The following is a 57,671-nucleotide window of genomic DNA, read 5'->3' on the forward strand; positions in this document are numbered from 1 at the left end:
ACCACCGAAGTGGAATTTCTATCATTTATCTAGATTTGCCATCGCTGACAAACTCAATCAACCTACCCATTACGAATTCCAATAAATTGAAAGAAGACGAGCAGCCTTCGAATTTCGCAACCTATTTGGTCTTTCAACACACGAGGTTTACCGTAATATATGTCACCATACAAGACCGTAAGCTCTTACCTTACGTTTTCACCCTTACTCCGAAAAGCGGTATATTTTCTGTGGCACTTTCTGTCTGCTATTTTCATAGCAGCCTTCCCGTTAGGAAGCGTGTTGCTCTATGTTGCCCGGACTTTCCTCTCCTCCCAAAAAAGAGCAGCGATAGAACCAGTTTGCTTCTGCGCAAAAGTAGCTATTTTACTCGGATAAACCCGAATTTCTTTTCAATTTCGAAAAGATCATTCATTTTGCATCACTGGCATAAAAATCTACGCAATTACCTTGCGCAGATAAAGAAAGTTTTTGTATTTTCAATCTATCAAAAAAAAACATGGCACTCAATAAACTAGCTCTTATACGTTATAAAACGATTGATCATTGCCTTCGTTTACGACATCGGAAATGGACCTTGGAAGATCTTATGGAAAAGGTTTCCGATGCACTCTATGAATTTGAAGGAATCAAAAATGGGATAAGTAAACGCACCATACAAGGTGATATTCAACTCATGCGTAGCAATAAGCTCGGCTACAATGCGCCTATTGTCGTCTTGCACCGCAAATTCTACACCTATGAAGATCCCAACTATAGCATTAGCAATTCACCGATTTCTGTCGGTGACATGCAAAAAATGAAAGAGGCTGTAGAGGTACTTAAGCATGTGAGCGGTTTCTCCAGCTTTGATGAAATGAGCGATATTGTCGCACGACTTGAAGATAGCATCCACACAAAAAAGGACAATTCACCTTCTATTATACAAATGGAAAGCAACAATCTGCTAAAAGGCCTTTCTTTTATCAGTCCACTGCATCAAGCCATTCGTGAAAAAACACCACTCCTGATCAGCTACCAATCGTTCAAAGCAACACAACAGCAGGATATCGTTTTCTCGCCCTATCTCCTAAAAGAATATCGTAATCGATGGTTTCTAATTGGTCAGCATAAAAAGAGTGAAGGATTGATGACACTAGCGCTTGATCGGATCAATGCCATCGAGGAAATGGGCAAAAATTCATACAGGGAATATACAGGGGTCGATTTCGAACGTCACTTTTCAGATACCATAGGCGTAACGAAGACACAAAAGGACCGCGGTCACCGGGTGATATTGCAAGTCAATGCAAAAAATGCACCTTATGTAGCAACAAAACCCTTACATGCGTCACAGCAGATTTTAGACAAAAAGGAGGATGGTTCAATATTAATTCGTATCGATGTTGTACTTAACTTTGAACTGGAAAGAGAAATTTTAGGTTTTGGCGAATCCATTAAAGTACTCTCCCCAAAAAAATTGCAAACGAGAATAAAACAGCGCTTGGCTGCTGCCACACAACTCTATGCTGAGAAATCTGTCGATAAAACGTCAAATTCACAACATGAATAAGATTTCTATCGAATAATAGTTCTATCAATAATCCTGCTTAACCCATTTTTTCAGGATAGATTGCCCCTCTCGCTACCTCTCCAAAAACACTTAAATATCTTGGGCGATGGCATAACCGCTAGCCCAAGCCCATTGGAAATTATAACCGCCAAGCCATCCCGTAATATCAACGGTCTCCCCTCCAAAATAAAGGCCTTCAACTTTTTTAGACATTAAGGTCTTGGGGTGTAGTTCTTCCGTTGAAACTCCTCCACGCATGACCTCAGCTTTATCATACCCCTTATCTCCCGCAGGTTTTACCTTGAAGCGATGGATAGTATCGACAATCAATTTCGCATCAGCTTTACTAAGTGAGGCAATTTTGGTATCTAATGCTAGAAATTTTCCAAGAGCATCGACCAATTTTCTGCTGAAATAATCGTTTAGCAATTGTGAAACAAATCTTTTACCTCCATATTGCCGCTCCTGTTTAATCAGATTATCTAAATTAAAATTGGGCAGTAGATCAATCGTAATCTCCTGTCCGGGTCTCCAATAACTTGATATCTGAAGAATGGCAGGTCCGCTTAATCCCCAGTGTGTAAAGAGAATATTCTCTTCAAAAGACATTCCCGCAACAGACACTTTCGAGAACACCGAATTTCCAGCCAAAGAGCTATACCAATCGGCATCTTTTCCAGTTATTGTCAAAGGGACCAATGCAGGGGCTGTACCGACGACATGCAAACCGAATTGTTTGGCTAGGCGTAATCCAAAGTCCGAGGCGCCGAGTTTTTGGACCGGAAGCCCGCCAGAAGAAATAACAACTTTATGTGCATGATATCGGGACTCACCTTTTGCATTTTCGACCGTTACCACAAAGTCCTTATCGTTTTTTTCTACCGATTTCACCAAGGTATTCAATGCAATATCCTGCCCTGTCTCGTATAAAATTTTTGAAAATACAGCAACGATATCCTTTGCTTTATTGGTCTCTGGAAACAACTGGCCCAGTGTTTTTTCATGCCCTACAATACCATACTGTTCAAAAAATGTAATGGTATCGTCCACTGTCCATTGTTTGAATATACCATGTAAAAAATCTGGATTTTCAGAAATGAAATTAGCGGGACTATTACCGATATTTGTATAATTACAGCGTCCACCTCCGGAAATCAAGATCTTCGCGCCGACCTTATCGTTTCGTTCAAGCACCAAGGTCTTCTTTCCAATCAGCCCTGCTTGGGCTGCACACATCAAACCACAGGCTCCGCCCCCAATAATGATAGCATCGTATATTATACTCACAGCAACAATCTAATAAGCAATCAATGTATTTTCAACAGAAACAACTCTTCGTTCCAATTGACTCTGATATCCCAATTCAATAATTTTAATGACATCCCGTGCCTGATTTGGCGATGCGATCAAGGTAGTTTTCCCCAATATACTATCCGCAACGTTCTGATAAAAATCAGGATAGGAACCTATTTCAGAAGGAACCGTTTCTTCAATGTCATTCCCTTGTTCAACGATATTGAGCTTGCCGTATAGACTTGGGTCTTCTTGTCCCCAGGTTGGATCCTCATCAGGAAATTTACCATCACGCAGTAAGGCTTCCTGTGGGTCGACACCATATTTTACAAAATTTCCGTTCATTCCGAAAACACGGTAACGTGCTGTAGGCTCCTTTGCAAGCATAGAACCTTTTAGGGAAACCCTCAAATTATCATAGTACAATAGGCAGTCGAAATTGTCAATAGTCTTCGCATGATCCCGTTGGACAGCCAAATCGGCAAAGACAGCATGCGGTTTTCCAAATAACTGTAAAGCCTGATCAATGAGATGTGGTCCCAGGTCATAAAATATACCCGAACCCGGCAGGTTTTCCTCGCGCCAGGCATTAGGTCGCAAGTAATTACGGAAACGATCAAACCTGGATTCCAAATTTACAATCCGTCCCAACCTTCCACTTTTGACCACTTTCTCCAGGGTCCGATAGTCTGAGTTGAACCTTAAATTATGGTAAGGTGCCAAGATCAGATTTTTCTCCTTAGCCAGAGCGATAAGCTCATCGGCCTGCTCGACGCTATTGGTAAAGGGTTTTTCTACGACAACGTGTTTTCCGGCTTCCAGTGCACGTTTTGCGAAAGGATAATGCATTTCATTGGACGTTGCAACGACGACTAAATCAATGGTTGCATCATTAAAAATATCATCCGCAGACAAAGCTATTTCCGCCTGTGGATAACGTTCCTTTAATAAACTTTGCTGATCCGCTTTCCGTGCTGTCACTTTAACAAGATCCAGTTCAGCGATTGAACGCATCACGGGAGCGTGAAAAACCTGACCCGAAATTCCAAAGCCAATAAGTCCTACGCGAATTTTCTTCATAGCATTACATTCTTTCAGGTACCCGAATACCCAATAAGTTCATCCCTTTGGCAATAACCTTTGCCGCAGAAGCTGAAAGGTGCAATCTAAAGTTTTTCACATCATGATCTTCCGCTTTCAAGATGGTTTCTTCATGATAGAATTTATTATAAAACTTAGCGACCTCATAGATGTAATTTGCCAATTGTGCAGGACTGAACTCTTGCGCAGAAGCTTCAATAATCTCCGGAAATGCACCCAGCTGTTGAATTAAATCACGTTCGTAAGAGGAAATCGTCGCCGGTACAGACACAGCACTGTCAAAATCGAATTCAGCCTTACTCAAAACAGATTTGATACGGGCATGCGTGTATTGAATAAACGGTCCGGTATGACCTTGAAAATCGACAGATTCATTTGGATCAAACAACAGGCGTTTTTTAGGATCCACTTTCAACAGAAAATATTTCAGTGCGCCCATTCCAATCGTATCGTAAAGAACGGCTTTTGATTCCTCGTCCAATCCTTCAGTCTTGCCAAGTTCCTCAGTACGTTCCTGAGCGGTCTTAAGCATCTCAGCCATTAAATCATCCGCGTCAACAACTGTTCCCTCCCGTGATTTCATTTTACCTGAAGGAAGATCGACCATCCCATACGATAAATGGAACAATCCGTCAGCCCAAGCTTTACCAAGTTTTTTCAAGATTAAGAACAATACCTTGAAATGGTAATCCTGTTCGTTACCGACAACATAAATAGAATCATTCATCTTGAATTCATCATATTTCAGTTGTGCTGTTCCCAAATCTTGTGTAATATAGACAGAGGTACCGTCGCCACGAAGCACAAGCTTCTGATCCAGTCCTTCTGCAGTCAGATCAATCCATACAGAGTTATCCTCTTTTTTAAAGAAAACCCCTTTATCTAAACCTTCCTGGATAATATCTTTACCCAGCAAGTATGTATTGGATTCATAATAGTATTTATCGAAATCGACGCCTAATTGTTTATAGGTCTTTTCAAACCCGGCGTACACCCAGCTGTTCATGGTTTTCCACAGTGAGATCACCTCTTCATTCCCCGCTTCCCATTGTTGCAACATCGCTTGTGCTTCCTTCATCAAAGGTGCATTTTTCTTTGCCTCATCTTCGGTCTGCCCTTCAGCCTTCAATGCCTCGATTTCCTGTTTATATGCTTTGTCAAAGACAACGTAATATTTTCCGACAAGGTGGTCTCCTTTAAGTCCAGTAGACTCGGGTGTCTCACCGTTACCAAATTTTTGCCAGGCCAACATCGACTTACAAATATGGATACCGCGATCGTTCACCAAATTTGCTTTGATCACATCATAACCATAAGCTTTTAGGATTTCCGCAACAGAATAACCTAATAAATTATTACGGATATGCCCCAAATGCAGCGGTTTATTGGTATTTGGAGAAGAATATTCAACCATCAGTTTCTTTCCATTCGCAGGAAATACACCAAAGTCCTTCGCCGTTATGGTCTGATTCAACAACGTGATCCAATACGCATCGGAAAGAACAATATTCAAAAAGCCTTTTATCACATTGAAATCCGATATTTCAGCAATATGCTGTTGCAAATATGAACCGATTTCCTTTCCGGTTTGTTCCGGAGAAGATTTCGAAAAGCGCGTTACGGGAAAAGTTACGATTGTAATTTGTCCTTCAAACTCCTTTCGGGTAGCTTGTAAAGCAATTTGATTTTCTAAAATATCTGCATTGTAAAGCTCTTTTACTGCCTGTACAGTGACTTCAACAAGTCGCTTTTGAATAGAATTTGCCATTTAATGATTTTGTAATTTTTACAACTTCCTGATAGTGAATTGGAAATAAATAACATTCCTTATTTAGGTATTCACCATTAAAGTATATCTTTGCAAAAATAATAAAAAATGCAGAGCTATCAGGAATTTCTTGACTTAAGTGTTGGTTTTCCGCAAGACGGATTCGAAATCATCGACGACGAATTGTATTTCCACGATTTGAATTTAATGGAAATGATAGAAACGTACGGTACGCCGTTACGTTTTACCTATTTGCCTATCGTCAGCAAAAAAATTCAGCAAGCGAAAATCCTCTTTCAGACCGCAATTCTGAAACACAACTATCGCGGATCTTACAAATATTGTTATTGTACCAAATCATCCCATTTCAAGCACATCGTAGAGGAAGCTTTGAAAAATGATATCCACCTGGAAACTTCATCTGCATTTGATATGCCGATGATCGATTCATTGGAAAGACAGGGCACAGTAACGAAAGCCATTACAGTGATCTGTAATGGCTTCAAAACCTACCAGTACAAACAATATATTGTCGATATGATCCACGACGGATATAAAAACATTATACCGGTACTGGATAACAAAGAGGAGTTTAACCTTTATGATGATGAAATCGAATTGGATGAGCCTTGTGCTTTAGGTATCCGCGTTGCTTCCGAAGAGCAGCCTGATTCTCAATTCTATACATCTCGCCTAGGGATTCGCCAAGAAGACGTCGTTGAATTCTATAACAACAAGATCGCCGACAATCCAAACTTTAAAGTAAAGTTACTTCACTTTTTCATTAATTCAGGTATCTCGGACACCCCGTATTACTGGAACGAATTAGAGAAATACGTTACTTTATATTGTAAATTCAAGAAAGTAAACCCAGATTTAGATACCCTAGATATCGGTGGTGGCATGCCATTTAAGGATTCACTGGTACACGACTTTGATTACGAGTATATGGTCAATGAGATTGTCAATCGGATCAAACAAATCTGTGCGCACCATGAAGTCATGGAACCAGATATTATTACTGAATTTGGCAAATATACTGTTGCTGAAGCATCAGGTATTCTCTATAAAGTTTTGGGACGCAAGCAACAAAACGATCGCGAACGTTGGTTTATGATTGACGGCTCATTCATTACAAATTTACCAGATGTATGGGCATTGAATCAAAAATACATTCTACTGCCGATCAATAACTGGGATTCAGAATATGAACGCGTCAATTTAGGTGGAATCACATGCGATGGACAGGATTATTACAATCAGGAGGCGCACATGAACTCGGTATTTATGCCGAAGACCCGTAAGGTACAGTACTTGGGCTTCTTTCATACAGGAGCATATCAAGATGTATTAAGCGGATATGGTGGAATCCACCACTGCCTACTTCCTTCTCCTAAGCATGTACTTGTACGCCGCAATAGAGATGAAACATTCAACTACGAGGTGTTTGGTGAGGAGCAAAACTCCAAACAAGTCATGAAATTATTAGGCTATCAATAAGATATGCTACAGGAGCAAGACCTCTTTTTAACTGTTGGATTAATATATCCTTGTCGAAAAAAGAATGGTTTTAAGTCCATACAAAAAGGTCCCGATCGTACGATCGGGACCTTTTCATTTCCAGGCTATCCCCCATTATTTACAATCAGGCGTAAATTAAAGCCAAAACCACAGACAAAGACAACATCGTTAAGGATATTACGCAAACAATACTGAACATAGCCGCGACAGCTGGCTTTTATTCATATTGCGTTCGTACCTGCTTCGGAACACGTTCGGAGCTCAACAATTCGGCTACAGCTGTTGACCAAGTATTGTACAGACTTTTTCTGTTCGGAGACTGTTAAATAGCTGTGCAATATCTGTACAAGATCTGTTGATCGTCCGAAGCAGGTACGAATCTGGGGCGAAGCAGAGATACTAATCCTTCAGATTATGTTATATCGCCGTACAAGAAAGGAGTACGGTGTATTTCTTCTTTAGCGCAGCTAGAAATCCCAAAGTCGACAATTGCTATTTTGAGACCCAGGCTGTAAAGAAATTAAGTACTTTTTCTTCATCATACCCCTTCCCTTTTTCCAGGCTCCCACTCTCCTGTACATGCAATGTTTTTCCATTTCTATCCAAAACAATAAAAAATGGATAACCTAGTTTATTCCCTTCAGGAGCATACTTTTGAAATACAGCCTCATTTTTATTCTCTTTCGAATAATTGAGGTGATAATAGAGGAAATGACTCTTTAACAACTTGTCGACACTTGCCGTTTTATGGATATAATCATTAAACCTTAAACACCAGACACACCAATTCCCTCCAGCCTGAATGATGATATTTTTCTTTTCTCTCTTTGCCTGAACCAATAGTTGATCAATATCATTTTGCGCATTAGCATCTGGATTGTAGGGCTTTGAAAGCTCCTGAGTTGCTGTAGGCTGTTGCGAGAAGGCCTTGGACTGCACGAGTACCGATCCCAAAAATACAGCTACTCCACACAACAATAATCTTATATTTCTCATCATAAATAAATTAAATAGTGATCTAAAATTACAAAATCATTTTCCTAAACTAAAACATAAGCAGCATATAATGGTTAAACATTATATAGCTATTGACCATGAAAAAAAACAGCCAGAATCACAATAGGCGGTATTTCAACAGATTATTAAAAATACGATCTGGCTGTACACATAGCCTTAGATGACCAAAACATAGTTATGCCTAGTAAGATCTCCGCTGATGAGCAATAAAGTAACAACCTATTGACAGACCATCGTGCACCAAACAGAAAGGCTTCTTTTTATGAAAATAAAAACAATAAACAACAAAACAAAACAAAAACAAACACCTTATCTTAACATAAATATTATTTAATTTCCTTTAAAATTCAATAAATATAGCATAACTTAGTATAAAGGAAGTAGGAAAGTACGCACAGAAGATTCACTACAAAAATCCAAAACGAAACAAAATGAAACACCAAGAATTCAAAAGGTCAAAACTGATAGAAAAAATAAGAGATACGAGCGCATGGGATGTGATCGTAATAGGTGGCGGTGCCAGCGGATTAGGTGTTGCATTAGATGCCTTAAGCCGAGGGTTCAAAACAATTTTGTTGGAGCAGGTTGATTTTGCAAAAGGCACTTCAAGCAAAGCAACGAAGCTTGTTCACGGTGGTGTACGCTATTTGGCCCAGGGCGATATCTCCCTGGTTAAAGAAGCGCTCCACGAAAGAGGTTTGCTTCAAAAAAACGCCCCACACCTTGTTAAAAACCAATCCTTTATCATCCCCAATTACAGCTGGTTCGATGGCCCATTCTATACCATTGGAATGAAAATATATGATCTTCTGGCGGGTAAATTAAGCTTGGGAAAATCCATTCATATCAATAAAGAAGAAACTCTTGAACGTATAAGTACTGTTAGACCTAAAGGCCTATATGGCGGGGTAGTCTATCAGGATGGACAATTTGACGACTCAAGACTTGCACTCAACGTTGCGCAAACCTGTATACAAATGGGCGGAGTTGCCCTAAATTACGTCAGAGTCAACAACCTCACCAAAGACAGCAATGGACGAATAAACGGCGTCATCGCCAATGATACCGAAACCGGCGAAGTCTTTACCATACAAGGAAAGGCTGTTATTAATGCAACGGGTATATTTGTCGATGATATTTTAAAAATGGACAGACCGGAAGCCAAACAAATGGTACGCCCAAGCCAAGGTGTTCACCTTGTTTTCGACAAATCTTTTCTTCCCGGAGACGATGCTATTATGATCCCAAAAACAGATGATGGGCGTGTCCTTTTCCTTGTACCTTGGCACAATAGAGTCATTGCAGGAACAACAGACACACCGATCGATGAGCACAGTCTTGAACCTATAGCGCTGGAACAGGAGATCGATTTTATTTTAAAAACTGCAGGACGCTACCTGACAAAACAACCAACAAGAGCCGATGCACTGGCGGTATTCGCCGGCCTCCGTCCGCTAGCAGCTCCTACAGGGAACTCCAACAAAACCAAAGAGATCTCCCGCAGTCACAAGGTAATCGTCAGCGACTCTAAATTACTCACTTTAACAGGCGGAAAGTGGACAACATTCCGTCGAATGGGACAAGATACCATCGATAAAGCAATAAAAATCGGCTGCTTGCCACAAAAAGAAAGCCGCTCCGCTACACAAAAGATTTATAGCGCCATTCCAACTTCAGACCGAAGCAATCATATGTACATTTATGGAGCCGACCAGGAAGCTATCCGTGCACTAGCGCAAGAAAATCGCGAATGGGACGAAAAACTAATCGCGCATCTTGAATTCAAAAAAGCAGAGGTTGTTTGGGCTGCGCGCAATGAGCTGGCCAGGACGGTGGAAGATGTGCTATCCCGTCGGGTACGTATGTTATTTCTTGACGCTAGGGCCGCGATTGAAGCTGCCCCGGAAGTTGCAAAAATACTCGCCCAGGAACTGGAAAAAGATGAAAATTGGCAAAAAGATCAAATAGAAAATTTTCAAAAAGTTGCAAAAAATTATATCTTAAAGTAATACAAAAAATAACCAGCAATACTCAATTATGGAACAGCAATACATCTTGGCAATGGATCAAGGTACTACCAGCTCCAGAGCTATCATTTTCGATAAAGACAGAAATATAGTCTCCATTGCCCAGAAGGAATTTACACAAATATTCCCACAACCGGGATGGGTCGAACATGACCCACATGAAATCTGGTCAACGCAGGCAGGTGTCACAGCAGAAGCAACTACAAAGGCAGGATTAAATGGCAAAAATATTGCCGCCATTGGCATTACCAATCAACGCGAAACGGTGGTCGTTTGGGACAAAGAAACCGGAAAGCCCATCTATAATGCCATCGTCTGGCAAGATAAACGCACAGCAGATTATTGCGACGAATTACGCAGCGCAGGAAAACATGAGCTAATCCAGGAAAAGACAGGCCTGATATTAGATCCTTATTTTTCCGCCACCAAAATAAAATGGATTCTGGATAACGTGGAGGGTGCACGGGCAAAAGCACAAAACGGAGAATTAATCTGTGGAACTATTGACACCTGGCTCGTCTGGAACCTTACCCGCGGCGACGCTCACATCACCGATGTAACCAACGCTTCCCGCACCTTGCTCTTTAACATCCATAGTATGGAGTGGGACAAGGAATTACTGGAACTATTTGACATCCCCGCTGCTATGCTTCCGCAAGTAAAAGAAAGCAGTGAAATATATGGAGAATCCCGGACAACCATTTTTGCCCACAAAGTCAAGATTGCAGGCATTGCCGGCGATCAACAGGCAGCACTTTTCGGGCAGCAATGTATTGAAAAAGGAATGGTCAAAAACACCTATGGAACAGGATGTTTTATGTTAATGAACATCGGTGAGAAACCAATCCGTTCAAAGAACAACCTTTTAACAACTGTTGCCTGGAAAATCAACGGAAAAACAGAATATGCCCTGGAGGGAAGTATCTTTATCGGTGGCGCACTGGTCCAATGGCTACGCGACAATCTCAACATCATCTACAAATCGGCGGACGTAGAGCAATTAGCGCTTACAGAGAAGGATAACGGCGGCGTCACATTCATCCCCACCTTTGCTGGACTGGGAGCGCCGTACTGGAATGCTCGTGCACAAGGGACGCTATTTGGCCTGACGCGTGCAACCACCAATGGGCATATAGCACGCGCCTCACTGGAAGCAATCTCCCTCCAGACACGTGATGTGCTGCAAGCAATGGAAGCGGATAGTGGCATACCGATCAAAGAGCTACGTGTAGACGGCGGCGCAACGGCCAACAACCTACTCATGCAGATTCAGGCCAATGTGCTTAACAGCAAAGTTGTACGCCCTAAAATCACAGAAACGACAGCTTTGGGGGCAGCATACCTCGCAGGACTGGCCGTTGGATTCTGGAAAAATGAGGACGAGATATCAAAGTTTTGGGCTCAGGATCGTATATTTGAACCTGATGCAGAGCAAGAAGAGCAAACAAAAAAGATCATTAAGCTCTGGACCAAGGGTGTCAAAGCATTACAGTACTGGACCGAAAACTAACCAACAAGCATGAACCACTATTTAGCAGAATTTATCGGCACAACCCTTCTCCTTCTTTTAGGCAATGGGGTTGTGGCCAACGTTATCTTGAAAGGAACAAAGGGCGAAAATGGAGGATGGATTGTAATCACCACCGCATGGGCACTCGCGGTCTACGTAGGTGTTGTGTTTGCTGGCCCCTATACCGGAGCCCACCTCAATCCTGCGGTAACCATTGCCGTCGCTCTCAATCATGGTCTTCCTTGGATGGAAGTGCCTGGCTATATTCTCGCACAAATTGCCGGCGGTTTCTGTGGCGCCATGTTAACCTACATCATGCACAAAGACCATTTCGATGCAACAGCAGACCCAACCACCAAACTTGGTGTTTTCGCTACGATACCCAACATTCGTAATACATCAACAAATCTGGCAAGTGAAATTATTGGAACCTTTGTTTTGATTTTTGTTATTTTCTTCATAACAGGTCAAGATGTGACCATCGACGGAAAAACAGCTCCTATTGGCATGGGCTCTCTTGGTGCTATACCCGTTGCATTTCTAGTATGGGCGATTGGCCTCTCGCTGGGTGGAACTACAGGATATGCCATCAATCCTGCCCGGGATTTGGGGCCGCGCTTATTTCATGCCCTTTGGCCAATCAAAGAAAAAGGAAGCTCCGACTGGTCTTATGCCTGGATTCCAATCCTAGGACCTATCTTGGGCGCTATTTTAGCCTTTGCACTTTATGCTTGTATAAAACCGGCCTAATCAAGGTCGCTGTACCTACAAAAAAAAGGGGGATTCAATAATTGAATCCCCTTTTTTTGTTATCCACGCTTGGGTTTTCTATGACCGTATTCACGATCCCGATCAAACGTATTCATGTGACGTTCCTTTTTCACAGGATACACGTCATCAATTACAATCAGTATACCTTTTTCTTCTACCGTACCAAATTCGTCATTACGCGCAGTGCCAAATGATTTCATCGTAGGCGATAGGTTCATATATGTATTTATCAACGGTGGAATATTCTCGCCCAATGCTCTCACATGACTATTTAACACCTTATATCCTTCTTTATAATCCAGTCCATCAAAAACCCCTACAAAACGGTCGTAATCATTTTTAATTTCCAATTCCGGAAGAGGAAGCACCAATTTATCATGATCAGGAAAATAGTAATCCATAAAATAAAGCAACATATCCCGTGCATCTTTATTGTAATGTGGATACATGGTCACTTTACCAAAGAGGTATTTAATTTCAGGGTTAAGCATCACTAAAGCCCCTAAACCGTCCCAAAGATTGTCCAATGAAAAAATTCCTTTTCTATTGTCGATGGCCGGTTGGTATTTAGGTTGTACAAACGATCTTCCCAATTCTATGGTGTAAGGTAGATATTCGTTCGTGAACAATTCGGAAAACTGAAAATAATGTGCTGTCGATAAATTGGGTATACCATTTACTTCACCAGCCTCAGCACATTTGATTACCCTATAACCAGCAACCACTTCTTCATCTTCGGGATTCCATGCGATCAACTGATCGTAACAATCTTCGCATGTATCATTTTCATCGATATCAATTGAAAGTCCTGTACCTCCCCCTGCTCCACGAAAAGTCAACTCTCGCAAACGCCCAATTTCACGCATGACATTTGGCGAATTATGATAATTGATTAAATATATCTCGTTATTTCCATTGTTGGTATATCGTAAGAAGACATCTTTATTCAATTCGATCTTCAATAATTCTCTATCAACTGGAGGTATAATTTCTTGCATAAATTCTATTTTTCTTGAGCCAATCCATAAACCCTTCTTTTCACTTCCTCAGCCCAAGTTTTTTCGTTTTTTGATTGATCAAACGCTGTATAAGGGATTCTTTCTCCTACTATAATATTGACGGTATGTCCGCGTTGGGCAAACATTTCATCAGGTAAATATAACATTTCAATGTTTACCTTGAGACCCAATTTCTGTCTAAGCCTTGCAAAATTATAAAAAAACTTAGAGTTTTTACCGTCAATCAACACCGGAATGACATCTTTTTTATATTTTTTTGATTTGCTAATAAAACTTTTTTTCCATTCTAGGTCTTCTATGCGGCCATCGTTTTGTTTTCTGGAAACCAAACCTGCAGGAAATACCAGTAGTGCATCGTCCGCTCCATAGGCCTCCTCAATCGCAGAGATCGCCTGTTTCCCTTGCCCCCCTAACTTATTGACACCGACAAACAAAGGCCTCAAATTACCTATATTTAAAAGAATATCATTAACCAAAAACTTCACATCGCGTCTATACTTACCTATAGCGTGCATAAATGCAATACCATCCAATCCTCCCAAAGGGTGATTGGACGCAAAAATAACCGGATCCGATACGGGAATATTTTCTGCCCCATACAAATTGACCTTGACATCCAGATCGTTGATCAATGCATCAACAAAATCCAAGCCTTGAAGATCTGCAAAGCGCGTCATAATATCATTTATCTCGTCTTCATGAATTGTCCTTTTTAAATAATTAAGTAAAAAAGACGGAATCCATTTAGCAAGCCCCGCATTTTTTTTGTGAATAACTTCACGTATATCAATAAACTTTTTACTCTCGCTTGTGGCCATCAATCCAATTTTTCCAATTAGAAATAGTATATCTTCATTAAGGCTCTCATTCAAGCCTTACTCTATTCGCTGACAAAAATAACAACAGAATGGTAATAAAAGTACAATTTTAAACTTTAAAATTGCACTTATTTGCAAATATGCAACCTGATCCTTTTAGATCCTATCTGAAGCACAACAGTGACTCAAAGAATTAGGTAGAAATCTGATCCTGGAAAATTTCATTTCACATAGTTTTTTTATTAAGTTTGGGTATGCTAATAAGTCAATTTCTTTCAAATGCGGATTTCAGTATTCAAAATGCTGATTCAATACAACAAGCGCTAGAAAAGCTGCAAGATTTGCTTTGTAAAGAATTAGTCGTTTTAAATGGTAACGACTATATTGGCCTGGTTAATGAAACCATCTTATTGGATGCGGAGGATGAAGATGCTCCCCTTTCTTCCCTAAAAATAAATACCGCTCCGACCCAATTGAAGTTCAATCAACATCCCTACGATGCGCTGGTGATGATGACCGTATATAACAGCACAATTGTTCCTATTTTGGATCAGGATAATAAGTATATCGGCGTGTGTACGCAATTAGATATTTTAAAGGCAATCAGTTTGATTCAATCGCAAAATGAATCGGGTGCCATTATTGTCCTCGCCATCGGACTGCACGATTTTTCCTTGTCGCAAATTGCCCATCTCGTGGAAAGTGATAATTGTAGAATTCTCAATTGCGCAACCAAAATAAATTTGGAAAGTGACAATATTGAAGTTACGCTGAAAATAGACAAATCAAATATTAATGCATTGCTCAATTCATTTCTGAGACACAACTATTTAATTCTGGAAACCCACAATACCATCGCAGCCTTCGATGACACTGCCGACCGCTATCAACAGCTTATGAATTACATCAACATTTAATTAGAATTAGTTTTTTTCTCATCTTTGCCCCATTAAAATCGAAAACAATATGAGAATCGCAATATATGGAAGAGAGTTTCAGCCCTCTGTTATAACACATGTGAAACACTTATTTGAATATCTTGTGGCTAAAAATATTGAAATTTGGGTATATGATCCATTTCATAAATTTCTGATCACACAGTTTGAATGTGACTTTAACTTTTCAACGTACAATTCCTATCAAGAAATTAAAGATCATATTGACATTATGTTGAGTTTGGGCGGCGACGGAACAATGTTATCTGCAGTATCTCTTATAAAAGACGCTGGAATTCCAATTGCGGGTATCAACTTTGGACGCCTGGGCTTCTTAGCTTCCATCAATAAAAACGACTTTGAAGACGCACTGGACGATATCCTTAACCAACGTTATAGCATACAGAAGCGTGTATTGCTTTCCGTTGAATCCGAACAGACGAATTTGTTTCAGGGCAATCATTACGCACTAAACGATATTACCGTATTTCGTTATGACAGCTCGGCCATGATTACTGTCAATGCACGCATCAATGGCGAACTGCTGAATTCATACTGGGCGGATGGACTGATTATCGCGACACCTACCGGATCCACAGCTTATTCATTGAGTTGCGGCGGACCTATTATTATGCCGGAAAGTGGCAATTTTGTCATTACCCCCATCTCTCCGCACAACCTCAATGTGAGACCCATTGTCATCTCAAATCAGTTTACCCTTGAATTGGAAATAGAGAGTAGAAGTAATCAGTACATCCTTAGCTGTGATTCCAAAAACGAGTCCATTGATACATCTGTAAAATTAACCATTAAACAGGCTCCATTTACGATTAATCTCATTAGGCTCCCCCATGAAAGCTTTTTCAGCACACTGCGGGAAAAATTACTTTGGGGCATTGATGTCAGAAACTACTAGTCCATTCCTAGCTTTCCCAAGCTTGCGTTGTATAAAAAAAGCCCAAAATCTGATAGATCAAAATATTTCAAACAATCTTTCTACATATTGTACTTCTGAATTTCCAATTAAAAATCGATATTTGGAAGAAATATAGGAAGATGAAATAAGAATATCCCTATTAACAGGCAATAATTAATCAATGAAAAGTACGTTAAACAAACAATCATCATTGATAGCAATACAGAAAACCAAAAATAGGTTTTGAAACGCCGAAATAGCATTTACGGCTAAGGTGTTAATTTTATTGAAAACAGCAAAAATGAGTTTTTTAGATCAGATAGATAATATTAAGCTGCCACAGCATATCGCCATTATCATGGATGGCAATGGCCGCTGGGCAAAACAGAAAGGGAAACTTCGTGTATTTGGGCATCAAAATGGTGTAAAAGCAGTACGAGAAGCATTAGAAGGGTGTGTAAAAGCCAATATTAAATTTCTGACACTTTATGCATTTTCTGCAGAAAACTGGAATCGACCTAAACTTGAGGTGATGGCACTGATGGAACTATTGGTTACTTCCCTTAAAAAAGAAATCAAAACTTTTCAGGAGAATGGCGTCCGCTTGAATGTTATTGGTGATATCACCAAATTACCCTCCAATGCACAAAGAAAGCTGCAGGAGACCATTGAAGCAACGAAAGAAAACACACACTGTACATTGACATTAGCTTTGAGCTACAGTTCCCGACAAGAAATTGTGGACGCCGCTCGTAATCTAGCCCAACAAGTAAAAGACGGAAAACTCAATGCAGACGAAATTAACGATGAATTATTCGCTGCAAACCTCTATACACAAAACCTACCCGATCCTGACCTTCTGATACGTACCAGCGGAGAATTGAGAATAAGCAACTTTCTGCTTTGGCAAATTGCCTATTCAGAATTATGCTTCCTAGATAAGATGTGGCCCGAGTTTACGAAAGAAGATTTATTTAAATCCATCGTCGATTACCAGCAACGCGAAAGAAGGTTTGGAAAAACAAGTGAACAGTTGTAAAGATTTTATTAAATTTGACCACTGATTTGAAAAAAAAACAAGCTGGTTAAAATTTTCTTAATTAACAAAAATTAACAAACGATTGGTGTACTTTAGCGCCAATAATTATAGATAAATGAAGCGTATACTACCCGTAATACTATTTTTTGGCCTCTCATCAATGCAGCTTGTCTACGGACAGGACAAAGGTGCGTTCAATTTAAATGACCCAGAAAAAATCAGCTATCTCAATCCTAAAAACTATGTAATTAGTGCTATTGATATAACTGGAACACAATTTTTAGATAAAAATGTATTAATTACGATCTCTAAATTGTCGGTAGGTCAATATTTGGAAGTTCCAAGTGAGGCGACTGCAAAAGTAGTGAAGGATATGATGGCTCAAGGCCTCTTTGATGATGTCGAATTATGGGCAGATAAAATTGAAGGTGAAAATATATTTTTGACCATCCGTGTAGTAGAACGTCCTCGTTTAACTCGTATTGACATCAATGGTTTAAGCAAAAGTCAAACCGAAGAAGTTCGCAAACGTTTAAATAGTAACACTGGTAAGATTGTCAACGAAAACTTGATGAACACCACACGTGCTACAATCCAACGGTTCTTAAAAGAAAAAGCTTTTTTATATCCGGAGATCACCTTAAAAACAGTGAAAGACTCGGCGCAGGCTAATAATGAAATACTTATTGCCGACGTGGATAAAAAACATAAGGTAAGAGTCAAAAAAATGACTTTTACAGGGAATGAGCATTTCTCTCAGAAAGATTTGAGAAAAATGGCCAAGCCAATCAAACAAAAAATGTGGTACCGTATATTTGGCCCAGGAAAGTTCAAGGAAGAAAAATACAAAGAGGGTAAAGAAAACCTGATCAAAAAAATGGCTGCCAAAGGTTATCGTGATGCGACGATCTTAAAAGATACCGTTATTCGTGAGGGTGAAAAAAATGTACTGGTCAACTTTGACATCTATGAAGGACCTAAATATTATGTAGGTAATATTGTATGGACAGGTAATGCCAAATATTCTGACACTTTGCTGAATAAAATTTTAGGTATCAAACATGGCGATGTTTTTTCGGAAGAGAAATTAACAGCAAAATTAATGGGACCTACAAAAAATAGTGATGACATTTCCTCGATCTATATGAACGATGGTTACCTTACTTTCTCCGTAGACCCCGAACAAACGCGTATTTATAACGATACCATTGATTTGAATTTACGCGTTTACGAAGGTGCTCAGTATACTATCAACAACGTTATTGTGAAAGGTAATGACGTTACCAACGACCGTGTTGTATTACGTTCTATTTATACAAAACCAGGTCAAAAATTCTCCAAAGAGCAAATTATGCGCAGTGTACGTGAAATTGCCCAGTTGGGAAATTTTGATGAACAAAAAACAAACCCTGTACCGACAAATTTAAATTATGCGGATGGTACAGTGGACATTGTTTATAATGTCACTGAAAAACCTTCGGATCAGGTAGAGCTTTCTGGTGGTTATGGAGCAGGTCAGATCATCGGTACATTAGGTTTAACATTCAACAACTTCTCTACCAGCAATTTCTTTGACAAAAGTTCCTGGAAACCGTTGCCACGTGGAGATGGACAGAAACTGAGTGTCCGTGGTCAAACTTCGGGTAAACGCTATCAATCCTATAGCTTCTCCTTTTCAGAACCTTGGTTGGGCGGAAAAAAACCAATTTACTTTGGTCTGAGTGCTTATACGTCGAGTTCATCGTATGGTGGATTTAATTACTATACCGGAGAGCAAATTGTAAAGGATTCCGAGTTGAATCGTATCTGGATGACCGGTATTACCGCAACTTTAGGTAAACGCCTACAATGGCCAGACAACTGGTTCCAGGCAAATACATCCTTATCATTCCAGCGTTATAAGCTACAGAACTATGGAAATTACTTCCTATTCGATAATGGTACAGCCTATAACATCAACTTGACTCAGGAGTTTAGCCGTAACTCGATCGATGCGCCGATCTACCCTACTTCGGGTTCAAACATCAAATTCTCGGTGCAATTGACGCCTCCATATTCATTGTTCAACAACATTGATTATAAAAATGGTTCGGCTCAGGAACGCTACCGTTGGACAGAATACCACAAATGGAAATTTGATTCGCAATGGTATGCCAAAATTGTTGGTAAACTTGTGTTCAAAGCACAAGCTCAATTTGGTTTCTTGGGTAAATACTCCAGCAAAACTGAAATATCAACGTTCGAGCGTTTCAAAGTCGGTGGGGATGGTATGCAAGGGTTTGATTACTTACAGGGATCTGAAATTGTCGCATTACGTGGTTATGCAAATGGTGTGATCATTCCTGAGGGAACACAAAATGTGAATGTGGCGCGAAACTCAGGTAGTCCAATCTACACCAAATATCAAATGGAACTACGTCACCCGGTAATGTTAAATGATCAGGCGACGGTATATGTATTGGCTTTCGCTGAAGCTGCAAATACCTGGAACAAGTTCACAGAATACAATCCATTTAAAGTACGTCGTTCTGCCGGTGTTGGTGCCCGTATTTTCTTACCTATCTTCGGTATGCTAGGCATAGATTATGGACATGCATTCGACCCTATCCCAGGTTTACCAAGCAGTACATGGAAACAAAACTTTACATTTAGTATCATGCAAAATATGGGCGGATTCTAATTTTTCTTGTCCCCTACTAGTTTGACATAAAAGTATAAAAAAGCTATCGCAAGAAATTGCAGATAGCTTTTTTATTTTGAGACTATCCACCCGTAAATTATCCATTTTCATTCATTTACATCCGAGCGGATTAAATGTGAAATCACCCGAAATATCTTATAAATTTTCTTATATTGAGTGCGATTATGATCACGAAAAAAGAAAGCCATAGACAACACTCGGGGAACTTGTATTGGAGCATTCTTCAACAAGTTAAATAGTGTTAAACCGGAGAAATATCTGCTAGATTGCTTCTTTTTTCTTATTTTTGAGCCGTAAATTTACGTAGAGCGCTTTTCTCGAATTAAACTTTTGGGATTATCCGAAGTCATAAGGTAAATTAGTGTTAAATAATAAAAAGTATAGTCTATAAAAACTCACAGGAAATATGAAAAAAATATTGTTAGTTATAGCTTTTGTAGTCGTTAGTGCTACAGCGACATTTGCCCAACAACTTGCATATGCTGATTCAGAATATATCCTAAAACATATTCCTGAATATACGACTGCGCAGAAACAGTTAGATGATTTGTCTAAGCAATGGCAGGAAGAGGTGGATCAGAAGTATGCGGAGATCGAGAAGCTATATCAGGCTTATCAAAAGGACCAGGTTTTATTAAATGAAGATATGCGTCGTCGTCGTGAGGATGAAATCGTGACAAGGGAAAAAGAAGTTAAAGATTATCAGAAACAAAAGTTTGGATTTGAGGGTGACCTTTTTAAAAGACGCGCTCAATTAATGAAACCAATCCAAGATCGTGTAGCAAAAGCAATCCAAGACGTTGCATCTGCACAGGGAATTGATTTCATTATGGACAAGGGTAATGAGTCAACTTTTCTCTATGCCAATCCAAAATTGAATAAAAGTAATGATGTCATTACAAAATTAGGATATAAACCTAATCCGAGTCTTGCAAACTAAGCGGGAGTTTATTATCATTGTGGACACAAATAGTAATAGTAGTAATTAATTAGAAAACTAAAAGATTGCCATAAAGATGGCTCATTAGATTAAAATGAAAAGCATGAAAAATTTATTAAAGGGTGCGGTTGCTTTAGTGGCAGTATTTTTCTCAACTCAATTCGCAAATGCGCAGCAAAAAATTGGTCATATCAATTTTGCTGAAATTATTCAGTCTACAGCTGAATTTAAAGCAGCTGAAGGACAGTTGAAAACATTGAGCGATGGTAAAACCAAAGAAATTCAAGATATGGTTACCATCTATCAAACAAAACAAAAAGATGCAAACGATAAATTGCGTAACAGAAGTGAAGCAAATAAAGAAACTGTTGATCCAGAAATCAACAAAATAGGTCAAGAATTACAAGATATCCAAGCGCGTATTCAAACAGCACAACAAGCTGCTCAAGAAGACTTAAACAAAAAAGAAGAAGAATTAATTGCACCTATACACAGAAAAGTTGGTGAAGCTGTAAATGCTGTTTCTAAAGAAAAAGGCATGGCTTATGTATTTGATATTTCAAGCACAAATATTCCTTATTTCCAAGGTGGAGAAGACTTAACTGCTGCAGTAAAAACGAAATTAGGTATTTCAGCTACAGCTACTCCTGCTGCTCCAGCAAGAAAATAAGCTAGTATACAAGGCAATAAAAAAGGGATTATCGATAGCGATAATCCCTTTTTTATTGCCTATCTATTTTCCCAATGGCAAGTGAATCGCAATCAGCGTACAGCGCCGACAGCACCAAATACGCTCCGGTTCTACAGCCAAAAGAATAAGGTAAACTCAAAAGCTTATCGAATCAGTCAAATTATAGTGTAAATAAAAATCTGCTGCTTGATTTTCTTGCATTTACCAGCTAAATTGTAGATATTGGTTCGGAAAACAAACATATCTACCCTAATGAAAACTTCATGGTCCCAAATTTGTTCATTAACTGACGAATATAAGGTACCTAAGAACGCTTCGTCGTTAAAATGATTTTATTCGCATGAAAAAGAAAGTTATTGAGGATAATCCTAAAAAAGAAAGAAAGGTAACTTCCGGTCCTATTCGCGACAAGGAACGCACCAAGGCGCGAATGATCGCTGCTGTCGGAAAGGTAATTCAGAAAAAAGGATACCATGCATTGAATGGGCCTAATATTGCTTTGGAATGTGGACTGAACAAAGCATTAATATGGAATTATTTTGGCGGTCTCGATCAACTGGTAGAAGCTTACCTGACACAAAAAGATTTTTGGCAAATCGGAGACAAAGGTGTATTGGAGCAAATGATCACAAATCCGGGTTCCATCAGTATCTCCTTGATAGAAGAATTGCTTAAATCTCAATTTAATACCTTTTTGAAGGATAAAACGAAGCAAAAAGTCATTCATTGGGGCCTAGGCGAAAAGACGAAAGCGCTTAAAAATATAGCCGACAGAAGAGAATTGCTCGGCGAAGAACTATTTAAACATGTCGATTCAAAATTCGAAAACTCCGAAAACGACCTTAGAGCGACGTTGGCGATCTTAGTCAGTTCAATTTATTATTTGAGCCTTCAGGCAAAGTCCACGGGCAGTACCTTTTGCGGTATTGATGTAAACACCGAAGCGGGAAAAGAACGGATTCAGAAAACGATGCGTAAAATATTAGAACAGACATTTTCTGATGTTGAGCTGTAGTCTACTCAGATACAACTAGAGAAAACGTCCAAAAAGAAACAATTTCTTCTTGGACGTTTTTCATTACAGCCTTTATTCGCCATTATTACGGCCTATATGGGCCGTTAAAAATTTCCAATAAATTATCATCTTAGGTCTTCATTTATAATTTATTTTTACTATGTTAGCATAACAAAATAATATAGTATATTTGTTTATAACCAAGATCCAAGCATATGATAGGTCAACTAATATTTGCGGTTTGTTTCGCTGTAGCATTGTTTCTTTTCAGCAAAAATGCACAACAGATATATCGGAATATCAAGCTGGGCAGGCCGGCAGATCGTTCAGACAAACCTGCGGAGCGTTGGAAAATGATGCTCCTTGTCGCCTTTGGACAAAAGAAAATGTTCAAGCGAATTTTCCCCGCAGTCCTACATTTATTTGTATACCTCGGATTTGTCATCATCAACATTGAAATGTTGGAAATTGTCATAGACGGGCTTTTTGGCACACATCGCATCTTTTCATTTCTAGGAAGTTTTTATAATTTTTTGATTGGTGCATTTGAATGGCTTGCTCTTGGTGTACTGGTATCCTGTGTTATCTTTTTAATTCGAAGAAATATTGCTAAAGTAGCTCGATTAAATAGTGTAGAATTGAAACATTGGCCAAAGACGGATGCTAATATTATTTTAATCACAGAGATTCTTTTAATGTCAGCTTTCCTGCTGATGAACGCTTCTGATCTTAAATTACAACTCTATGGCTTTGAACATTTTAAATCGGTAGGTTCCTTTCCTGTAAGCCACTATCTTCTTCCATACCTTCCAACTTCGACGGAGGCCTTATTTTTAATCGAGCGTTCCTGTTGGTGGTTTCATATCCTAGGTGTACTTGCTTTCTTGAACTACCTCCCCTATTCTAAGCATCTTCATATTATTTTGGCTTTTCCGAACACTTATTTTTCTAATCTGAACGCGAAAGGCAAACTATCGAATATGCCGGCTGTGACCAACGAGGTAAAGGCAATGCTTGATCCGAGTTTCACTCCACCTGCAGCAGATGCGAATGCGCGCTTTGGAGCCAAAGACGTCCAGGATTTAACCTGGAAGAGCCTATTGGATGCATATACCTGTACTGAATGTGGACGTTGTACATCCTCTTGCCCTGCAAATATGACAGGAAAGTTATTATCCCCGCGAAAAATCATGATGGATACACGGGATCGACTGACTGAAGTCGGTACGAATATCAAAACAAATGGAAGCTTTCAGGATGACGGAAAATCTCTCATTGACACGTACATCAGTCGAGAAGAGTTGTGGGCCTGCACAAGCTGTAATGCATGTGTAGAACAATGCCCGGTTAATATTAATCCTTTGGATATTATTATTGAGCTACGCCGCTTTGCTGTTATGGAAGAATCACAAGCTCCTGCGAGTATTAACAATATGTTTGGAAATATTGAGAACAATGGCGCCCCATGGAAATATGCACAATTGGACCGCGCTAATTGGACTCAACAACAATAGTTTTATGATGGAAAATGAATTAAAAGTTCCCACAGTTGCAGAACTGTTGGCCAAAGGAGAAACTCCTGATATACTATTTTGGGTGGGTTGTGCAGGGAGTTTTGACGAACGTGCACAGAAAATTACGCGCGATATCTGCAGAATATTACAACATGTCGGTTTAAAATATGCCATCTTAGGTACAGAAGAAAGTTGTACGGGTGATCCTGCCAAAAGAAGTGGAAACGAATTCCTATTTCAAATGCAGGCCATGATGAACATCGAAGTACTCAATGGCTACGAAATCAAAAAAATAGTAACGGCTTGCCCACACTGTTTCAATACATTGAAAAATGAGTATCCATCCCTAGGTGGCAACTATGAGGTCATTCATCATACACAATTGATCCAAAACCTGATCGATGAAGGAAAATTAAAACCAGCGGATAAAAACGTATTCAAAGGAAAGAAGATAACGTATCATGATCCTTGTTATCTTGGTCGTGCAAATGAGGTCTATGAGGCACCGAGAAAAGTATTGGAAAGCTTGGATGCCCAGTTGATCGAACTGAAGCGTTGTAAGAGCAATGGACTTTGCTGCGGTGCTGGCGGCGGACAAATGTTCAAAGAACCAGAGCCTGGAGCAAAAGACATTAACATCGAACGTATCGAAGAAGTCATCGATGCACAGCCTCAAGTTGTCGCTGCAGCATGTCCTTTCTGTATGACGATGTTAAAAGATGGCGTGAAGATTAAGGAAAAAGAATCAGAGATAGAAGTACTCGATATTGCCGAAATCACTGCTCGGGCAAATCAGTTGTAAAAAACATTATTGTACTACATAAAAGAGGCCCGATCATACGATCGGGCCTTTTTGTGTAAGGAGAAGAATATCTCCTGTCCACGTGTAAATTAGGGAATCCCAAAGCCGGTTAAAATATAGGGGATTCCCCCGAATCGAAGATCAGCGTTGAATTTATGCTGACCAAACGACTCTAACATCTAGCCATAACAAAGGTACCACCTCTACTTCAATTGATTGTTGTTCATTTCTTCCAAAATGTTGTTCAAAAATTATTTATTGAAAAAAAAATGATATTTATTTCCACCCATTCAACTATATAACAAACCTAAAAGCACCTTTCTAGTCGGCATAGATAGCACGTTCTTTATTTCATAAGTGGTCAATCTGTAATCGCTCATTACAATAGATTTATAATTCTGTCTGCCTTTTCCTTGCCGTAAAGTCGATAAATCACTTCTACAACACGTTGTTTGTGTATAAGCATAATTGATCCCTTTTAATGGTTTTAACAATGAGCCATCTACCGCGGTGCCTGTTGGAGGAAGATAACTTTGATCGTGGAGAGTATAGAATGAGATATTTGGATCCACAGAATAGCTTAGCCCCAAACTTGGCGTTAAGTCCGTTCATATAGGCTTGGGTAGAAAAAATCGCGTAGCTGTTTGAATCATAGACCAGATGACGATCAAGAATATCTTTATCTTTCCTATTCGCTGCATTTACCCAAAACAACTTTCCATCATATCCACTACGGATATAGGCTAACTTGGCAGTCAAAAGCCAATTGTCTTCCAATCGATTCTGAAGGGTAAGAAAAGCATTATGATCATTTCCAACAAATGGGCGAGCGATAAGAATGCTATTAGTCAGGAATAGGAGCGGGTTTAAGATAGCATAAGAATTACTGAGGTCCTAAATTTCATTCTTCTCAATCCATTTTGGAACCAGTGGTGCTTCATATTGTTGCATCTTCTCGATCAGCTCTTCAATCCTATCAGCGACCAATAACATTGCTCGATTTTCCTGCTTAAGTAGCCCCTCTTCGACCATGTGATCAATAAATTGAATTAGATGATTATAAAATCCATTGATGTTTAATAAGCCAACTGGCTTTTTATGTAAACCCAATTGAGCCCATGTAATCATTTCAAAAAGTTCTTCCAAGGTACCAAAACCGCCCGGCAGAGCAATAACCCCTTCGGCGTAATCGCTCATAATTCGTTTACGATCATGCATGGTATCTACAGTAATCAGCTTTGTTACACCCCTATGCTCTCTTTCTTTCGAATTCAAAAAATCGGGAATCACACCTATTACTTCACCTCCGTGTGCAAGAGCTCCATTCGCAACAGCCCCCATTAGGCCAACCCTTCCGCCACCATAAACCAAACGGATACCATATTCAGCCAAAACCTTTCCCACATAGGAGGCTTGCTCTTCATACACGGCCGAATTTCCTAAACTGGAAGCACAAAAAATAACAATACTTTTAACTTTATTCATATACAAGTATAGCTAAAAATAAACGGATCAACTCTTTTTTATTGCTATCCTATCAGTCAGCCAAGATTTTATGCTCCTAAACACAAAAAAAACAACACGCTAATTATCAGACAAATAAAATCTAAACCTATTCATTATTTTCTCTCATAAATATAAATGTAAAAAAAACACTTAAAATAAATAACACATTTAATATCTTTGATTTACCGATCTTTTTCATACATAACGGCTAACCAGACAAGCTCATCAGATCTTGTTAATAACAAATGATAATTTCAGTCCATATGATCTTTAAAAACAAATTTTTGCACAGTGCTCTCTTAAGCTTATTTAGTCTAGCGCTATCTGCTCAAACAACTCCTCAATTAAATTATTTCGATTTAAGCGAGGTAAGGTTATTACCTGGTATTTTTAAACATGCTGAAGATCTGGACATCAATTATTTATTGGAAATGGACCCGGACCGATTGCTGGCTCCATTTTTACGCGAAGCCAATTTACCACTTAAAAAAGACTCATATACCAATTGGGAAAATACAGGATTAGATGGTCATATCGGAGGTCATTATCTCTCAGCGCTTGCTCATATGTATGCCGCCACCGGAGACCTACGCATCAAGGAACGCCTAGACTATATGCTCAGCAACTTGAAACGTTGTCAGGATGCAAACGGAAATGGATACATTGGCGGAGTACCTGGGGGTAAAATTATTTGGACAGAGATTCAACAAGGCCGGATCAACGCCGGTAGCTTTAACTTGAATGGAAAATGGGTACCGCTATATAATATACACAAAACGTATGCTGGCCTGCGAGATGCCTACTTGTTGACAGGCAATGAATCTGCGAAAGACATGCTTATTCAGATGACTGATTGGGCGCTTAAGTTGGTTGGTCAACTTTCCGAAGCTCAAATACAGGAGATGTTACGAAGTGAACACGGTGGACTGAACGAAACATTTGCTGATGTCGCTGCAATTACCCAAAATCAGACTTATCTCGAGCTGGCTCGTAAATTCAGTCATCAATCCATACTTGAGCCCTTATTAGCACATCAAGACAATTTAACAGGATTGCACGCAAATACACAAATTCCAAAAGTTCTCGGTTTTAAACGCATCGCCGACCTTTCCCACAACGAAAAATGGGCTGAGGCTGTTCGGTACTTTTGGGATAATGTTGTCGAACATCGCTCGATTGCTATTGGTGGAAATAGTGTGAGTGAGCATTTTAACCCAACAGACGATTTTTCAAAAATGTTATACAGCATTGAGGGACCTGAAACCTGCAATACGTACAATATGTTACGGCTCACAAAAATGCTCTACCAAACCGATCCGCAAGGAAAATACCTCGATTTTTATGAACGTGCTCTTTATAACCACATCTTATCGACACAACATCCCGAACATGGTGGATTAGTTTATTTCACACAAATCCGTCCGGGGCATTATCGCGTTTATTCACAAACACAGACAAGTATGTGGTGCTGCGTTGGATCAGGGATGGAAAACCACGCCAAATATGGTGAAATGATCTATGCAAAACGCAACAATGACTTATTCGTCAATTTGTTTATTCCTTCACGCTTGGATTGGAAAGAGAAAAACACCGAAGTCATTCAAGAAACGAGCTTTCCGAAAGAAGCTAACACAAGCATTCAAATCAACCCAAAAAAACCGACTTCATTCAGCTTGTTTATTCGTAAACCCAACTGGCTGACCGCAGCTCCCCATGTATTGATCAATGGAAAGCCCTACCACAATTTCAGTTCAACAAATGAGCATATCCAAATCAAACGTACATGGCGAAAGGGTGATATCGTCAGTCTTGAATTGCCTATGGGGATACATACTGAGCAGTTGCCTGATAAAAGCAATTATTATAGTATTTTATATGGACCTCTTGTTTTGGGTGCCCGTACTGGACAGGAAGATCTTTTGGGACTTCAAGCCGATGACAGCCGAATGGGGCACATTGCATCGGGAAAACAAATCCCTTTAAGTGATCTCCCAATTCTTAAAGCTGAGCCGAACAATATTCCGGCACTTGTAAAACCAATAGCATCAAAGCCCTTACACTTTACGCTCTCAGACCTTTATTTGGGAAAAAAAGGTATTCAAATGGAAATAGAACCCTTTTTCGGTATTCATGATTCCCGTTATATGATTTATTGGCCTCAAGCAACAGAAAAGGAATTACAGGCGCTACAGGAAAAAATGAGCGCCGACGAAACGGAAAGCTTAGCGCTAGCTGCCAAAACAGTCGATAAGGTCGTCGCTGGAGAGCAACAGCCTGAATCAGATCACTTTTTTCGCGAGCAAAATAGCAATGCTGGGGCATTCGGCGATACACACTGGCGCGATACAAAAGACTGGTTTAGTTATGTGATGAAAATAACGCCCGAGACCCAACTGATAGCAATCAAATTGCTGGCAGACAACTCATCAAGGGTAACAGAGGTTATGGTCGATGGTAAAACCATCAGCACACTGGAAGACAAGGATGAGAAGTCAACCATTAAAACAATACGTATACAGCTTCCCAGTGATGGTACAGGTAAAACCAAAATAGAACTAAAAATTAAGGCCGGGGCAGGATCTACAAGCCACAAGATCCTAGAAATCCGAACTCTTCGTCCTGACTAATGGATCTATAAAGTAAACTCCATTAGTCAGGAGTCATTTCCTTCGCCTGGAGTAATTCAATTGATCAAGACTGGGGCAGGATCTACAAGCCACAAGATCCTAGAAATCCGAACTCTTCGTCCTGACTAATGGATCTATAAAGTAAACTCCATTAGTCAGGAGTCATTTCCTTCGACTGGAGTAATTCAATTGATCAAGACTGGGGCAGGATCTACAAGCCACAAGATCCTAGAAGTTCGAACACTTCGTCCTGACTAATGGAAGCTTTGAGAAAGTTTCCACTAGTCACAAGTGATTCACTTAGTCTTGATAACTGAATTAATCAAGAACAATTCAGTTAGTCAGAAGAGCGCAGTTGTTTTATTTTCCGATTAAAACAACTGCGCCATCCGGTTGTAATGTCAATTTGATGGTCTTTGTTTTGGAAAGTCGAATTTGTTTCTGTTTTGATTCCCGGGCGATATTATCGTCGATTAGTTGGACCGCATCCGTACTCAACATGGGCAAATTCACCGATACAATCTTTTCTTTGCCCTCGGCATTTATACCCGCTACATACCATGTATCGCCCTTTCTCCGGGCAAGTATGACATATTTACCAGGATAACCATCAATAAAAATTGTTTCGTCCCAAGTTGTAGGTACCTGTTTCATAAAATCAATCACATGGGTTGGCATTTCCTGTAAATTATTGGGTGTCAATCCAAAATTTTGCACTGGAGTCTGAAATAAAATCGCTGTTGCCAATTGAAATGTTTCTGTCGTTTTGCGAATAGTACCACCGTTATTCTCACGGTTATGACGTTTGTTCAGCAAAACTGGACCAAAATCCATTGCCGCCACGGCATTGCGAATAAATGGATGTAAAGTCGCATTAAAGGCCTCCGTATCATTTGCATGTTGTGTGAAAATCAAGTTTTCGGAGGCCAATACAGCTTCGCTACCCACGAAATTCGGATACATACGCTCCCAACCCCGCGGTAAAGTACATCCATGAAATATAACTGTTAATCCATAATCATTTGCGTCCGAAAGAATATCTTCGTAAAGCTTAAGTGTTTCCTGTTTATCACCTCCAAAAAAATCAACTTTAATTCCTTTAATGCCTACACCCTGCATCCATTGCATCTCGGCTTTACGTGCGATCGAAGTATTCATTTTATTTTTTGGTGTTTGTGGTGCGTCATTCCAGAATCCGTTCGAATTGTACCACAAGCAAATACCTACGCCCCGCTCCTTTCCATAAGCCACCAATTGTTCAATTTTTTCATGGCCGATCTTAGTATCCCACCAATTGTCGATCAATACAAATTCATAACCCATTGAAGCTGACAGATCAATAAACTTCTTTTGGTCTTCAAAATTAATACTGCCATCTTGCCATTCTAACCAGCTCCATGTCGATCGTCCGAATTCATATTTCTTCGACGCCGGATATTGCGGCTCAACAACATCAAAAGGAATGGTCGTCTCCACAATGGGTTTTAGACTGCTTCCGATAGTCAGTGTGCGCCAAGGTGTATAACCGGGTAATGACATTGTGGGCGCGGCACGTCCAATGCCATTGTTCTCCCCTTCTTCCGGGAAAGCAATACTATAAAGACCATCCTTGGTACCTTCGCTTAACTTGGATGCACAATAAGCACTTGATACACCAGTTTCCGAAACAAGTACCCATCCACGATCCCCAACACGAAAGAGCGCAGGAAAAGTATATCCAACACCATACTTCGAAGGTACCCCTAAGACCTGATCTGCCTGATATTCCTCTTCATAACTTGGCTTTGTTTTCATCCAGCCTATCATCGGGGAAGCTTGGGCCGTTAAAAATGTTGTTGTAATGAGTGGAAATTTAAAACCACTCTCCTCCTTTATTAAGGCAAAGTTCGCCGGCTCGCCCGCCTGAGGCACATAATATCGGAAGGCTATATTGTTGTTGCTAACGCGGAAAGTAACCTCAACCTGTTGCTTTGAAGCATTCTCCAACAAATAACGCAATTCATTCGCTTTATACGCTACCTGACTACGCTTGATTTTTGATTCGTTATAATTAGTCAAAATTTCAGCTCTTTTTTCTACTATTGGATGCAAATTATCACTTAAATTTATCGTCTTACTTTGGAGCCCAAGCGGCGAAGCTTCCAGCATCGTTTTCCCTTCCAGTATAACCTCATAAAATAGATTGCCGTTTTTCAGATCCAAATTAACGGTCAAAGTTCCATCAGGACTAGATACCGATGTCTGCTGCGCCACAGCAATTGTACCCAATAAAGACATGATACATACCAGAACATAAGGTTTTAATAGTAAACGTCTAAAATAGCGCGTATAATTGTGATTTAACATAGATTAATTCAAATAGTAGGTTAGTTTTTCTGTTAAAGATAAGGTTTTATTTTAATAAATGTATAAAAAACACTTATTAAACAATACGCCCCTTATCCAACAATTGATACCACTATCTAAGGAATAATTGCCTTCTGATCAGGGAGGCAGCCTCCCCGCCTTTTCTTGCCTTATGGAAAGATATAGAAAACAAAAATGTGTTATAATTGTAAAGAAGTAGTGACATTTATTTTTACGAATTTAACACGTATTAAACTATGAATCTAATTATGAACATGATAGCAATTGCAAGTATAGCAACGGCTTCCTTAGCTCCATCGTCAGCTAAATCACGATTATTGCTCGAGCAAAAGAACCAAAACATTGCGCTGATATTAAAAAAACAGAGCTTAAAACGTAATTATGTGGGAACCGACTCGCTATTACAATACTTTAACCAAACAACTGCTGACCTTGAAAAGCAGGTTGCGGGGTTAAGCGAAGCGCAGCTCCAATTTAAACCAGCGCCTGACAAATGGTCTATCAGTCAATGCCTTGAACATATCATTCGTTCAGAACGAATGATATTTGACATGGCAAAAAAAGGTCTGGATCAAGATCCACAACCTGAAAGGCGGAAAGAGATCAAGATGACCGACGACAATCTCAAGAATGCACTCACAGACAGGAGTCACAAATATCAGGCACCCAAGGAACTCCAGCCGGAGGGAATTTATAAAAATGTGAAAACGGCACTCGCTGATTTCAATGCCGCGCGTCAGCCAGTACTTGATTATATCAAAAAAGCTGATGCAGAAGATCTTAGAAATCATGTCAGCGACTCCCCTACCGGCCCTATTGATGGTTATCAAGCCCTGATGTTTATCGCTGCACATTGTGCACGTCATACCAAACAGATCGCTGAAATAAAAGCCGATCCCAATTTTCCAAAACAATAGAAAGATGAAGAAATTGACCTATCAAATTAAGATTGATGCTCCTGTGTCGCGAGTTTTTAAAACAATGCTCGATAAAGAAACGTACAAACAATGGACCAGTGCGTTCAATCCGAGTTCTGATTTCGAAGGCGTTTGGGAAAAGGGACAAAGAATTCATTTTACCGGCGTCAATGAAAATGGTGAAAAAGGCGGGATGGTAGCAGAGATTGCTGAATATATTCCAAATTCATATGTATCTATTCGCCACCTTGGCATCTTAGATAAGGGCCAGGAAATTTTATCCGGACCAACTGTTGAAGATTGGGCAGGAGCGTTAGAAAACTATACTTTTTCAGACATCGGTGGACATACTGAATTGCAAGTAGATGTCGATACAAACGACGAGTACATCGATTATTTTAATGAAGCTTGGCCGGCGGCCTTGCAGCTTTTAAAAGACTTGAGTGAAACTAATAAGTTAAATTAGGGGCTTAATGATTAAGCCTCCTCAGACTGTTCAAAAACATATTGACTCAATAAAAAAGGGGATCTAAAAATCCCCTTTCTTATGTTTTTGCTTTATCCACTTAAGCAAACTTCATAAAGTCAACTGTCTTAAAATATGTCTTTTATATTTTAGTATTAGTTTACTTTCTTTTTGAAGTGAATATCAAAAATATTGTAATACTTTAACGTACTATAATCCTTGAGACTCATGAAGTCATAGGTAAGTGGATAATTAAAGATGTTTTCCGTCTGACTCACATAAAGAAGCATATCGCGGAGTGCCGTCCCAATGGCCTGGGCTCCTTTTGGATACTGAATAAAACTATTCTTTCCGCCACCACGATAGTAGATCAGCAGATTACTACAATCCAGAACTTTGGTATCTATATCATCCAGTGCTTTCTTTTCCAGTATTTTGTCTATGGCTGTATTGAGCCTTGCCCGTGTTGAATCAGTTTCTCCCATCAAAATCATATGAGTACCATACGTCACCGAAGCAAGTACATAGGGAGAATAGCCGGCTTTGGTCAAAACCGCAACCTCCGATTCGGGGTAGGCGTCAAAATATTCCGTGTGATCAATATAAATAGTTAGCCTATTGAGATTGCCTATCCGAAGGGTACTATTGGGTTTACTGATCGTCGTGGAATCGGCATGTCTTACAAGGGATAAGGCCTTCTTTACATCCTTCGAATTACCAAGAAATCCCTGTATTTCGGCATAATCTTCAAAAGTGCTGGAGGAGAAATTCATGCTGCTTGCCTGTTTCGATTTTTCAAACTTATTGGCATAAGCAAGGCCATTCGCATAGCTGGGTTCAAAAAAACCCATATCTACGGAGAAATCGTTATAAGATAAAAAATGAAATTTAACTTTTTTTGCTTTTGCTTCCAGGCTTTCTAGCCGCGGACCATCAAGGGTATCTTTGAGGCTCCAAAGTCCGCCCAGAAAAACCTTTTCATCAATATAGTCATCAGCGAACAGTTTATTCATCTGAAACTCTACTTTTCGAATTTCATACTTATCTGGCGGAACAGTTGGTTTATTTTTGGTTGTATCCGTGGGGACCACTTCCGGGGGCTCTATCATTGGCTCGATGGGATCTTTTGTACAACTTAGCCATACCAGTGAGCTAAGAAGAAGTAAAAAATATCTAGTGTGCATATTAAAGTTCTTCGGTTTCAAATTTCGTTATCATCAAAAAGAGGGCTATTCGCACTTTTTTATCCGATAAATTAAATACAATAAGCTACGATAATGTTTTTTTACATCAATCCAACACATTACACCTCTTATGGAAATTTTTATAATTTAAATCACCTTTTCAAACTCCACACTATACATTTCTATTAGCGTTTGGAATCAGAACACAATCAAAAGATTGAGCTTTATGACCTATAAAAAGGTAGCTTCAGCGAGATAAAAAAGACAAGAATGTAATGCAACACAAATAAAAAAGCGGAGCTTATACTCCGCTTAAATTTATTCCTTTATAATACGGAAGAACTACCGGAATTCATAAAGCTAGCTCAAATCAACCAGTTATCCGCGCCATATTAAACACCCCAAAATGCTCTACACGCTTTGAAAAACGATCCACAACCACCATTTGTATAGGTCTCGGAAGTATGCGTGCCTACCAATTGCGCGGTATCATAATCGTAAAAGCTCAACACAAAAATACAATGTGTCAATTGACCTTCGCTTTCTTTGATCTCTTCGGTGACCTTCACGAAAGTGTTTGTTTTGGGAAGACGATAAGTAGTTGTTTTAGCATTGACATTTTCTTTCGGTGCTTTTTCAGTTGTCTTTGCAGAAGCAGCAGTAGATAGCAGAGCGACCGCGATCAGGCTCATCATTAGTTTTTTCATTGTTTTTAGATTTTTTTGTTAAACCATAGCATACTTTTTCGGTATGTTTTCATCCTATGGAAGTAAAAATAAAAACAGATTTAACTAATTTTTTGGTTATTTATTATTCGTAATCTTTCACTCATTATCCGTGGCTGTTAGCTTATTATTCGCGAAAAACATTTTATGTGAAACAGCTTCTTATACAATTAGATCCCTCTGATTTCAAACCAATTTCAATGAAAAACAAGAGACATGGTATTGACTTAGCAGACATCCAAAACGACCGGGATTTGAGTTTTGTTGCTCAGAAGACTAACCAACATAAATTAGCGAGAACTATTAGTTATGACCTGATCTACTAAACTACACTGCCTTAACTAGGTAACAATACTAGAACTATACAGAACGTAGAAATTTTCAACAGATTTATAGCACTATTCTTCTACATTTTTCCTTGACCTATTTTCTTACACTAGGTTTGCGTAAAAAGTGCTATATCTGTACTTTATATGTAAGATATAGTCCGGAAAAAATAAACCTATTTTTTCCGGACTTAAACGCTGGCAAAAGGCCATACGAACGCAGTGTACTTCATATTTTTAATGGCTTGCAGATATTGATCTACATTTTCCAAAAGCGGATTATTTTCTGCTATTTTTACCACTTTTGGTTCTTCATAAAAATAAAAGAATCGCTCCGGAACAAATTGTACTGGGGGAACTTGATAGTATTTAATTTAATCATACTAGGGTATTGGTAGTTTCGCGGCAAGACAGCGTAAGGACAACAGTTGAAATAAAGGCAGACCATCAAATAATTATTAATGAAAATGTTAAGAAGGCTTCCACGGATAATTGTATCAGCCTAAAAGATCCAGAACTGATTTCATGGTTAAAGCATAAAAATTCGACATTTATTGATTTTTCATCCTTAACCATTATTTTGTTGATTTTATTGTTCATAAACCTATATTTGATAAGATCGTTCGTACACAATCTGAAATCAAAAAGAGCTGATAGATTCATTTGCTAACATGCGCCCATGCCGCACCAACAGAGGGATCTCAACTTGAGGAGCTTATTTTTTATTTGATAGGGAGAGTCGGTTAACCAGCCTTCCAATAAATTTTAATACGAACCTGGACTGATAATGAATTTTGAAAGACGCTCCTCCTAATGGACTAAGGTTACTAGGACTTGGTTTTAGCCCCGAAGCGTCACAAAAAATGCAACTATTAGGCGTTTTTAGTCTGTCTAGAACTAATTTAATAAATTTGACCACTAACCCTCAAAATTGGAAGATAATAGGGCAAGCTGGATTAAATATTATTCGTTTACATAAAAATGCCATTGAAGAATACTATAATAAATATTTATGTCTTTTTTATTTTATATTGTTATTATCACGTTAATCCTATATTCAAAAGGGAAAATGCCAGTAAGGCTATCGAAAAAAGAGCAGTATAATACTTGGGTTATTGAACACGGTCATACTGTTTTTAAATATGCAGTTAGACTACTGATAATTTATACTATTGTTTTAATTTTCATGAAGATCAATTTATAGCCTAAAATAGATTTAAAGATTCTTTTAATACTTTTGAAGTTTTTTCTAAAATTAAAGGGTGCCAATTTGTATACTTTATCTGTTTTCTTGGTATAATTTTAACAAAATCGCTATCATATCTAAAAAGATATTTTTTCTTTGAGTTATGATGAGACATCTTAATGAAATGTCCCCAATAGGATGGATATCCTTTATATATATTTACCTGTAAATAGATATCGTTCGCCTGATTTTTATCATCTAAATCCAGCTGAATTAGGGACTCCCTTTTTATTAAACTATCCAGCAAAAAAGAAATAAGGAAAACAAAAAGAAAAAACAGAAAATACATCAGGGGATTGAAATCAATGTTAATAGTTGTAACATTATTAACAAAGGATACGATTGCCGAGCCTCCTAATAACACCAACGTGAAGAGCAAGGAAATATTTTGAATAATTTTTATCCAAATAAACCAATAAGGCTTTATTATTATCAAATTTATCATATGCCTTGGATGTGATATATATTTTTGTTCATAAAAAAAGGAGACAACTATTAACTAGTGTCTCCTTAAGTGCCCAGGAGCAGATTCGAACTGCCACGCCCATGCGAGCGCCACCCCCTCAAGATGGTGCGTCTACCAATTTCGCCACCTGGGCTCATATTCACCTTTGGTATCACAAAAATAAAGATTTTTCGCTCTTTTACAAGTCGAAAATCGCTTTTTACAGCATTATTTTACTAAATTCCTATTGATCAAGGTTCTAATTACACCGTCGACAAGTCCAACCCGTGGAACAATGATTTGTTTTAGGCGGCCGTGCTTCATAATCGTCAGGAAAATCTCACTTGCTGGTATAATTACATCCGCACGATCTTCGTTCAAACCCAATAAAATGATACGCTCTTTCAAAGAAAAGGAAGATAAATGTTCATATACCGCTTTCAATTTGGCATAAGATAATGGTTTATCCAATTTTTCATTGGAAAGACGCGCAAGCTTATTAATATTTCCGCCAGTACCGATCCCAACCACTTGCTTATACATGTGGGTATTGCTTCGCACCCATTCTTTCAATTCATCCCAGGTTTCTGTCTTATCCTGATTGTCCAAAATACGGATCGTCCCTAAGTTGAAAGATCTAGAGTTTACCAAAACACCATTGGCGAATAACGACAATTCCGTACTACCACCACCAACATCAATGTAAAGATAAACTTTATCTTTCTCCATCTTATTATCCCAATGACTATTATAAATAATCTCAGCCTCTTTTGCCCCTTCGATAATATCGATGTTTATACCATTTTTCTTGACTTCCGCAACAATGTCGGCCCCATTTCGCGCATCACGCATGGCCGAAGTCGCACAGGCCATATAGTCCTCCACGTGATAAACATCCATCAACTCCCGAAAAGCCTTCATTGTTTTGATCAAACTCTCGGCTTTTCTTGGTGAAATTTCCTGATGAATAAATGCATCATCTCCCAAACGGAGTGGAACACGTAACAGTGTATTTTTCTTAAAATTATATTGATCTTTCTGTCCTATAATGTCAGCTATCAAAAGACGGACTGCATTGGAGCCTATATCTATTGCGGCGTATCTCACTTTATATACGATTTCATTAAATTACGCTAAAATAAACACAGTTATTAAAAACTATGTTATACAAATGTTAAGTTATCATTAATTTAACAAATAACAAACGATTATTACAGGGAATTCTTGCCAACACAATACCTAATATTGTCTTACAACAACTAAAATTCATGTTTGATCAAAAATATGACCTCATTTCCCGACAAAATTATCTCGCTGACAATCAACTGACTCAGGATCAGATAGCATATCCTGTCGAAACGCAGTACCTGGAACAAATCCATACAGAAAATCCATTATTGCCAGCAAAAAACTCATAAAAAAAGGAATATTCATTTTAATGAATACTCCTTTCCTTCTATTTACCTTATTTCTTAATGATGGTGTTCTTCAACTTTACCACCAGCTAATTTATAGATCTCTTCCACTTTTTTCAAAGACTCTTCCGAAAGATGAATAACGTCTTTGTTTGTATTGTGTTCTTCATGAGACAATCTTGTATTGATCTCACCTTGTTTTTCAACTACAAGTGCTAAAAATGCTTTATCGTTGAATGCAGCTGTACTGTCCGAACCAATTGAGGCAGGAACTTGAAATGCAGGCACACCACGTTGTGCATCGCCAACATGTAATTCTTTCGCTAAATTGTCCAATTCTGGCAATACTGTCGCGTAAGCTTCTTTAATCTTTGCAGCTACATTTTTCACCTCTGCTGAGGTAGATTGTTTTGCAGCTACATCGGCAAGGTTTACCAAGTAGTTTCCATTTTCGCCAACGAATTTAATCATTGCAAAGGCATCACCATCCGCCAAGGATGCATTAGAGTATTGACGCTGTCTATCTGCAGCTGTTTGACCACAAGATGCAAATAATGTACCCGCACAAGCCGCAACAATAAATAACTTATTAATCTTCATATCAATTTTGTTAATTATACAAAAGTAGATAAAATATATGTTCTCCGAAACCCTATCCGTGAAAAGAAAGAAAAATTACGCAACATTTCTTCCGGCATTCACCACGCCAAAGATTGTACGCGCGATTAACTTCGAATAATCTTCACGTTGTGCATCAGTCAGCTGATCCGAATTCAATGCACGAATAGCAAAATGTTGTATAACCAATAATGGTAGTACAATTCCCTCCCGCGCTAAAATCGATTCACGATCCACCGGATAATTCTCCATCAATTTTGAGGTTCCGCTCAATTTTAACAAATATTCTTTTGTTATCTGATACTCGGCATACAACGTTTTCCAAAAATCACCATAAATAGGATCATCTTTCATATATGCTGTAATATCAAAGTTTGACTTTGTCATCGACATCATACAGTTGTCGATCAATGTCTGGAAAAATCCCGATGAAACATATAATTGCTGTACATCCTTCCACAGGTTATTTTTTTCAGCCCATTGCAATGCTGTTCCAACACCATAAAACCCAGGGATATTTTGTTTCAGCTGGCTCCATGAGGTTACAAAACTAATCGCCCGCAAATCTTCCAATCGCAATTCACGGCCTGAATTACGTTTAACAGGCCTACTTGAAATATTGATTGACGATAATGCCTTCAATGGCGACATTGTCTCCAAATAAGGTAAAAACAATTCATTGGTTCGTAGATCCATAAACTTATGATGACTCAACTCCGCCAGTTTATCAATGATCTCCTGTTGATGCTTGGTTAAAGTATCGCCCACACGTTGTTTCAAATCTGAAATAATGCCGGCGTGCAAAAGTTGCTCAATATTAAATCGCGCCGTATCTAGGGAACCATACTGACTACTGATTGTTTGTCCCTGAATCGTCAACTGAATATGATCGTTGGCGATCTCTTTACCCATGGATGCGTAAAAACGTTGCGTTTTACCGCCACCACGTGCCGGAGGTCCGCCGCGGCCATCAAAAAATACCAGATCAACATCGTATTCGCGTGATATCGCCGTAAGTTCGATTTTTGCACGATAGATCGACCAGTTCGCCATCAGATATCCACCGTCTTTGGTACTATCTGAATAACCCAACATAATCGTCTGTTTGTTTCCTCTTCGTTTCAAATGTGCCTTGTACTCATTATTACTGTACAAGGTTTTCATCACGTCCGCTGCTCTCGTCAAATCGTCGACAGTCTCAAACAAGGGCACAAAATCGATCGTTAAAGCATCCTTCTTCCATCCAGACCATAAAAATAATTGACGCAGTCCCAAAATATCACTTGCTTGCTGGCAATTACTGATGATAAAGCGTTGTGCAGCTCGCTCAGAACCCGAGCGTTGAATCTCCTTTAATAATTTTATTACGCCGGATGTATCCTTCGTCAATGGATCTGCATCCTCTCCCACCGTTAGGTCAAGCTCTTTGAATTTTAATGCTTTTTGCTTATCATTTTCACCAAGCGCCAGATAATCCAATGGCATTCCAGTCTTTTCCTGGTTGTGTTGAATCAGATAATTGGTAGCCTCACGTAAAATGCGGCTGTCTTGTCTGATATCCAATGTGGTAAAGAAACAACCAAAAGTCATCACTTTACGGAGTAGATCATCAACGATCTCTACAAAAAGTCCATTGTGATATTCCTCCAGAACATTTTTGATTGCTTTGAGATTGGTGATAATATTATCGGTTTCATCCGCTGGATGTTCGACTGGATTAAAACTGTTGTCGTAGAACAATGTTTGCAGATTTTCCATATACTCCTCCACTCCTCGAAATGTGATACGTCGTCTAACAATACGGAAATCTCTATAATAACATCTAAACAAGATAGTACGTAACAATGCGGCAACTTTCTTGGTGCTCTCAACACTTACGTTAGGATTACCGTCTCGGTCACCCCCCGGCCAAAAGCCAAGCTCAATCAATTGTTTGACCTCTTCGGTATCGACATCCAATTCATCGTCAATGAAGGACTGAATTTCCGATGCCACCTTATAAAACACATTTTCCAAAAACCAAGCTAAGCTTGCAGCTTCATCAACTGGAGTAGGTTTATTTTTATTGATGAAAGGTGTTTTACCCAATTGCTGTAACAGTAGATGGATACTATGAATATCATTGGTCTTGATTGCATCAATAAGATCATTGATAATCCCTAATACCGGTCCCGGATAAAATTGAGTAGGATGTGCAGTCAATACAAGACGTACAGAAAAATCCTTCAATTTTGACACAATCTTACGACGCATATCGTCGCTACCTTCGGCATTTTTAATTAATGCCCCCAAGACGTTTTCATCGTCGCCGCGACCCACCATCTGAAATGACGAATCTTCGATCGCATCAAATAAAACAACCTGGCGCTCTATATATTGAACAAATCGAAACAACAAATCGATACGTTGTTCTTCCGAAGAAAATTCCTCATGTTGATCGAAGAAACTCTTTATGATTTCATCAGGAGTTAAATGCTGATCCACACCCTTTTCACATTGCTTTGCAAAAAATGGCAATAAAGTACCGGTATCTTTAACACGCTGAAATGGCAATGTTAAAAACAAACTTTTGAAAAGCTCAAAGCGTGTCAATACCTCGTCCTGAAAGACGGCTTCATTTTTACTTTGCTTCATATTTAAATCTTTGAAAGTGGTCAAGAGAGTTTAGGTGACTCTTGATATTCTGTAATGTCTCTGAAATTACCCTACGGAGCCAAATATAACAATATTATATTTAAACAAATAAAAAAATATAAATTAATCAAAAAAACTATTAAAATATTATAAACATACTAACAGAATTTAGTAATTTTTCATTTTTAACACATTAGTACTGCGTCGTATGGGAACAGAATTAGATCTTTACCCTTCGCTCATTCAGCCCCCATGCAAAAAGATCGTCTTTTGTGGGATAATATCCAACAAATGAACCTGCCATCATCAGCGCCGAAAAGAGTAAACATTGAAGAACAATTGTTTTTAATATGAAAAGCAATTTATCTAAGTTTGTACTATACACATTATGAAACAGACACAAGAAATAAAAAGTTTTTTCTATAGCCAATATTTTGCAGATGGACTCCGGATTACCATCGGATGTATCGTGCCTGTCCTAATCTTTGCAACCATCGGACAATTTACCAATGGAACGATTGTTTCTTTGGGAGCCCTTCTGGTGGGCCTATCGGATACACCCGGAGCGCCTAGCCATAGGAGAAAAGGAATGATTGCGGGAGCCATATTGACTACTTTAACTTTTATTCTGACTAATATCGTCAATCAAAATGTTTATCTATTAGCAATATTTATCGGCGCAGCATGCTTTATATTCGCGATGTTTGCTGTATTTAATGGTAGGGCTGCCAATGTCGGTCTCATGTGCATTCTGATGATGTTGATCCATGTGCAGATTCACTCCCCCTTTACTGAAGCCATCAACTATTTAGGTTTCTATACTTTAGGGGGGCTATGGTATATCGCCATTAGTCTCTCCATCACTCAGGTACGCCCCTACCGTTTGGCCGAACAGGAGCTATCTGAAACAATTCGTTATGTTGCGGATTATATTAGAATTAAAGCTAATTTCTATGATGCTAAAATTGATAATGACAAGAACTACCTTAAATTAATCGATAAACAGGTTGAAGTCAATCAGCATCAGGAAAACCTACGGGATGTATTGTTTCAAAGTAAACGATCGATAAAAGATACCACAAAGGTAGGCCGTTACTTAACCCTTGTTTTCAATGATATTGTCGATCTCTTTGAGCAAAGTATGGCGGCTCACTACGATTATAACACCATCAGTGAGCGCTTTGGTCCCACTGGCATCTTAGAAGATTTCAAAAATGTAATCTTAAAATACACCAATGAGCTGGATAATTTAGCATATCAACTCAATACAAATACACAGCCAAAACCATTATACGATTTCGATTCAGATCTCAGCCGCCTTCATGCCAAAATTGATCAGCTGGACAAAAACCAGCAATATAGCACTTTTGCTTTAAGAAAGGTATTGATCAATTTACGTGATCTGGTTCGTCGGATCAAAAATATCTATGGCTACTCGCATCTACAACCTGATGATGTCAAACGAAAAGAAATTGACGACGCGAAACGCTTTGTTCAAAGCTCTGCAATTGATTTTAAAAAGTTTCGGGAAAATCTTACCCTAAAATCCACCATATTTCGCCATGCCTGCCGTATGGCGATTGTCATGTCGGTTACTTATTATGTCTTCGAGGTCACCAATATCACAAACAATGTATACTGGATCCTGCTGACCATTATGGTCATCTTAAAACCTGGCTTTGGACTCACAAAAGAACGAAACATCCAGCGCCTCATCGGCACAACGATAGGTGGACTTATAGGTGCTCTTATTCTTTTAACCATCCATGACCCAACCATACTATTCGTTCTTTTGGTATTCTTTTTTTTGACAGCATATAGCTTATTCCGTGTCAATTATGTTATTGCAGTACTTTTTATGACACCGTATGTATTAATTATGCTGAGCTTTGTTAGCGCCAATACGCTGGATGTCACAAAAGAGCGCATACTGGACACCTTTATCGGCGGCATGATCGCTTTCCTATCCAGTTATATAATTTTTCCTAACTGGGAAAGCATGCAAGTCAAGGAATCCATGCGAAAACTGCTCATCGCCAACTATAATTATATCTTTCAGGCATTAAAAGAAATTGCAGGTCAAGCACCTTCTATCACGGATTACAAATTGACTCGCAAAGCTGTCTATGTTGAGACAGCCAATATGGGCTCCACATTCCAGCGTATGCTTACTGAACCCAAAAAGCGTCAAAAATATAGTAAGGAAGTCAATAAATTCGTCATATTCAACCATATTCTAGCCTCCTTTTCGGTGACATTGATGAACCATCTCGACGAAATGGACAACAATTATATTAATAAGGACCACGTAAGGGCAATCCGAAAAACATTGAGCTCCCTGGAGCAATCCATTCAGCTCCTACATTCCGAGGACAGCGTAAACGCGTTTGTTCCTTTAACAATCGAAATCCCCAACGATCAATTTGACAATACAGATATCAGTTCAGTCGATGGACAACTATTGACCGAACAGTTGGACTTTCTGAGTAAAATTGCACAGGACCTCCATAAAATAGTTCAAGATCTACACGCTAAAAGCACAGCAATGTCAGAAAATGAACTGCAAAAAGCTGTAAGCTGATTTATTCTTTAAAATTCTCGACATTTACACCATGAGCGATATGATAACACGGTACGACCTGATTATAGTTGGTGGCGGGCCAATTGGCTTAGCCTGTGCCTTAGAAGCTAAAGAAGCGAATTTAAGCTATCTTATTCTTGAAAAGGGCTGTTTGGTTAATTCACTATATAATTACCCGCAAAATATGACCTTCTTCTCCTCATCCGAAAGATTAGAAATTGGTGATATACCCTTTGTTACGACCAACCCTAAGCCAAAACGTATGGAGGCATTGGAATATTACAGACGAATACAGCAAAAGTTCGCACTAGATACACACCTATTCGATGAAGTACTTGAAATCAAGAATGAAGGCACTGAATTTATGGTCTACAGCAGCAAAAGCACATATTTGACCAAAAAAGTCATCATCGCTACAGGTTTTTATGACATCCCGATGTTGCTTAATATTCCAGGGGAAGAACTTCCTAAAGTTAGACACTACTACGATGATCCGCATTACTACAGCAGCCAAAACGTAATCGTTGTGGGCGCCAGCAATTCATCCATTGATGCTGCACTCGAAACTTATCGAAAAGGAGCCCGTGTTTCTTTGGTGATCCGTGGTAGTGAAATCAGCCGCCGGGTAAAATATTGGGTAAAACCTGATATTGAAAATCGAATAGCCGCTGGTGAAATCGATGTGTACTATAATAGCCACTTAACAGAAGTTACCGCAACTACTGCCCGTATCCAAACACCCAATGGCATGGTCGAACTTCAAAACGACTTTGTGCTAGCCCTAACCGGCTATCGCCCAAATTTTGATTTCTTGAAAAAGATCGGAATTGATATTCCCGAGGAGGCGCCTTGCATTCCTAGCCATAACGAAGAAACAATGGAGACAAATATTGCCGGAATATATTTAGCAGGGGTCGTTTGCGGGGGCTTAAATACCCACCTTTGGTTTATTGAAAATTCACGGATTCATGCCAAACAGATAATCGGACACATTCGCTCGACACTTACTTAACGAGCTGAAAACGTAAACCATTTAAGAAGATTTTCATCATTTTCTTCTGTAAACTGAGAATATGATCGAATTCTTCTTTTGTTGGGAACAACATTTTTTTCATATCCTTTAATATGCCCATACGCATACCGAATAGTGAATACAGAAGGATCCGCGCAGTTTCATTGATATCTTCAACCCGTATCTCGCCAGCGTCAATACCAATCTGGAGAATCTTCTCGATAATTTCTACTTCCCGTAGATAGGATTCTTTAAATACCTGCTCCAACTCATCCGGAAGCTCTTTCACCATTTTCATGGTGTATTCGAATAAATTATAATACTGGTTGATAATCTTGACACGCATATCAATGGAATACATCATAATCTCCTCAAAATCCCCGCCTCTTCCAATGACTTCTTCAATGTCCTCGATCATTTTATCAATAACATATTCGAAAACAGCAGAATATAAACTATTCTTATCCGGAAAATAATAATACAGCAATGCTTTTGAAAAATTGAGATCTTTGGCTATTTCCGACATCGTTGTCTTAGCCATTCCAAAATGTGCAAAGCGCCTTGTCGCAGCTTCTAGAATTTTGATTCTTTTTACATCTGCATTACCCATTAAACATATATTTTTTATCGTTAAATAAACGGTTTATACTATCTTTACCGATTATCATGCTAAAGATAGCTGATTTTTTTGAATTTCTGAAAACTAAAGTCAATATGAAATTAAACATTCAATCGAATATATCTTTAAAACCGTTCAACACGTTTGGAATAGACGAAAAGACAAATTTTCTAATCGAAGTGAATGACAATGAAACATTGACCGAAATTTTTAAAAACAATATTTTTAAAGAGAACTTTTTCGTTCTTGGAGCTGGTAGCAATGTCCTTTTCACCAAAGCATTCGAAGGCTATATTATTCGAATGAACAGCAAGGGTATACAATCAAGAATAGATGGGGACGATGTCTATGTCACAGCGCAAGCTGGAGAGATCTGGAATGACTTCGTTTGGCATTGTATTGAACATAATTATGCTGGCATTGAAAACATGGCCCTAATTCCCGGCACTGTTGGTGCTTCTCCTGTGCAAAACATCGGTGCATACGGTACCGAGTTAATGTATGTTTTTCACGAATGCCAAGCTTTCGATACACATTCTGGCATTTTTGCGACATTCAAGAAAGAAGATTGCAATTTTTCCTATCGGGATAGCATTTTCAAAACGGAACACAAAGGAAGGTTTATTATTACACAGGTAACCTATAAACTGAGCAGAATCCCGCATATCAATACGACTTACGGTGCAATAGAAGCCGAACTTGCCAAAGAAAATATAACGAATCCAAGCATTGCAGATATCGCAACCATTGTATCTAAAATCCGTGTAGAAAAACTTCCTGACCCAAGTACAGTTGGTAATGCCGGGAGTTTCTTTAAAAACCCGGTCGTTACTGCATCCATTTTTGAGCCGCTTCAGAAAAAATATCCTATAATACCGCATTATCCTATGCCTAATAATGAAACAAAATTGGCTGCTGGATGGTTAATAGAACAATGCGGTTGGAAAGGAAAAGAATATGGACAAGCAGGTGTATGGAAAAATCAGGCACTTGTACTAATAAATAGACAAAACGCTACAGGACAGGAAATTTATAATCTATCGGAACAAATTATAAGGGATGTAACCAACAAATTTGGCATAAAGCTAGAGCGTGAGGTTAATTTACTGTAAAGATTTAAAAAAAGTAAAAATACTTTTTTTAAATATGAAAGCAATATAAAAACAGCTCTCACCTTGGCTAATCATCACTTTGAGCTAATTTTATTTACTTAAAGTTAGTTTACGCACACGTTTGCCCTTCTTAAAATAATCTTAAAATTATATTAACAAATCGAATTTTACCATTTTTGGCGCATTATTTGCCTCATACTTAATGAACCGCATTTTATAAACGTACTGTTTTGTAAAAAGAACAGTTATAATTCATTAAGCTATGACAAAGAATGAATTTGACACCATGGTTATTGAGCAATCGGACTCATTAAAACTCTACGCCAGAAATTTTACCAGCGACTACGAAGATGCCAACGATCTCGTTCAGGATACCATCCTGAAAGCTGTAACCTATTTTAAAAATTTCAAAGAAGGAACCAATTTGAAAGGATGGCTTTACACCATCATGAAAAACACGTTTATTAATAACTATAGACGTATTGTGAAAACCAACTCTTTCATTACGAAAGACGAGGATATTTCTAATTCTAACCTCCTATTATCCGCTTCTTCCAATCAGGGCGAAAGCAAATTTGTCATGGAAGACATCCATGAAGCTTTATCCAGTCTTTCGGAAGAATATTACATCCCGTTTTCGCTATACTACGAGGGGTTTAAATACCACGAGATATCCGAACACTTAAACATTCCCATTGGAACGGTAAAAACGAGAATTCATGTCGCTCGAAAATTAATGAAAAGATCACTATCGGCATATAAAGTAGCCTAGTTTTCCTATCTTCGCCTTTTTACAATTACGAATGGCAGAAGAATTACCAGAATACAGCAAAAGCCAACTGGCTTTACGTAACGGTCAGGACAAACCACAGATTTGGGTCGCCTATAGCGGATTTATTTATGATGTCAGCGAAAGTAGACTGTGGAAAAACGGAATGCATTACGAGCATTGGGCCGGACAAAATCTAACTGAGGAGCTCCAAGAAGCCCCTCATTCAGCATCTGTATTTTCAAAATTTCAGATCGTCGGAAAACTGAAAGATCAATGATTATAAATTAAACTGAGATAGGGCAACAAAAGCGTTCAAACGCTTTTGTATGTCCTCTTGGGTCAGATCAACCAAACGATCTGTTCCAAATTTCTCTACACAGAACGAAGCTAGCGCAGAGCCAAAAATCAATGCATTCTTCATGTTTGTAAAGTTTATACTTTTTACTTTGGCAAGATAGCCGATAAAACCTCCCGCAAAAGAATCACCCGCACCGGTTGGATCAAACACATCCGCTAACGGTAGTGCCGGAGCAGAAAAAATCTGGTTCTCTCCGAAAAGAAGCGCGCCATGCTCTCCTTTTTTGATAATTAAATATTTAGGTCCCATTGCTAAAATGACTTTTGCAGCTTTAACCAGAGAATACTCCCCTGACAGTTGCCTTGCCTCAGAATCATTTATAGCCAATACATCAATTTTTAGAAGCACCTTCCTTAAATCGTCCATGGCAACATTCATCCAGTAGTTCATGGTATCCAGAACAACCAGCTTAGGTTTGTGCACCAAGCGCTCCAACGTTGTTAATTGTATTTGAGGTGTAAGATTACCCAAAAGAAGATATTCACAATCCTGGTAGCTCTCCGGGATAATTGGATCGAAATCAGCTAATACATTTAAGTCTGTCGCCAATGTATCACGACTATTCATGTCATTATGATACCTTCCCGACCAAGAAAAAGTTTGTCCCCCGGTGATCACCTGAACACCCGTCACATCTATGCCGCGTTTCTTGATAAGATCAAGATTGTCGTCTCCAAAATCCTCCCCAACAACGCTGACCAACTTGATTTGATCACATAGATATGATGCCGCCAAACTAGCAAATGTACCGGCACCACCTAGAATTTTGTCAGTTTTACCGAACGGCGTTTCTATTGTATCGAAGGCCACCGTACCAATAATTACTAAACTCATAGTTTTTTAATAAGCATGGTAAACAAAAAAACCGGCGTAAAGCCGGTTTCAATATTGCTCCTGAAGCTGGGCTCGAACCAGCGACCCTCTGATTAACAGTCAGATGCTCTAACCTGCTGAGCTATTCAGGAATTTATTTTTCGAGAAATTCCTTTCTCATAGAGTGTACAAAAGTAGTACATTTTAATATTATTTGCAAATAAAATATTTGCATTGTTGCTCCTGAAGCTGGGCTCGAACCAGCGACCCTCTGATTAACAGTCAGATGCTCTAACCGGCTGAGCTATTCAGGAATGAAAAATTGAATATTTTAAAAACCCCGGTTATGTAAGTTATTAAATTGCTCCTGAAGCTGGGCTCGAACCAGCGACCCTCTGATTAACAGTCAGATGCTCTAACCTGCTGAGCTATTCAGGAGTGTTTTTCAATTTTCCCGGAGACCCTATCGCGTTTCCGTGATGCAAGTATCGGAAGATTATTAGAATACTACAAATTTTTTGAGCACATTTTTTACAACTTCCTAAATTCCAATTAGAATAATTTAATTTTATTTTTCTTCCACCTCCACAAAAACCGTTTTTGAGCGCCTAAACCAACATAATCCTTTTTTTTATATACAATGCCTATCATCTAACCAATCGACAATAGCCTAAAATCGATAGCTAAAGCAATACACCTTTCAAAATCAGCGTCGCGACACTAAAATAGATCAGCAAGCCTGTCACATCGACCAATGTCGACACAAAGGGCGCCGAAGAACTTGCAGGATCAGCCCCAAGCCGTTTCATCACAAAAGGCAACATAGAACCCATCAAAGATCCCCAGAGCACAACACCAACTAGGGATAAGGAAATCACCAATGCAACCAATACCCAGTATTCCCCATAGCTATGCGCGAAAGATTGCCAGGCCATAATCCGTATAAATCCCAGCGTTCCCAAAATAAGCCCCAATAACAAACCCGATATGATCTCCCTTCGCATCACCCGCCACCAGTCGCCTAGCGTAACTTCCCCCAAGGCCATCGCCTGAATAATCAATGTTGAAGCTTGCGAACCACTGTTACCGCCACTTGAAATAATAACAGGCATCAGCGCAAACAACATTATTGCACTCGCCATTTGCTCCTCAAAGTGTTCAATAACCGTCGCTGTCAAAAGTTGCCCGAGAAATAACACAATAAGCCAACCGGCTCTTTTTTTCACCAAGTTCTTAATCGACACATCCAGATAAGGCTCATCCAAAGCCTCCGTTCCCCCGATACGTTGCATATCTTCCGTGTACTCCTCGTTTGCTACCCAAAGAATATCATCGACAGTTACTATCCCCAACATTACCCCTTGCTCATCAACAACAGGCAGGGCCACCCGATTATTCATCCGAAAAATATTGATCGCTTCCTCTTGTGGGTCGTAAGCATTTAGCGATATCAGACGATGATCGATCAGTTCACCAACCACAGTATCTGGCTCAGCCATCAGCACATCTTTAATCCGAATATCGTCAACCAGCTTCCCGTTGCCATCAATCACATACAATACATCGATCGTCTCCGAATCCCTTCCGTAACGTCGGATATGTCCCAATATCCGTTCAATGCTCCAATGCTCTTTTACAGTAATATAATCAGGAGTCATCAGACGCCCAACACTGTCTTCTGGATAGCCCAACAACGCCAAGGCTTCAACACGATCTTTGGGCGGTAACAATAAAATTAAATGCTTAATATCATCCTTCATTTCTGAAAAAAATGAGGTCCGATCGTCAGGTGGCAACTCGTTAATTAGAGCACTAATTTTCGCTTTAGAAAGCTTCTTAAAAATCCTGTTTTGAGTAGGAAAATCAAGGATACGAAAAACGTTGACTGCGCGATTCAAATTTAACGATTCTATAAATAGTGAACCATGTTCGGGCAACTCATCTATCAGCTCCTCAACTTCGGAAATATTTAATTCATTCAAAAATTCTTCCAGCCCATCAAGATCTCCACTTGCTATCAATTGCTCTATTTGATTCACCTGCATTTCCAGTTCTTCCATATCTCCTATCGATTTAAAAAGCCTACATCTACATAAAATTTATACGTTACAAAAATCGCTTTTTTAAAGTAAATTCTGCATAAAAAAATAAATAATAAAAACCTATTATCTATCACATCAATTGGAATAAACAAAGCACTTATCTTCCAATATCCAAAATTAAAACAAGACATTTTGTCATCAATAAAAAATAAAGAAAAAAAATGTCTCCGCATCATTACCTACAGTTCCAAACTCCGAAAAGAACGAGACTACTCATCACCTCCTTATCAATGCACTTTCTTAAAACAGATCAAACCTCTAATTGCTATTCCGTGAACATATCATCAAAATCAACCCTCCATAACGGCAAGATTTTTCTATAAAAAAAGCAAACATATTTTCCTGACATTATCCCTAGAATCGCCAATTATTTAAGTATATTCGTCGTATGCTTTAACCTGTTCAATCAAGGGCTCCAAATCAGACTTACCTGACATTTCAGATATCTTTTTGAATAAAAAAAAGCAATAAAAAGCGAGAAACAATAAATTCATAACAAATTGCTATTCAGTATTTAAAAAACATTTATAGAAACTTAAAGTTTACAAAAAAGACGTTAATAAAACTAAAAAAAATAGCAAACACACAATATACGGAAATTAATGAGACATAAAAACATAATTATCAACACATTATCATTATTGTCATTAATAATATATTCACAAAAAAGTTCCGCTCAATTTTTTGAAGACAGCCAAGCCCCTTTAAGTCAAAAATGGTATAAGATTGAAACCAAAAATTTTCAACTTATTTTCCCCGAAGAAATGAAGAGCAAGGCCCCTACCCTAGCTGACCAGGTTAACCGATCGCTGCGTACAACTTCTAGAAATTACAAAATAACACCACGGAAAATTCCATTCATTATCCATAACACGAATCTACAAACGAATGGTTTTGTACAGCTGTCTCCACGTAAATCTGAACTGTACAGCACCGCCGGAGCAGAGCCAGACAATCAGACCTGGCTACCCAATTTGATCCTGCATGAGTCAAGACACGTAAGTCAATTTGACAAATTGACAGGAAAACTACGCGCCCCATTTTTTGAACAATTAGCCCTAGCCTACTATGGACTGACCGTCCCTTCTTGGTATTTCGAAGGGGATGCAACGCTAACTGAAACGATATATTCGGAAGGAGGAAGAGGAAGATTACCCGCTTTTGAAATGCCAATCAAAGCAAACTTTCAATCGAATCACAACTATAGTTTTAATAAATATTTACTGGGATCCTATAAAGATATTGTCCCGAGTTACTATACAATCGGCTATCTGATGACCTCCACTTTAAAATCAGAATTACCCTCGAATTATGAAGCCGACCTCTTTTCAGAGCTTAACAAAAAACCGCTATACCCCTATAATATCAATCGCGTTTTAAAGAAAAAAATAGGTGGAAATAGTGCCTATTTATACAACAAAACAATAGCAAATTTAGATGCCATATGGACTAAAAAAACAAGCGATTATCAATACCAGAAGTACACAGAAATAAACAGAAAAAACAACAATTATTACAACAGCAATTTATTGCCGAAACATAAGAATGGTCTAATCTATTTTATTAAACAGAATCCACAAAAGACCAATGCAATTTACGCCTATGATACGGCAACAAACACAGAAAATAGGCTCGTCAAAACCGGCATACAGTTGACGCCACATTTTGACGTAAACAGCAATTACATCGTATGGGATGAGCTTCATAAAGATCCACGTTTCAACAAGAGAACATACAGCGTCATCAATATCATGAATCTCAAAACAGGGAAAATTAACCAGCTCAGCAAACAGACGAGATATTATTCACCTATTTTTAGCCCACTAGACGAAACCATCGCCTGTGTAGAGGTAGATTTATCCAACGATAGCTATCTGACGCTTATAAGCCTTAAAAACAACACTGTCATCAAACGGATTAAAATAGGCAACGCTGAACAGCTCCAACATCCGGCTTTCAACGCCGAAGGAGATAAAATAATTGGCATACGTTTGTCCCAATCTGGAACTGCCCTATGTGAAATTGACTTGAATAATAACAAAATCTCCAACCTAACACCATGGGGTAACCAACAATATGAAAGGCCACAATACCTTTCAGGTATGAAGATCATCACAAAAGCTAACTTCAATGGTATCGATAATATCTACACTATTGATCGCTTATCTGGTAAAAAACAGCTAGTGACAAAGGCACAGTTTGGCGCCTTCAACCCTTTTTACGACAAGGATACAAGGCAATTATTCTTTAACGATTACCAATACAATGGTTACAAAATCGCCCAAACATCCATAGACACAACATTTGATATCCGTCCCGAAACAGATTATTTTTCGCATTACTATAGCACAGCATTAACGAAAGACAGCATAAAAAACATTGCTTCCATCGCAGGAGACACAAGCCAACACTACCAAATTGTTCCTTATAGTGGGCTAGGTAGAACGTTCAATTTTCATAGCCTTTCGTTAAGCAGCAGTAATTTTGAAAGTTTCGACAATTTTAAACCCGGCGTCTTCTGGTTATCAAACAATATCTTAAACACCACACAAATTGCACTGGGATATGAATATGACACCGACATTCGAAAAGGAGTATACTCGGCAGAACTGACCTACAACAAGTACTTCCCAAAATTCTCATTACGTTATGAAAACAGAGGGCAAATCGCAGCAGCAAGCATCCCTAATAAACCAGACAGTAGCATCCGCTTCGACTGGCGCGAGCATTATATATCCTCACAGATCTCCATCCCACTCTCCTTTTACAGAAGAGACTACGTCTATTCCACTGGATTCAACCTCGCAACAGCTTATCTAAGGCGCTATGATCTTAGCCGAACAGATGTCAAAAACTTTAATTACGAGACTGCATTTCCATTAACATATCAGCTTTACCTCAATCGCAATGCGCGTATGGCCAGTATGGATCTCTACCCAAGATGGGGGCAAAATTTTAGCGTCACCTATCGGCATACCCCCTTCGAAAACAATGCAAAAGGTGAAATTTTATCAGCACGAACAGTATTTTATCTACCTGGATTCATGAGCAATCACGGCTTTCAAATCAGACTGAGTGCCCAAACAGGATCAGGAATTTATCAATATATCAACGATATCCCTTTAGTGAGTGGATTCAGCTACTACAAATATGAAAAAATAAAAAACACGGTATTGGTCAACTATCGTTTCCCCATAGCTTATCCCGACCTTGGTTTAGGATCCTTAGCTTATATTAAACGCGTAAAAGGTGGAATATTTGCCGATTATCAAAACATACACAAACACAGGGAGATTTCACCAAAAAGTTTTGGAGCCTATCTATCGCTTGATTTCAATGCATTCAGATACCCACTTCCAGATTTCGAATTCGTCGTTAAGGGCAGCTATATCAATGACAACACGGCAACGCAACGTGTTGTTCCAACATTCAGTTTAAACTACACTTATTAGGGATGAATAGCCCAGTTAAAATTCAGTGCCAAGGCATAATGATCCGACAGAGGCAGCCCTTTCATATTGGTGAATAGGTTATTTTCTATATTATAATCCCGGGCAGCAAGACTTAGGTGACTGCTGCTCCGGTAAAGAATCTTATCGATAGATTCGCTTTGATTACCGATAGACAACATATGTGGAGGCTTAAACTCATGTCGCACCTCTGGCACTAAACCTCCATTTTCGAGCTCAACCCAGCTGTCAACCAAAGCTGTGGAATCCATAAAATCATGCAGGTTATCATCACAAAAACTATAATGGGCATTAAAGTCACCCATGACAATAAGCGGCTTATCGCTCGAATGTTCCCCGATATAATCACGTAACTGATTGAGATTATCTCGACGTGCGCTTGAAGCTTTCCTGCTATTCTGCGCATTCGCATGAACGTTATAAACATCCAACCAGACTTCAGGAACGATTTCTACCTGAACTAAGGTAAAGCCCTTCGGTGTTAGAAAATCTGCTCCCGTACGTTTCTTCCAGGGCACACGAACAACATCGGTCATTGGAAAATGAGACAAGGTATTGAGACCATCACCAAAGGGAACACGTCCCTTGGTTTTCGTGCGATAGGGATGTGAATTCCCACCCCAATATAAACTTCTATTATAATTGAAATCCTCCTGTACATTAACAATATCAAAAGGATTGATCTTCTTTCCAATTTCAGCAATACTTCTACTTCTACCTGTAATCGCAGAAGAAATAATCCCGGGCAAGCCCGCGACATTATACGTCAGTACCGAAAAAAAACCAGAACTACCTTTTTCTTTACTCTTATTAGCATCCATCAATATCTGCATATATAACCCATGTCATGATAAATTTAGCAAATACAATAAAAACTCACCAGTACTACACAAACATTTACCAGATAATTGATTTAATCTGACATTACATCAATAGTTTAGTACATAATACAGATCTTTTTTAATAAAAAAGGGACAACATATCGTTGTCCCTTTTCTAAAAATTTGAATTATATTAATCTTCAAGTGCCTTCACCCCTGGAAGAACTTTTCCTTCCATGTATTCCAAAAGCGCACCACCACCGGTACTGACGTAACTTACATCCTCAGACATACCAAATTTACTTACCGCAGCAGCAGAATCCCCCCCTCCTATTAAAGAGAACGCACCATTCTTCGTTGCTTCTACAACAGCATCAGCCACAGCTTTGGTACCCTTAGCAAAGGTATCAAATTCAAAAACACCCATCGGACCATTCCAAAGAACTGTCTTAGAATTTTTGATGATCGCTGCGAAATTTGCTGCAGACTCCTGCCCGATATCAAGACCTTGCAAATCTGCCGGAATTTGATCATTTGGTCCATCATATACATTGGCATCGTTTGAAAATGCGTCTGCAATCTGAGCATCCGTAGGAATAACCAGGTTAACACCTTTTTCCTTCGCTTTTTTTACCAACTCATTCGCTAAATCAAGTTTATCGATCTCAACCAATGATTGACCAATTTCACCGCCTCTAGCTTTGATAAACGTATAAGCCATGCCTCCACCAATCAAAAGATTGTCAACTTTATCCAATAAGGCCTCAATTAGCTGAATTTTATCAGAAACTTTCGCACCTCCCATAATAGCCGTAAAAGGTCTAACCGGATTATTCAATACTTTCTCCGCATTTCCGACCTCAGCTGCCATCAGGTAACCGCTATATTTAGCCCCTGGGAAGAATTGTGCTACAATTGCTGTCGAAGCATGAGCTCTGTGCGCTGTACCGAAAGCATCGTTTACATAGACATTTCCCAATTTGGACAACTTCTCTGCAAACTCAGCATCTCCCTTTTCTTCTTCTTTATAGAAGCGAAGGTTTTCAAGCAATAAAACCTGGCCAGCTTGTAAAGCTGCAGCCTTTTCTACAGCCTCTGCACCGATACAATCATTGGCAAACTGAACATCAGTACCTAAAACCTGCGAAAGATGAGCAACAATATGTTTTAATGAATACTTATCAGTAGGACCATCTTTTGGCCTTCCTAAGTGGGACATCAATATCACGCTTCCACCATCATTCAAAATCTTCTTTATTGTAGGAGCCGCTCCCTGGATACGATTATCATCCGTAATATTGAAATTTTCATCCAAAGGCACGTTGAAATCCACACGTACCAAGGCTTTTTTACCTGCAAAATTTAAATCGTCTACTGTTTTCATTATGTAACTTTATTGATTTGGGATTAGGTCGTTTTGTCAAACGAACAGCTAAATATAAAAAAAAGCATTTGCTTTCATTGGAAATAATTATTTATTAATGGCAATTCTTACCTTGGATCGAACTACTCGTCACACAACGTAAGAATTACCTCCATCGTGATAAACCATAATAATCTACAACCATCCGACGATTGGACTCCCTTTGCGAATCAATTGCTAGTGAATCTCAACGCTATAAGGCAATCTCGCCTGCACACCCGTCTGTGCTGTAGCTTTTTTCATGACATCAAAATAACGATAGTATTCGCCCATTTGCTCTTTTGCAACCCAAACTTGGACTTTTTCTTTTGAATTATTCAATATTGAGGTAAAAGGATCCTCTTTCTCCGGATACTGGGACACCTTGTATTTGCTCAAGTTGGCCTTTTTAGCGGCAGCCTGAATAGCGGCATCCAAGTTTCCGAGACGGTCAACCAATTTATTATTCAATCCTTGCGCACCGGTCCAAACTCTTCCCTGCCCAATACTATCAACATCAGCAATGGATAATTTACGGCCGTCTGCAACAACTTTCGTAAATGTACCATATACTTTATCAACTTCCCGCTGGATGATATCCCTTTCTTCCGCTGTCAACGGGCGATCAAAAGAAGTCATCAAATCCGCAAACTTACCCGTTTTTACACCATCGTAATGTACTCCAATCTTATTGTTCATCAGATTTTGGAAATTAGGAATCACGCCAAATACGCCAATAGATCCTGTAATCGTAGTAGGTTCGGCAAATATCGAATCCGCTGCCGCTGAGATATAGTACCCTCCCGATGCAGCTAAATCTCCCATGGAAACGATGACAGGCTTCACTTTCTTGGTCAAGATAACTTCCCGCCAAATAATATCTGAAGCCAAAGCAGACCCTCCCGGTGAATTAACACGCAAAACAACAGCTTTGACTGCATCATCTTCTCTTAATTTTCGTAGTTCGCGGGAGAATTTATCACCGCCGATTTGGCCAGGTCCAGTACCCTCACCGTCAACAATTTCTCCAGCAGCATAAAGAACTGCGACTTCAGATCCACTCGCATCGTCTTTTACCTTTTTATTATAATCCAGTAGAGAAACAAACGATATTTCATCTTTTTCCGAAATTTTCAAACGTTTTCTCAAGTCTGACAAAAGTTCGTCTTTATACAGCTTGGCA

General features: G+C 39.0%; 45 protein-coding genes, 4 tRNA genes and 1 other RNA gene (2 of these 50 running past the window's edge). 25 read left to right on the plus strand and 25 right to left on the minus strand.

All coding sequences use genetic code 11. The features are described from left to right. An RNA gene (gene rnpB / locus OK025_RS26000) (RNase P RNA component class A) lies at nt 1-347 on the minus strand (it extends 33 nt beyond the left edge of the window). Between the two features lie 152 nt (nt 348-499). Between rnpB and OK025_RS26005 the strand changes: the two genes are divergently transcribed. Then, nucleotides 500-1,552 carry a WYL domain-containing protein gene (locus tag OK025_RS26005; RefSeq protein ID WP_317667660.1) on the plus strand — a complete coding sequence of 351 codons (1,053 nt, stop codon included), beginning with the start codon at nt 500-502 and terminating at the stop codon, nt 1,550-1,552. A 90-nt stretch (nt 1,553-1,642) separates the two neighbouring features. On the opposite strand, the gene OK025_RS26010 is transcribed toward OK025_RS26005, so the two are convergent. From OK025_RS26010 to argS, 3 genes are read right to left on the minus strand one after another with little or no spacing between them, the layout of a single operon-like run. Beyond that, nucleotides 1,643-2,833, minus strand: a complete 1,191-nt coding sequence (locus OK025_RS26010) for an aminoacetone oxidase family FAD-binding enzyme (RefSeq protein WP_317669791.1) — start codon at nt 2,831-2,833, stop codon at nt 1,643-1,645. A gap of 15 nt (nt 2,834-2,848) precedes the next feature. Continuing rightward, on the minus strand, nt 2,849-3,925 hold the full coding sequence (locus tag OK025_RS26015; RefSeq protein ID WP_317667661.1) for an oxidoreductase: 1,077 nt from the start codon (nt 3,923-3,925) through the stop codon (nt 2,849-2,851). 4 nt (nt 3,926-3,929) lie between these two features. Next, nucleotides 3,930-5,714, minus strand: coding sequence for an arginine--tRNA ligase (argS, locus tag OK025_RS26020; protein ID WP_317667662.1), 1,785 nt, complete (start codon nt 5,712-5,714; stop codon nt 3,930-3,932). A 108-nt stretch (nt 5,715-5,822) separates the two neighbouring features. Between argS and OK025_RS26025 the strand changes: the two genes are divergently transcribed. Then, nucleotides 5,823-7,214 carry an arginine decarboxylase gene (locus OK025_RS26025; protein WP_317667663.1) on the plus strand — a complete coding sequence of 464 codons (1,392 nt, stop codon included), beginning with the start codon at nt 5,823-5,825 and terminating at the stop codon, nt 7,212-7,214. Nucleotides 7,215-7,727: 513 nt separating this feature from the next. On the opposite strand, the gene OK025_RS26030 is transcribed toward OK025_RS26025, so the two are convergent. After that, a complete protein-coding gene (locus OK025_RS26030) occupies nt 7,728-8,234 on the minus strand; it encodes a thioredoxin family protein (RefSeq protein WP_317667664.1) in 507 nt (168 codons plus the stop codon). 449 nt (nt 8,235-8,683) lie between these two features. Between OK025_RS26030 and OK025_RS26035 the strand changes: the two genes are divergently transcribed. The 3 genes from OK025_RS26035 to OK025_RS26045 are packed head-to-tail and all read left to right on the plus strand — an operon-like array spanning nt 8,684 to nt 12,539. Next, a complete protein-coding gene (locus OK025_RS26035) occupies nt 8,684-10,261 on the plus strand; it encodes a glycerol-3-phosphate dehydrogenase/oxidase (RefSeq protein WP_317667665.1) in 1,578 nt (525 codons plus the stop codon). Between the two features lie 28 nt (nt 10,262-10,289). Then, on the plus strand, nt 10,290-11,789 hold the full coding sequence (gene glpK, locus OK025_RS26040) for a glycerol kinase GlpK (protein ID WP_317667666.1): 1,500 nt from the start codon (nt 10,290-10,292) through the stop codon (nt 11,787-11,789). A gap of 9 nt (nt 11,790-11,798) precedes the next feature. Continuing rightward, a complete protein-coding gene (locus OK025_RS26045; RefSeq protein WP_317667667.1) occupies nt 11,799-12,539 on the plus strand; it encodes an MIP/aquaporin family protein in 741 nt (246 codons plus the stop codon). Between the two features lie 59 nt (nt 12,540-12,598). Here OK025_RS26045 and OK025_RS26050 read toward each other — a convergent pair whose 3' ends face one another. Both OK025_RS26050 and OK025_RS26055 read right to left on the minus strand, forming a co-directional pair. Further along, a complete protein-coding gene (locus OK025_RS26050) occupies nt 12,599-13,558 on the minus strand; it encodes a GNAT family N-acetyltransferase (RefSeq protein WP_317667668.1) in 960 nt (319 codons plus the stop codon). Between the two features lie 5 nt (nt 13,559-13,563). After that, nucleotides 13,564-14,397 carry a 1-acyl-sn-glycerol-3-phosphate acyltransferase gene (locus tag OK025_RS26055; protein ID WP_317667669.1) on the minus strand — a complete coding sequence of 278 codons (834 nt, stop codon included), beginning with the start codon at nt 14,395-14,397 and terminating at the stop codon, nt 13,564-13,566. A gap of 254 nt (nt 14,398-14,651) precedes the next feature. Between OK025_RS26055 and OK025_RS26060 the strand changes: the two genes are divergently transcribed. The 9 genes from OK025_RS26060 (at nt 14,652) to OK025_RS26100 (ending at nt 24,950) form a co-directional block, all read left to right on the plus strand. After that, entirely contained in the window at nt 14,652-15,314 is a 663-nt protein-coding gene (locus tag OK025_RS26060) for a CBS domain-containing protein (protein ID WP_317667670.1), read from the plus strand. Nucleotides 15,315-15,363: 49 nt separating this feature from the next. Next, nucleotides 15,364-16,248, plus strand: a complete 885-nt coding sequence (locus OK025_RS26065; protein ID WP_317667671.1) for an NAD kinase — start codon at nt 15,364-15,366, stop codon at nt 16,246-16,248. Between the two features lie 301 nt (nt 16,249-16,549). Further along, a complete protein-coding gene (locus OK025_RS26070; RefSeq protein ID WP_317667672.1) occupies nt 16,550-17,287 on the plus strand; it encodes an isoprenyl transferase in 738 nt (245 codons plus the stop codon). Nucleotides 17,288-17,402: 115 nt separating this feature from the next. Further along, on the plus strand, nt 17,403-19,967 hold the full coding sequence (gene bamA / locus OK025_RS26075) for an outer membrane protein assembly factor BamA (protein ID WP_317667673.1): 2,565 nt from the start codon (nt 17,403-17,405) through the stop codon (nt 19,965-19,967). Between the two features lie 427 nt (nt 19,968-20,394). Continuing rightward, the gene (locus OK025_RS26080; protein ID WP_317667674.1) at nt 20,395-20,928 is read left to right on the plus strand and encodes an OmpH family outer membrane protein; all 534 of its coding nucleotides are present in this window, start codon (nt 20,395-20,397) and stop codon (nt 20,926-20,928) included. Between the two features lie 103 nt (nt 20,929-21,031). Beyond that, entirely contained in the window at nt 21,032-21,598 is a 567-nt protein-coding gene (locus tag OK025_RS26085; RefSeq protein WP_317667675.1) for an OmpH family outer membrane protein, read from the plus strand. Between the two features lie 361 nt (nt 21,599-21,959). Continuing rightward, nucleotides 21,960-22,634: a TetR/AcrR family transcriptional regulator gene (locus OK025_RS26090; RefSeq protein ID WP_070569195.1), complete on the plus strand. Its 675-nt coding sequence runs from the start codon at nt 21,960-21,962 to the stop codon at nt 22,632-22,634. Between the two features lie 215 nt (nt 22,635-22,849). Continuing rightward, nucleotides 22,850-24,148, plus strand: a complete 1,299-nt coding sequence (locus OK025_RS26095; RefSeq protein WP_317667676.1) for a 4Fe-4S dicluster domain-containing protein — start codon at nt 22,850-22,852, stop codon at nt 24,146-24,148. Nucleotides 24,149-24,155: 7 nt separating this feature from the next. Continuing rightward, the gene (locus tag OK025_RS26100; protein WP_317669792.1) at nt 24,156-24,950 is read left to right on the plus strand and encodes a (Fe-S)-binding protein; all 795 of its coding nucleotides are present in this window, start codon (nt 24,156-24,158) and stop codon (nt 24,948-24,950) included. 438 nt (nt 24,951-25,388) lie between these two features. Here OK025_RS26100 and OK025_RS26105 read toward each other — a convergent pair whose 3' ends face one another. Both OK025_RS26105 and OK025_RS26110 read right to left on the minus strand, forming a co-directional pair. Beyond that, a complete protein-coding gene (locus OK025_RS26105) occupies nt 25,389-25,727 on the minus strand; it encodes a hypothetical protein (protein ID WP_317667677.1) in 339 nt (112 codons plus the stop codon). A gap of 117 nt (nt 25,728-25,844) precedes the next feature. Further along, the gene (locus OK025_RS26110) at nt 25,845-26,435 is read right to left on the minus strand and encodes a TIGR00730 family Rossman fold protein (protein ID WP_317667678.1); all 591 of its coding nucleotides are present in this window, start codon (nt 26,433-26,435) and stop codon (nt 25,845-25,847) included. A gap of 284 nt (nt 26,436-26,719) precedes the next feature. On the opposite strand from OK025_RS26110, the gene OK025_RS26115 reads away from it, so the two are divergent. After that, nucleotides 26,720-29,083 (plus strand): glycoside hydrolase family 127 protein, encoded by a 2,364-nt coding sequence (locus OK025_RS26115; RefSeq protein WP_317667679.1) that lies wholly within the window; start codon nt 26,720-26,722, stop codon nt 29,081-29,083. A 360-nt stretch (nt 29,084-29,443) separates the two neighbouring features. Here OK025_RS26115 and OK025_RS26120 read toward each other — a convergent pair whose 3' ends face one another. Continuing rightward, the gene (locus tag OK025_RS26120) at nt 29,444-31,429 is read right to left on the minus strand and encodes a glycoside hydrolase family 97 protein (protein ID WP_317667680.1); all 1,986 of its coding nucleotides are present in this window, start codon (nt 31,427-31,429) and stop codon (nt 29,444-29,446) included. Between the two features lie 269 nt (nt 31,430-31,698). On the opposite strand from OK025_RS26120, the gene OK025_RS26125 reads away from it, so the two are divergent. Continuing rightward, complete coding sequence (locus OK025_RS26125) at nt 31,699-32,367, plus strand: DinB family protein (RefSeq protein ID WP_317667681.1); 669 nt, start codon at nt 31,699-31,701, stop codon at nt 32,365-32,367. A gap of 4 nt (nt 32,368-32,371) precedes the next feature. Continuing rightward, nucleotides 32,372-32,833 (plus strand): SRPBCC domain-containing protein, encoded by a 462-nt coding sequence (locus OK025_RS26130; protein ID WP_317667682.1) that lies wholly within the window; start codon nt 32,372-32,374, stop codon nt 32,831-32,833. 155 nt (nt 32,834-32,988) lie between these two features. On the opposite strand, the gene OK025_RS26135 is transcribed toward OK025_RS26130, so the two are convergent. Continuing rightward, nucleotides 32,989-33,942 (minus strand): hypothetical protein, encoded by a 954-nt coding sequence (locus tag OK025_RS26135; protein ID WP_317667683.1) that lies wholly within the window; start codon nt 33,940-33,942, stop codon nt 32,989-32,991. A 467-nt stretch (nt 33,943-34,409) separates the two neighbouring features. Further along, nucleotides 34,410-34,724, minus strand: coding sequence for a hypothetical protein (locus OK025_RS26140; protein WP_317667684.1), 315 nt, complete (start codon nt 34,722-34,724; stop codon nt 34,410-34,412). A 218-nt stretch (nt 34,725-34,942) separates the two neighbouring features. Between OK025_RS26140 and OK025_RS26145 the strand changes: the two genes are divergently transcribed. Continuing rightward, nucleotides 34,943-35,068, plus strand: a complete 126-nt coding sequence (locus OK025_RS26145) for a hypothetical protein (RefSeq protein ID WP_317667685.1) — start codon at nt 34,943-34,945, stop codon at nt 35,066-35,068. A 1,761-nt stretch (nt 35,069-36,829) separates the two neighbouring features. Here the strand turns inward: OK025_RS26145 and OK025_RS26150 are convergent. Both OK025_RS26150 and OK025_RS26155 read right to left on the minus strand, forming a co-directional pair. Next, nucleotides 36,830-36,913, minus strand: a tRNA-Leu gene (locus OK025_RS26150). Nucleotides 36,914-36,987: 74 nt separating this feature from the next. After that, a complete protein-coding gene (locus OK025_RS26155) occupies nt 36,988-37,866 on the minus strand; it encodes an exopolyphosphatase (protein WP_075991755.1) in 879 nt (292 codons plus the stop codon). Nucleotides 37,867-38,027: 161 nt separating this feature from the next. Between OK025_RS26155 and OK025_RS26160 the strand changes: the two genes are divergently transcribed. Then, nucleotides 38,028-38,177 (plus strand): hypothetical protein, encoded by a 150-nt coding sequence (locus tag OK025_RS26160; RefSeq protein ID WP_317667686.1) that lies wholly within the window; start codon nt 38,028-38,030, stop codon nt 38,175-38,177. 54 nt (nt 38,178-38,231) lie between these two features. Here the strand turns inward: OK025_RS26160 and OK025_RS26165 are convergent, their stop codons facing one another. Next, nucleotides 38,232-38,774, minus strand: a complete 543-nt coding sequence (locus OK025_RS26165) for a hypothetical protein (protein ID WP_070570475.1) — start codon at nt 38,772-38,774, stop codon at nt 38,232-38,234. A 75-nt stretch (nt 38,775-38,849) separates the two neighbouring features. Then, nucleotides 38,850-41,426 carry a phosphoenolpyruvate carboxylase gene (locus tag OK025_RS26170; protein WP_317667687.1) on the minus strand — a complete coding sequence of 859 codons (2,577 nt, stop codon included), beginning with the start codon at nt 41,424-41,426 and terminating at the stop codon, nt 38,850-38,852. Nucleotides 41,427-41,814: 388 nt separating this feature from the next. Between OK025_RS26170 and OK025_RS26175 the strand changes: the two genes are divergently transcribed. Together OK025_RS26175 and OK025_RS26180 are read left to right on the plus strand one after the other, a co-directional pair. Next, nucleotides 41,815-44,007, plus strand: coding sequence for an FUSC family protein (locus tag OK025_RS26175; RefSeq protein WP_317667688.1), 2,193 nt, complete (start codon nt 41,815-41,817; stop codon nt 44,005-44,007). A 40-nt stretch (nt 44,008-44,047) separates the two neighbouring features. After that, nucleotides 44,048-45,019 (plus strand): YpdA family putative bacillithiol disulfide reductase, encoded by a 972-nt coding sequence (locus OK025_RS26180; RefSeq protein ID WP_317669793.1) that lies wholly within the window; start codon nt 44,048-44,050, stop codon nt 45,017-45,019. Here the strand turns inward: OK025_RS26180 and OK025_RS26185 are convergent. Then, nucleotides 45,012-45,629: a TetR/AcrR family transcriptional regulator gene (locus OK025_RS26185; RefSeq protein WP_317667689.1), complete on the minus strand. Its 618-nt coding sequence runs from the start codon at nt 45,627-45,629 to the stop codon at nt 45,012-45,014. The genes OK025_RS26180 and OK025_RS26185 overlap by 8 nt on opposite strands. 104 nt (nt 45,630-45,733) lie before the next feature. Here OK025_RS26185 and murB point away from each other — a divergent pair, with 104 nt between their 5' ends. The 3 genes from murB to OK025_RS26200 all read left to right on the plus strand — a co-directional run bounded on the left by murB (nt 45,734) and on the right by OK025_RS26200 (nt 47,799). Then, nucleotides 45,734-46,750 (plus strand): UDP-N-acetylmuramate dehydrogenase, encoded by a 1,017-nt coding sequence (murB, locus tag OK025_RS26190; protein ID WP_317667690.1) that lies wholly within the window; start codon nt 45,734-45,736, stop codon nt 46,748-46,750. A 262-nt stretch (nt 46,751-47,012) separates the two neighbouring features. Beyond that, nucleotides 47,013-47,522 carry an RNA polymerase sigma factor gene (locus OK025_RS26195; protein WP_317667691.1) on the plus strand — a complete coding sequence of 170 codons (510 nt, stop codon included), beginning with the start codon at nt 47,013-47,015 and terminating at the stop codon, nt 47,520-47,522. 31 nt (nt 47,523-47,553) lie between these two features. Beyond that, nucleotides 47,554-47,799, plus strand: a complete 246-nt coding sequence (locus OK025_RS26200) for a cytochrome b5 domain-containing protein (protein ID WP_317667692.1) — start codon at nt 47,554-47,556, stop codon at nt 47,797-47,799. On the opposite strand, the gene OK025_RS26205 is transcribed toward OK025_RS26200, so the two are convergent. The 5 genes from OK025_RS26205 to mgtE form a co-directional block, all read right to left on the minus strand. Then, nucleotides 47,800-48,714, minus strand: coding sequence for a PfkB family carbohydrate kinase (locus OK025_RS26205; RefSeq protein ID WP_317667693.1), 915 nt, complete (start codon nt 48,712-48,714; stop codon nt 47,800-47,802). It lies immediately after the preceding gene. 57 nt (nt 48,715-48,771) lie between these two features. Continuing rightward, nucleotides 48,772-48,845: transfer RNA gene (locus tag OK025_RS26210), tRNA-Asn, on the minus strand. A gap of 88 nt (nt 48,846-48,933) precedes the next feature. Next, a tRNA-Asn gene (locus OK025_RS26215) sits at nt 48,934-49,007 on the minus strand. Between the two features lie 50 nt (nt 49,008-49,057). After that, nucleotides 49,058-49,131 (minus strand) — tRNA-Asn (locus tag OK025_RS26220). A 245-nt stretch (nt 49,132-49,376) separates the two neighbouring features. Continuing rightward, the gene (gene mgtE, locus OK025_RS26225; RefSeq protein ID WP_317667694.1) at nt 49,377-50,753 is read right to left on the minus strand and encodes a magnesium transporter; all 1,377 of its coding nucleotides are present in this window, start codon (nt 50,751-50,753) and stop codon (nt 49,377-49,379) included. An 806-nt stretch (nt 50,754-51,559) separates the two neighbouring features. On the opposite strand from mgtE, the gene OK025_RS26230 reads away from it, so the two are divergent. Next, nucleotides 51,560-54,247 (plus strand): hypothetical protein, encoded by a 2,688-nt coding sequence (locus OK025_RS26230; protein WP_317667695.1) that lies wholly within the window; start codon nt 51,560-51,562, stop codon nt 54,245-54,247. Here the strand turns inward: OK025_RS26230 and OK025_RS26235 are convergent. The 3 genes from OK025_RS26235 to sppA form a co-directional block, all read right to left on the minus strand. Next, the gene (locus OK025_RS26235) at nt 54,244-55,098 is read right to left on the minus strand and encodes an endonuclease/exonuclease/phosphatase family protein (RefSeq protein WP_317667696.1); all 855 of its coding nucleotides are present in this window, start codon (nt 55,096-55,098) and stop codon (nt 54,244-54,246) included. The genes OK025_RS26230 and OK025_RS26235 overlap by 4 nt on opposite strands. A 181-nt stretch (nt 55,099-55,279) precedes the next feature. After that, nucleotides 55,280-56,470, minus strand: a complete 1,191-nt coding sequence (locus OK025_RS26240; protein WP_317667697.1) for a phosphoglycerate kinase — start codon at nt 56,468-56,470, stop codon at nt 55,280-55,282. Nucleotides 56,471-56,686: 216 nt separating this feature from the next. Next, nucleotides 56,687-57,671: the 3' portion of a signal peptide peptidase SppA gene (gene sppA / locus OK025_RS26245; RefSeq protein ID WP_317667698.1), read on the minus strand. Its footprint extends 782 nt past the window's final position; 985 of the gene's 1,767 nt are visible here — the last part of the coding sequence; the start codon falls outside the window, past its right edge; it ends in the stop codon at nt 56,687-56,689.

The organism is Sphingobacterium sp. UGAL515B_05 (genome assembly GCF_033097525.1).
Lineage (GTDB): Bacteria > Bacteroidota > Bacteroidia > Sphingobacteriales > Sphingobacteriaceae > Sphingobacterium.

What these genes read in the sequence shown, in the direction of transcription:
- argS (WP_317667662.1), bottom strand. Translation starts at nt 5,714, where the DNA reads ATGGCAAATTCTATTCAAAAGCGACTTGTTGAAGTCACTGTACAGGCA.
- OK025_RS26205 (WP_317667693.1), bottom strand. Translation starts at nt 48,714, where the DNA reads ATGAGTTTAGTAATTATTGGTACGGTGGCCTTCGATACAATAGAAACG.
- OK025_RS26065 (WP_317667671.1), top strand. Translation starts at nt 15,364, where the DNA reads ATGAGAATCGCAATATATGGAAGAGAGTTTCAGCCCTCTGTTATAACA.
- OK025_RS26135 (WP_317667683.1), bottom strand. Translation starts at nt 33,942, where the DNA reads ATGATAGAGCCCCCGGAAGTGGTCCCCACGGATACAACCAAAAATAAA.
- OK025_RS26055 (WP_317667669.1), bottom strand. Translation starts at nt 14,397, where the DNA reads ATGGCCACAAGCGAGAGTAAAAAGTTTATTGATATACGTGAAGTTATT.
- bamA (WP_317667673.1), top strand. Translation starts at nt 17,403, where the DNA reads ATGAAGCGTATACTACCCGTAATACTATTTTTTGGCCTCTCATCAATG.
- OK025_RS26090 (WP_070569195.1), top strand. Translation starts at nt 21,960, where the DNA reads ATGAAAAAGAAAGTTATTGAGGATAATCCTAAAAAAGAAAGAAAGGTA.
- OK025_RS26100 (WP_317669792.1), top strand. Translation starts at nt 24,156, where the DNA reads ATGGAAAATGAATTAAAAGTTCCCACAGTTGCAGAACTGTTGGCCAAA.
- OK025_RS26240 (WP_317667697.1), bottom strand. Translation starts at nt 56,470, where the DNA reads ATGAAAACAGTAGACGATTTAAATTTTGCAGGTAAAAAAGCCTTGGTA.
- OK025_RS26050 (WP_317667668.1), bottom strand. Translation starts at nt 13,558, where the DNA reads ATGCAAGAAATTATACCTCCAGTTGATAGAGAATTATTGAAGATCGAA.
- OK025_RS26230 (WP_317667695.1), top strand. Translation starts at nt 51,560, where the DNA reads ATGAAGAGCAAGGCCCCTACCCTAGCTGACCAGGTTAACCGATCGCTG.
- OK025_RS26045 (WP_317667667.1), top strand. Translation starts at nt 11,799, where the DNA reads ATGAACCACTATTTAGCAGAATTTATCGGCACAACCCTTCTCCTTCTT.
- OK025_RS26140 (WP_317667684.1), bottom strand. Translation starts at nt 34,724, where the DNA reads ATGAAAAAACTAATGATGAGCCTGATCGCGGTCGCTCTGCTATCTACT.
- murB (WP_317667690.1), top strand. Translation starts at nt 45,734, where the DNA reads ATGAAATTAAACATTCAATCGAATATATCTTTAAAACCGTTCAACACG.
- OK025_RS26195 (WP_317667691.1), top strand. Translation starts at nt 47,013, where the DNA reads ATGACAAAGAATGAATTTGACACCATGGTTATTGAGCAATCGGACTCA.
- OK025_RS26200 (WP_317667692.1), top strand. Translation starts at nt 47,554, where the DNA reads ATGGCAGAAGAATTACCAGAATACAGCAAAAGCCAACTGGCTTTACGT.
- OK025_RS26015 (WP_317667661.1), bottom strand. Translation starts at nt 3,925, where the DNA reads ATGAAGAAAATTCGCGTAGGACTTATTGGCTTTGGAATTTCGGGTCAG.
- OK025_RS26070 (WP_317667672.1), top strand. Translation starts at nt 16,550, where the DNA reads ATGAGTTTTTTAGATCAGATAGATAATATTAAGCTGCCACAGCATATC.
- OK025_RS26080 (WP_317667674.1), top strand. Translation starts at nt 20,395, where the DNA reads ATGAAAAAAATATTGTTAGTTATAGCTTTTGTAGTCGTTAGTGCTACA.
- glpK (WP_317667666.1), top strand. Translation starts at nt 10,290, where the DNA reads ATGGAACAGCAATACATCTTGGCAATGGATCAAGGTACTACCAGCTCC.
- OK025_RS26085 (WP_317667675.1), top strand. Translation starts at nt 21,032, where the DNA reads ATGAAAAATTTATTAAAGGGTGCGGTTGCTTTAGTGGCAGTATTTTTC.
- OK025_RS26005 (WP_317667660.1), top strand. Translation starts at nt 500, where the DNA reads ATGGCACTCAATAAACTAGCTCTTATACGTTATAAAACGATTGATCAT.
- OK025_RS26180 (WP_317669793.1), top strand. Translation starts at nt 44,048, where the DNA reads ATGATAACACGGTACGACCTGATTATAGTTGGTGGCGGGCCAATTGGC.
- OK025_RS26170 (WP_317667687.1), bottom strand. Translation starts at nt 41,426, where the DNA reads ATGAAGCAAAGTAAAAATGAAGCCGTCTTTCAGGACGAGGTATTGACA.
- mgtE (WP_317667694.1), bottom strand. Translation starts at nt 50,753, where the DNA reads ATGGAAGAACTGGAAATGCAGGTGAATCAAATAGAGCAATTGATAGCA.
- OK025_RS26175 (WP_317667688.1), top strand. Translation starts at nt 41,815, where the DNA reads ATGAAACAGACACAAGAAATAAAAAGTTTTTTCTATAGCCAATATTTT.
- OK025_RS26110 (WP_317667678.1), bottom strand. Translation starts at nt 26,435, where the DNA reads ATGAATAAAGTTAAAAGTATTGTTATTTTTTGTGCTTCCAGTTTAGGA.
- OK025_RS26185 (WP_317667689.1), bottom strand. Translation starts at nt 45,629, where the DNA reads ATGGGTAATGCAGATGTAAAAAGAATCAAAATTCTAGAAGCTGCGACA.
- OK025_RS26145 (WP_317667685.1), top strand. Translation starts at nt 34,943, where the DNA reads ATGAAAAACAAGAGACATGGTATTGACTTAGCAGACATCCAAAACGAC.
- OK025_RS26235 (WP_317667696.1), bottom strand. Translation starts at nt 55,098, where the DNA reads ATGCAGATATTGATGGATGCTAATAAGAGTAAAGAAAAAGGTAGTTCT.
- OK025_RS26060 (WP_317667670.1), top strand. Translation starts at nt 14,652, where the DNA reads ATGCTAATAAGTCAATTTCTTTCAAATGCGGATTTCAGTATTCAAAAT.
- OK025_RS26120 (WP_317667680.1), bottom strand. Translation starts at nt 31,429, where the DNA reads ATGTTAAATCACAATTATACGCGCTATTTTAGACGTTTACTATTAAAA.
- OK025_RS26095 (WP_317667676.1), top strand. Translation starts at nt 22,850, where the DNA reads ATGATAGGTCAACTAATATTTGCGGTTTGTTTCGCTGTAGCATTGTTT.
- OK025_RS26165 (WP_070570475.1), bottom strand. Translation starts at nt 38,774, where the DNA reads ATGAAGATTAATAAGTTATTTATTGTTGCGGCTTGTGCGGGTACATTA.
- OK025_RS26130 (WP_317667682.1), top strand. Translation starts at nt 32,372, where the DNA reads ATGAAGAAATTGACCTATCAAATTAAGATTGATGCTCCTGTGTCGCGA.
- OK025_RS26030 (WP_317667664.1), bottom strand. Translation starts at nt 8,234, where the DNA reads ATGATGAGAAATATAAGATTATTGTTGTGTGGAGTAGCTGTATTTTTG.
- OK025_RS26035 (WP_317667665.1), top strand. Translation starts at nt 8,684, where the DNA reads ATGAAACACCAAGAATTCAAAAGGTCAAAACTGATAGAAAAAATAAGA.
- OK025_RS26125 (WP_317667681.1), top strand. Translation starts at nt 31,699, where the DNA reads ATGAACATGATAGCAATTGCAAGTATAGCAACGGCTTCCTTAGCTCCA.
- OK025_RS26160 (WP_317667686.1), top strand. Translation starts at nt 38,028, where the DNA reads ATGTTTGATCAAAAATATGACCTCATTTCCCGACAAAATTATCTCGCT.
- OK025_RS26025 (WP_317667663.1), top strand. Translation starts at nt 5,823, where the DNA reads ATGCAGAGCTATCAGGAATTTCTTGACTTAAGTGTTGGTTTTCCGCAA.
- OK025_RS26115 (WP_317667679.1), top strand. Translation starts at nt 26,720, where the DNA reads ATGATCTTTAAAAACAAATTTTTGCACAGTGCTCTCTTAAGCTTATTT.